Origin of the sequence: Paenibacillus sp. FSL R5-0475 (assembly GCF_038004585.1) — a bacterium.
Taxonomy (GTDB): Bacteria; Bacillota; Bacilli; order Paenibacillales; family Paenibacillaceae; genus Paenibacillus_AQ.
The window spans coordinates 6,111,313-6,168,983 of the sequence record NZ_JBBORK010000001.1 but is presented as its reverse complement, the minus strand read 5'-3'; the positions used below and the strand labels follow the sequence as shown (position 1 = coordinate 6,168,983).

At 45.0% G+C, this 57,671-nt stretch carries 57 protein-coding genes and 1 pseudogene (2 of these 58 only partly in view); 12 read left to right on the top strand and 46 right to left on the bottom strand.

The annotated features are described in order from the left end of the window. On the top strand, positions 1 to 586 hold the 3' end of the coding sequence (locus MKX41_RS27665; protein ID WP_076285878.1) for a Fe-Mn family superoxide dismutase. It extends 593 nt beyond the left edge of the window; only the last 586 of its 1,179 coding nucleotides appear in the window; the start codon falls outside the window, past its left edge; the stop codon is at positions 584 to 586. A gap of 121 nt (positions 587 to 707) precedes the next feature. Here the strand turns inward: MKX41_RS27665 and folE are convergent, their stop codons facing one another. From folE to MKX41_RS27640, 5 genes and pseudogenes are all read right to left on the bottom strand, one after another. Further along, complete coding sequence (gene folE / locus MKX41_RS27660) at positions 708 to 1,301, bottom strand: GTP cyclohydrolase I FolE (RefSeq protein WP_042123940.1); 594 nt, start codon at positions 1,299 to 1,301, stop codon at positions 708 to 710. A gap of 45 nt (positions 1,302 to 1,346) precedes the next feature. Next, positions 1,347 to 1,598, bottom strand: coding sequence for a YneF family protein (locus MKX41_RS27655; RefSeq protein WP_042123938.1), 252 nt, complete (start codon positions 1,596 to 1,598; stop codon positions 1,347 to 1,349). A gap of 130 nt (positions 1,599 to 1,728) precedes the next feature. Then, positions 1,729 to 2,925, bottom strand: a pseudogene (gene queG / locus MKX41_RS27650) (tRNA epoxyqueuosine(34) reductase QueG); the annotation flags it as partial. A gap of 36 nt (positions 2,926 to 2,961) precedes the next feature. Next, complete coding sequence (gene lepB / locus MKX41_RS27645; protein ID WP_076285881.1) at positions 2,962 to 3,570, bottom strand: signal peptidase I; 609 nt, start codon at positions 3,568 to 3,570, stop codon at positions 2,962 to 2,964. Positions 3,571 to 3,760: 190 nt separating this feature from the next. After that, complete coding sequence (locus tag MKX41_RS27640; protein WP_036676822.1) at positions 3,761 to 4,180, bottom strand: GNAT family N-acetyltransferase; 420 nt, start codon at positions 4,178 to 4,180, stop codon at positions 3,761 to 3,763. 479 nt (positions 4,181 to 4,659) lie between these two features. Between MKX41_RS27640 and MKX41_RS27635 the strand changes: the two genes are divergently transcribed. Continuing rightward, a complete protein-coding gene (locus MKX41_RS27635) occupies positions 4,660 to 5,268 on the top strand; it encodes a superoxide dismutase (RefSeq protein WP_076285882.1) in 609 nt (202 codons plus the stop codon). Positions 5,269 to 5,695: 427 nt separating this feature from the next. Here the strand turns inward: MKX41_RS27635 and mutY are convergent, their stop codons facing one another. Then, complete coding sequence (mutY, locus tag MKX41_RS27630) at positions 5,696 to 6,928, bottom strand: A/G-specific adenine glycosylase (protein WP_340975109.1); 1,233 nt, start codon at positions 6,926 to 6,928, stop codon at positions 5,696 to 5,698. 187 nt (positions 6,929 to 7,115) lie between these two features. Continuing rightward, positions 7,116 to 7,514 (bottom strand): holo-ACP synthase, encoded by a 399-nt coding sequence (acpS, locus tag MKX41_RS27625; RefSeq protein ID WP_340973998.1) that lies wholly within the window; start codon positions 7,512 to 7,514, stop codon positions 7,116 to 7,118. Between the two features lie 207 nt (positions 7,515 to 7,721). Here acpS and MKX41_RS27620 point away from each other — a divergent pair, with 207 nt between their 5' ends. Further along, positions 7,722 to 8,543, top strand: a complete 822-nt coding sequence (locus tag MKX41_RS27620; RefSeq protein ID WP_042184648.1) for an alpha/beta hydrolase — start codon at positions 7,722 to 7,724, stop codon at positions 8,541 to 8,543. An 86-nt stretch (positions 8,544 to 8,629) separates the two neighbouring features. Here MKX41_RS27620 and nadE read toward each other — a convergent pair whose 3' ends face one another. The 3 genes from nadE to MKX41_RS27605 form a co-directional block, all read right to left on the bottom strand. Beyond that, positions 8,630 to 9,439 carry an ammonia-dependent NAD(+) synthetase gene (nadE, locus tag MKX41_RS27615; RefSeq protein ID WP_042184646.1) on the bottom strand — a complete coding sequence of 270 codons (810 nt, stop codon included), beginning with the start codon at positions 9,437 to 9,439 and terminating at the stop codon, positions 8,630 to 8,632. A gap of 167 nt (positions 9,440 to 9,606) precedes the next feature. Then, a complete protein-coding gene (locus MKX41_RS27610) occupies positions 9,607 to 10,041 on the bottom strand; it encodes a BrxA/BrxB family bacilliredoxin (protein WP_042184644.1) in 435 nt (144 codons plus the stop codon). A gap of 116 nt (positions 10,042 to 10,157) precedes the next feature. Further along, on the bottom strand, positions 10,158 to 11,780 hold the full coding sequence (locus tag MKX41_RS27605) for a two-component system sensor histidine kinase NtrB (RefSeq protein ID WP_340973995.1): 1,623 nt from the start codon (positions 11,778 to 11,780) through the stop codon (positions 10,158 to 10,160). Positions 11,781 to 12,057: 277 nt separating this feature from the next. Here MKX41_RS27605 and MKX41_RS27600 point away from each other — a divergent pair, with 277 nt between their 5' ends. Then, the gene (locus MKX41_RS27600; RefSeq protein WP_340973993.1) at positions 12,058 to 13,326 is read left to right on the top strand and encodes a BaiN/RdsA family NAD(P)/FAD-dependent oxidoreductase; all 1,269 of its coding nucleotides are present in this window, start codon (positions 12,058 to 12,060) and stop codon (positions 13,324 to 13,326) included. Between the two features lie 66 nt (positions 13,327 to 13,392). Here MKX41_RS27600 and MKX41_RS27595 read toward each other — a convergent pair whose 3' ends face one another. The 3 genes from MKX41_RS27595 to MKX41_RS27585 form a co-directional block, all read right to left on the bottom strand. Continuing rightward, positions 13,393 to 14,673, bottom strand: coding sequence for an ABC transporter permease (locus tag MKX41_RS27595; RefSeq protein WP_340973992.1), 1,281 nt, complete (start codon positions 14,671 to 14,673; stop codon positions 13,393 to 13,395). Beyond that, entirely contained in the window at positions 14,652 to 15,392 is a 741-nt protein-coding gene (locus MKX41_RS27590; protein WP_042184638.1) for an ABC transporter ATP-binding protein, read from the bottom strand. The genes MKX41_RS27595 and MKX41_RS27590 overlap by 22 nt, the downstream gene beginning before the upstream one ends. Before the next feature lie 201 nt (positions 15,393 to 15,593). Beyond that, a complete protein-coding gene (locus MKX41_RS27585) occupies positions 15,594 to 16,937 on the bottom strand; it encodes an MFS transporter (RefSeq protein WP_340973991.1) in 1,344 nt (447 codons plus the stop codon). A 343-nt stretch (positions 16,938 to 17,280) separates the two neighbouring features. Between MKX41_RS27585 and MKX41_RS27580 the strand changes: the two genes are divergently transcribed. Then, entirely contained in the window at positions 17,281 to 17,748 is a 468-nt protein-coding gene (locus MKX41_RS27580; RefSeq protein ID WP_042123913.1) for a MarR family winged helix-turn-helix transcriptional regulator, read from the top strand. A 114-nt stretch (positions 17,749 to 17,862) separates the two neighbouring features. On the opposite strand, the gene MKX41_RS27575 is transcribed toward MKX41_RS27580, so the two are convergent. The 3 genes from MKX41_RS27575 to MKX41_RS27565 form a co-directional block, all read right to left on the bottom strand. Beyond that, entirely contained in the window at positions 17,863 to 19,371 is a 1,509-nt protein-coding gene (locus MKX41_RS27575) for an MDR family MFS transporter (protein ID WP_042184634.1), read from the bottom strand. Positions 19,372 to 19,395: 24 nt separating this feature from the next. Continuing rightward, positions 19,396 to 19,956 carry a GNAT family N-acetyltransferase gene (locus tag MKX41_RS27570; RefSeq protein ID WP_340973990.1) on the bottom strand — a complete coding sequence of 187 codons (561 nt, stop codon included), beginning with the start codon at positions 19,954 to 19,956 and terminating at the stop codon, positions 19,396 to 19,398. A 184-nt stretch (positions 19,957 to 20,140) separates the two neighbouring features. Beyond that, the gene (locus MKX41_RS27565; RefSeq protein WP_340973988.1) at positions 20,141 to 20,422 is read right to left on the bottom strand and encodes a hypothetical protein; all 282 of its coding nucleotides are present in this window, start codon (positions 20,420 to 20,422) and stop codon (positions 20,141 to 20,143) included. A gap of 227 nt (positions 20,423 to 20,649) precedes the next feature. Between MKX41_RS27565 and MKX41_RS27560 the strand changes: the two genes are divergently transcribed. Next, positions 20,650 to 21,129, top strand: coding sequence for a GAF domain-containing protein (locus MKX41_RS27560; RefSeq protein WP_042184630.1), 480 nt, complete (start codon positions 20,650 to 20,652; stop codon positions 21,127 to 21,129). Between the two features lie 87 nt (positions 21,130 to 21,216). Here MKX41_RS27560 and MKX41_RS27555 read toward each other — a convergent pair whose 3' ends face one another. From MKX41_RS27555 to MKX41_RS27545, 3 genes are all read right to left on the bottom strand, one after another. Then, complete coding sequence (locus MKX41_RS27555) at positions 21,217 to 23,649, bottom strand: glycogen/starch/alpha-glucan phosphorylase (RefSeq protein WP_149644652.1); 2,433 nt, start codon at positions 23,647 to 23,649, stop codon at positions 21,217 to 21,219. Between the two features lie 97 nt (positions 23,650 to 23,746). Further along, the gene (gene glgD, locus MKX41_RS27550; protein ID WP_042184625.1) at positions 23,747 to 24,850 is read right to left on the bottom strand and encodes a glucose-1-phosphate adenylyltransferase subunit GlgD; all 1,104 of its coding nucleotides are present in this window, start codon (positions 24,848 to 24,850) and stop codon (positions 23,747 to 23,749) included. Between the two features lie 122 nt (positions 24,851 to 24,972). Further along, entirely contained in the window at positions 24,973 to 26,136 is a 1,164-nt protein-coding gene (locus tag MKX41_RS27545) for a glucose-1-phosphate adenylyltransferase (RefSeq protein WP_042184623.1), read from the bottom strand. Between the two features lie 463 nt (positions 26,137 to 26,599). Here MKX41_RS27545 and MKX41_RS27540 point away from each other — a divergent pair, with 463 nt between their 5' ends. The 3 genes from MKX41_RS27540 (at position 26,600) to MKX41_RS27530 (ending at position 29,579) form a co-directional block, all read left to right on the top strand. Further along, a complete protein-coding gene (locus MKX41_RS27540; RefSeq protein WP_076116779.1) occupies positions 26,600 to 27,283 on the top strand; it encodes a response regulator transcription factor in 684 nt (227 codons plus the stop codon). Then, positions 27,280 to 28,875 (top strand): sensor histidine kinase, encoded by a 1,596-nt coding sequence (locus MKX41_RS27535; protein WP_340973986.1) that lies wholly within the window; start codon positions 27,280 to 27,282, stop codon positions 28,873 to 28,875. Before MKX41_RS27540 ends, MKX41_RS27535 begins: the two co-directional genes overlap by 4 nt. A gap of 137 nt (positions 28,876 to 29,012) precedes the next feature. After that, the gene (locus MKX41_RS27530; protein ID WP_042184618.1) at positions 29,013 to 29,579 is read left to right on the top strand and encodes an FAD-dependent oxidoreductase; all 567 of its coding nucleotides are present in this window, start codon (positions 29,013 to 29,015) and stop codon (positions 29,577 to 29,579) included. 374 nt (positions 29,580 to 29,953) lie between these two features. On the opposite strand, the gene galU is transcribed toward MKX41_RS27530, so the two are convergent. The 11 genes from galU to MKX41_RS27475 all read right to left on the bottom strand — a co-directional run bounded on the left by galU (position 29,954) and on the right by MKX41_RS27475 (position 40,799). Further along, positions 29,954 to 30,865 carry a UTP--glucose-1-phosphate uridylyltransferase GalU gene (gene galU, locus MKX41_RS27525; protein ID WP_340973984.1) on the bottom strand — a complete coding sequence of 304 codons (912 nt, stop codon included), beginning with the start codon at positions 30,863 to 30,865 and terminating at the stop codon, positions 29,954 to 29,956. A gap of 20 nt (positions 30,866 to 30,885) precedes the next feature. Continuing rightward, on the bottom strand, positions 30,886 to 31,866 hold the full coding sequence (locus MKX41_RS27520) for a glycosyltransferase family 2 protein (RefSeq protein ID WP_042184612.1): 981 nt from the start codon (positions 31,864 to 31,866) through the stop codon (positions 30,886 to 30,888). Positions 31,867 to 31,944: 78 nt separating this feature from the next. Next, entirely contained in the window at positions 31,945 to 34,056 is a 2,112-nt protein-coding gene (locus tag MKX41_RS27515) for a glycosyltransferase family 39 protein (RefSeq protein ID WP_340973982.1), read from the bottom strand. Positions 34,057 to 34,274: 218 nt separating this feature from the next. After that, positions 34,275 to 34,820, bottom strand: coding sequence for a DUF1697 domain-containing protein (locus tag MKX41_RS27510; protein WP_340973980.1), 546 nt, complete (start codon positions 34,818 to 34,820; stop codon positions 34,275 to 34,277). A gap of 28 nt (positions 34,821 to 34,848) precedes the next feature. Then, the gene (locus MKX41_RS27505; protein WP_340973979.1) at positions 34,849 to 35,667 is read right to left on the bottom strand and encodes a phosphotransferase family protein; all 819 of its coding nucleotides are present in this window, start codon (positions 35,665 to 35,667) and stop codon (positions 34,849 to 34,851) included. 14 nt (positions 35,668 to 35,681) lie between these two features. After that, positions 35,682 to 35,978, bottom strand: coding sequence for an antibiotic biosynthesis monooxygenase family protein (locus tag MKX41_RS27500; protein ID WP_042184604.1), 297 nt, complete (start codon positions 35,976 to 35,978; stop codon positions 35,682 to 35,684). A gap of 19 nt (positions 35,979 to 35,997) precedes the next feature. Further along, entirely contained in the window at positions 35,998 to 36,624 is a 627-nt protein-coding gene (locus MKX41_RS27495; RefSeq protein WP_340973978.1) for a hypothetical protein, read from the bottom strand. Between the two features lie 126 nt (positions 36,625 to 36,750). Next, complete coding sequence (locus tag MKX41_RS27490) at positions 36,751 to 37,860, bottom strand: GerAB/ArcD/ProY family transporter (protein WP_340973977.1); 1,110 nt, start codon at positions 37,858 to 37,860, stop codon at positions 36,751 to 36,753. A 23-nt stretch (positions 37,861 to 37,883) separates the two neighbouring features. Then, complete coding sequence (locus MKX41_RS27485) at positions 37,884 to 38,096, bottom strand: hypothetical protein (RefSeq protein ID WP_143759527.1); 213 nt, start codon at positions 38,094 to 38,096, stop codon at positions 37,884 to 37,886. Then, entirely contained in the window at positions 38,089 to 39,252 is a 1,164-nt protein-coding gene (locus MKX41_RS27480; RefSeq protein WP_076285899.1) for a Ger(x)C family spore germination protein, read from the bottom strand. The genes MKX41_RS27485 and MKX41_RS27480 overlap by 8 nt, the downstream gene beginning before the upstream one ends. Continuing rightward, the gene (locus MKX41_RS27475) at positions 39,249 to 40,799 is read right to left on the bottom strand and encodes a spore germination protein (protein WP_340973974.1); all 1,551 of its coding nucleotides are present in this window, start codon (positions 40,797 to 40,799) and stop codon (positions 39,249 to 39,251) included. The genes MKX41_RS27480 and MKX41_RS27475 overlap by 4 nt, the downstream gene beginning before the upstream one ends. Before the next feature lie 220 nt (positions 40,800 to 41,019). Here MKX41_RS27475 and MKX41_RS27470 point away from each other — a divergent pair, with 220 nt between their 5' ends. Then, a complete protein-coding gene (locus tag MKX41_RS27470) occupies positions 41,020 to 41,337 on the top strand; it encodes an MGMT family protein (protein ID WP_340973973.1) in 318 nt (105 codons plus the stop codon). Here the strand turns inward: MKX41_RS27470 and MKX41_RS27465 are convergent. From MKX41_RS27465 to MKX41_RS27430, 8 genes are all read right to left on the bottom strand, one after another. Next, positions 41,334 to 42,035, bottom strand: a complete 702-nt coding sequence (locus tag MKX41_RS27465; protein ID WP_076285900.1) for a DUF1361 domain-containing protein — start codon at positions 42,033 to 42,035, stop codon at positions 41,334 to 41,336. The genes MKX41_RS27470 and MKX41_RS27465 overlap by 4 nt on opposite strands. A gap of 231 nt (positions 42,036 to 42,266) precedes the next feature. Continuing rightward, positions 42,267 to 44,045: a SulP family inorganic anion transporter gene (locus MKX41_RS27460; RefSeq protein WP_076285901.1), complete on the bottom strand. Its 1,779-nt coding sequence runs from the start codon at positions 44,043 to 44,045 to the stop codon at positions 42,267 to 42,269. 99 nt (positions 44,046 to 44,144) lie between these two features. After that, on the bottom strand, positions 44,145 to 44,471 hold the full coding sequence (locus MKX41_RS27455) for an ArsR/SmtB family transcription factor (RefSeq protein WP_042123860.1): 327 nt from the start codon (positions 44,469 to 44,471) through the stop codon (positions 44,145 to 44,147). A gap of 72 nt (positions 44,472 to 44,543) precedes the next feature. Beyond that, the gene (locus tag MKX41_RS27450; RefSeq protein ID WP_340973970.1) at positions 44,544 to 44,921 is read right to left on the bottom strand and encodes a hypothetical protein; all 378 of its coding nucleotides are present in this window, start codon (positions 44,919 to 44,921) and stop codon (positions 44,544 to 44,546) included. Between the two features lie 61 nt (positions 44,922 to 44,982). Beyond that, on the bottom strand, positions 44,983 to 46,551 hold the full coding sequence (locus MKX41_RS27445; protein ID WP_052404139.1) for a phospholipase D-like domain-containing protein: 1,569 nt from the start codon (positions 46,549 to 46,551) through the stop codon (positions 44,983 to 44,985). A 173-nt stretch (positions 46,552 to 46,724) separates the two neighbouring features. Beyond that, complete coding sequence (locus MKX41_RS27440) at positions 46,725 to 47,018, bottom strand: putative quinol monooxygenase (protein WP_340973967.1); 294 nt, start codon at positions 47,016 to 47,018, stop codon at positions 46,725 to 46,727. 27 nt (positions 47,019 to 47,045) lie between these two features. After that, positions 47,046 to 47,687 (bottom strand): nitroreductase family protein, encoded by a 642-nt coding sequence (locus tag MKX41_RS27435; RefSeq protein WP_042184583.1) that lies wholly within the window; start codon positions 47,685 to 47,687, stop codon positions 47,046 to 47,048. Positions 47,688 to 47,735: 48 nt separating this feature from the next. Continuing rightward, positions 47,736 to 48,164, bottom strand: coding sequence for a MarR family winged helix-turn-helix transcriptional regulator (locus MKX41_RS27430; protein WP_042184581.1), 429 nt, complete (start codon positions 48,162 to 48,164; stop codon positions 47,736 to 47,738). Between the two features lie 163 nt (positions 48,165 to 48,327). Here MKX41_RS27430 and MKX41_RS27425 point away from each other — a divergent pair, with 163 nt between their 5' ends. Next, positions 48,328 to 49,107, top strand: coding sequence for a carbon-nitrogen family hydrolase (locus MKX41_RS27425; protein WP_340973965.1), 780 nt, complete (start codon positions 48,328 to 48,330; stop codon positions 49,105 to 49,107). Between the two features lie 71 nt (positions 49,108 to 49,178). On the opposite strand, the gene MKX41_RS27420 is transcribed toward MKX41_RS27425, so the two are convergent. Then, positions 49,179 to 50,108: a lipoate--protein ligase family protein gene (locus MKX41_RS27420; RefSeq protein WP_340973964.1), complete on the bottom strand. Its 930-nt coding sequence runs from the start codon at positions 50,106 to 50,108 to the stop codon at positions 49,179 to 49,181. A gap of 178 nt (positions 50,109 to 50,286) precedes the next feature. On the opposite strand from MKX41_RS27420, the gene MKX41_RS27415 reads away from it, so the two are divergent. Beyond that, complete coding sequence (locus tag MKX41_RS27415; protein ID WP_339244571.1) at positions 50,287 to 51,171, top strand: CHAD domain-containing protein; 885 nt, start codon at positions 50,287 to 50,289, stop codon at positions 51,169 to 51,171. 22 nt (positions 51,172 to 51,193) lie between these two features. Here MKX41_RS27415 and MKX41_RS27410 read toward each other — a convergent pair whose 3' ends face one another. From MKX41_RS27410 to MKX41_RS27380, 7 genes are all read right to left on the bottom strand, one after another. Then, entirely contained in the window at positions 51,194 to 52,405 is a 1,212-nt protein-coding gene (locus tag MKX41_RS27410) for a Ger(x)C family spore germination protein (protein WP_340973963.1), read from the bottom strand. Then, positions 52,402 to 53,493, bottom strand: a complete 1,092-nt coding sequence (locus MKX41_RS27405) for a GerAB/ArcD/ProY family transporter (protein ID WP_042184574.1) — start codon at positions 53,491 to 53,493, stop codon at positions 52,402 to 52,404. The genes MKX41_RS27410 and MKX41_RS27405 overlap by 4 nt, the downstream gene beginning before the upstream one ends. Positions 53,494 to 53,520: 27 nt before the next feature. After that, positions 53,521 to 55,263: a spore germination protein gene (locus MKX41_RS27400; protein ID WP_042184572.1), complete on the bottom strand. Its 1,743-nt coding sequence runs from the start codon at positions 55,261 to 55,263 to the stop codon at positions 53,521 to 53,523. Positions 55,264 to 55,444: 181 nt separating this feature from the next. Beyond that, positions 55,445 to 55,882, bottom strand: a complete 438-nt coding sequence (locus tag MKX41_RS27395) for a carboxymuconolactone decarboxylase family protein (RefSeq protein ID WP_042184569.1) — start codon at positions 55,880 to 55,882, stop codon at positions 55,445 to 55,447. Between the two features lie 85 nt (positions 55,883 to 55,967). Continuing rightward, complete coding sequence (gene sigJ, locus MKX41_RS27390; protein ID WP_340973961.1) at positions 55,968 to 56,843, bottom strand: RNA polymerase sigma factor SigJ; 876 nt, start codon at positions 56,841 to 56,843, stop codon at positions 55,968 to 55,970. A gap of 214 nt (positions 56,844 to 57,057) precedes the next feature. After that, a complete protein-coding gene (locus MKX41_RS27385; RefSeq protein ID WP_042184566.1) occupies positions 57,058 to 57,384 on the bottom strand; it encodes a thioredoxin family protein in 327 nt (108 codons plus the stop codon). Positions 57,385 to 57,422: 38 nt separating this feature from the next. Then, positions 57,423 to 57,671 carry the 3' portion of a MerR family transcriptional regulator gene (locus MKX41_RS27380; protein WP_042184564.1) on the bottom strand. The gene runs 144 nt beyond the window's last position, so 249 of the gene's 393 nt are visible here — the last part of the coding sequence; the start codon falls outside the window, past its right edge; the stop codon is at positions 57,423 to 57,425.

Here is a 57,671-nt window from a genome sequence, read left to right as displayed (position 1 = left end):
CGCCTATAATGCACTAGAACCTTATATTGACGAAAAGACGATGAGAATTCATCACGATAAGCACCATCAAAGTTATGTAGATGGATTAAACAAGGCTGAAGTTAAATTAGCAGATTCCCGTAAGAACGGTGACTTCGATCTCGTTAAACATTGGGAGAGAGAATTAGCCTTTAATGGTGCAGGCCACTATCTTCACACGATCTTTTGGAACGTGATGTCTCCGCAAGGCGGGGGCCGCCCAACAGGTGCTTTACTAGAAGCTATAGAACAAAGCTTTGGAAGCTATGACAGCTTCAAGAAACAGTTCACCGAAGCTGCGAATAAAGTAGAAGGTGGCGGATGGGCCATTCTCGTCTGGAGTCCACGTAGCCATAGACTAGAAATTCTCACTGCGGAAAAACATCAAAATTTATCGCAATGGGACGTTGTTCCGCTCTTGGCCTTGGATGTATGGGAACATGCCTACTATCTGAAACATCAGAATAATCGTGCGGATTATATTAACGATTGGTGGAAGGTCGTCAACTGGCCATATGTGTCAGAGCGTTATGCGGCTGCCAGTAAACTGGCATGGAAGCCTTACTGATCTCTTACCACTTCGTAGAAAACATCACTTCTATTCGCTTATATTGACCCAAAAGGACCCATCGTTCACAAAAAGTGAATGATGGGTCCTTCTAATTTCGAGGTATAGACACCTCTATATACTATTCTTTAATCAAGCTCAGAAACTCCGCACGAGCGGCGGCATCCTCCCGGAAGACCCCTCTAGTAGACATGGTTACCGTCTTACTTCCTGGCTTCTTCACTCCACGTGCGCACATACAAAGATGTTCACCTTCCACAACGACCATAACGCCGTGAGGGCTTAGTACCTCCGTCATAATATCCGCAATTTGCGTCGTAATGCGCTCTTGAACCTGCAAACGCCGACTCACTGCTTCAACTAGACGAGCTAATTTGCTGAGTCCAGCAATCCGTCCGCTCGGAATGTATCCAATATGCACTTTACCGAAGAAAGGAGCCATGTGATGCTCACATTGGCTGTAATAGACGATATCCTTCACGATCACTAGCTCTTCATGAGACTCATCAAAAGTAACACCGAGCGCCTCGCGGGGATCTATCGAATAACCGCCGAATATCTCCTCGTACATCCGCGTAACACGTGCTGGTGTTTCAAGCAGTCCCTCGCGGCCGGTATCTTCACCGATTAATTCTAATATTTTCTCAACGTGATACTCGATTTGCTCACGGTTCTCTGATACTTTACCGTTCACGTATTCATTGATGTTCCCCATGATGTCTCCCCCTTCCGCACCCGTATAATTTCTATCCGGACCCGGTTACTTACTTCTACGTTTATTCCCTTTAGCTGCTCCTGGTCGGGCGCCTGTCTGGTTCTGATTCTTCATCATCTGTTGGGCACGTTGCATTTGTTTCCCATTCAGGTTATAACCCATTTGTTTCGCAACCTTTTGCAGCATTTCAGGATCATTCTGCATAGTTGTCATTTGTCTGCGCAGATAATACACACCGATAAAAAATCCACCGATGAGACCTACGACCAATGTAATAATAGGTAATGCGATATTCATCTAAAGCCCACCTCTACACTCTATTGTCTGCATCGCCATATGGCACGCGAATCTATCATAGCATTTCGAGAACTGGACAGCAATTGGGAATATGCAACCTGTCTATGATCTTTTTCCTTCATTAAACATCGCTGTCCTCTCGTGCCTGCTTCGCAGTAAGGAGCACATCCTGTGCCCGGCTCAGCATTTCTTTTACCGTGTCATGCTCTTCGCGCTCTAAAGCCGATTCAACAGCAGCTAGAGCCTCCTCACCACCGATGCGTCCCAGCGCCCAAGCAGCAGTGCCTCGCATCTCAGGCCGCGACTCTTTCAGAACAATTTCTGTTAGCTTTGGCACCGCTTCTACTTCCTTGAAATTACCGAGAGCGATGATCGCATTTCGTTGCATCGGCTTTTTGCCTCTCCAGGCAGCAGAGCTATTTCCGAATCTCTCTTTGAATTCACGGTTGCTAAGATCCAGGATTGGCATTAACAATGGCTTCACGATCTCAGGATCAGGCAGCATCTGAGGGCGATGATTCCAGTTCTTCCCTCGATTCTTGGGACATACAATCTGGCAGGTGTCACAGCCGTATAGACGGTTGCCAATCTTGGTCATGTATTCATCACTCAGAAATCCTTTGGTCTGCGTCAGAAAAGAAATACAAGCCTGCGCGTTAAGTTGACCCGGACCCACCAGCGCGCCGGTTGGACAAGCATCAATACACTTGGTACATTCCCCACAGCCTTCTTCAACAGGCTCATCCGGAGCAAAAGGAATGTTCGTAACCATCTCCCCTAGATAAATCCAAGATCCCCATTTGGGCGAGATGATGGAACAGTTTTTGCCGCTGAAGCCTATTCCTGCTCTTTCCGCAACCGCTCTATCTACCAGCACACCGGTATCGACCATACTTTCCAGCACAGCCTCCGGCACACGCTCATGAATAAAGTCCTCTAACTTACTTAAGGCCTCCCTCAGCACATGATGATAATCCCTGCCCCATGATGCTCGGGCGAGAATACCTCTTCGTGCACCTGGCTCAGATTTTGGAGGATTCTCCATTTTGGAAGGATAGGCCACAGCAATTGAAATAATAGATAAGGGCTTGTCCCCAGAGCTCAGAGCGGGGATTGTCCTTTTATCCAGATCCGGTTCCTCGAAACCAGATTCATATCCTTTGTCTCGGTGGTCTTGCAAAATATTTTTCAGATATAAAAAAGGCTCTGCTGTAGTAAACCCGATATCATCAATACCGAGTGACGTCGCAGCCTCCTGAATCTCCGCTTTAAGCTGTGCCCACTTGGAAGGCGGGGGTGCATACGGTGACTGAAATGTATTGTTCATTTCCGCCTTCTCCTTTTCATGTTATCGATAAAATTCTTATAACCCTTTCAGTTTAGACAGCGGCCACCAGATATAATCCGCCCTGCCTACAATCATGTCCTGTGGGATGGAGCCGAAATAACGACTATCTTTGCTTGCTGAAGCATGACGGTTATCTCCCATGACAAAATAGTTTCCGCTCTCCACAGTTAACGCCGCGAAATCCGGGTCTTCAATCTCGGTATCTATATACGGCTCATTCACTATTTTTCCATTCACATATAACTGGTGATCCTTCACTTCTATGATATCTCCAGGTATGCCAATGACTCGTTTTACTAAAAAGTCCTTCCGACTTGGTCCAGTGCTAGGATCATGAAGAATGACGACATCCCCGTGTTTTGGGTTTACAAACATCAATGAAAGCTTATTAATAAAGAGCCTCTCACCTTCCACAAGCGTTGGCTGCATAGACTGACCTTTAACCGTTGATATATTGAACACAAAAATATTAAGAACCGACATTACCGCAAATACAACTACCGCTGTAAGCAACCAATCCTTCAATTCCGCGGCCAAACGACCACCAAAGCCTTTCTTTGATCTGGAGGATCTATGTCTTTGCTTCCGATTACGCATGAACTCTACTTGGGACTCCTGACTCAATATGTCACCTCTTATTCTCAATTATTGATGTCTATACTTGCAGATATTATAACAATAAAAAAGCATATCTCCCAGCCATTAGTAATGGACTTCTGGAAAATACGCTTGAGTATGAGTGAAACAGACTATATCATCAACTATAGTTCTATATTTAGTAAATGTTTCCGCTTACGCAGCTGAGTGATCAAAATTACCCAACAATGCTCAGCTTCCGGACAGATTTAAAAATTTGATTCTCGCTATATCCCATAGCTTCATACAATGGCAATGCAAAAGAATTATGCTCATCGACGGCTACGTAGATACCACTAACCTTACGAGCTTGAAACCTGGATTCCATAGCCGATACCAGACTTCTACCGACTCCTCTGCGGCGATAATCAGGATGTACAGCAATCCGGAAATAACAACCGTGGTTTTTCTCAATCGTACCAATCAGTGCTCCAACAATTTCTTCTTCATCTTCCGCAACTACAATGAGATCTGAATCCCATGAAAGCTGCCTGGAGAAAGGCTCGATAGTGTTCTCGAAACATTCTTCCGATAATGCTGTTTGCAGCAAATCAGTCACAGGGCTAACGTCGCTTAATTGAAAGGAACGAACGTGCATTCTTTAAAATCTCCCTTGTCTATGGCTTATGAATTTAACAAAAAGAAGGGGTTCCCTTAACATTGAGAAAATAAAAAAAAGCATCAAATACCGAGGAATACCTGCTTTTAAATCTATTAAAGCACACTTTTCTCGTGATATCATCATTTTTCTTTTGAAAGCGCTTAATATCAAGCGTTTACATTTTGGTTGAGATTCATTGTTTCATTATAAGGGTAATTATACAGAGTTATGTCTATGGGGTGACGGCTCTTTATTTTAACATTTTAAATACAATTGATGATCCTGTTTACACTCCCAACATACTTTATAAACATTTATGTTTGTTTAGTGTTGCATTATTGATCCAGATACTGTTTAATTAAAGTATCCTATTGGGAGATACCCTATAGTACATATCAACAATAAAGAATTTTGACGATAAACCGCCGAAGTTCTTTATCTATACAAATTCTAATATACTCAGGAGGGATTTTTCCATGGCATTTCAATTACCAGCACTTCCTTATGCAAACAACGCACTCGAACCACACATCGACGCTTTGACGATGGAAATTCACCATGATAGACACCATAACACATATGTGACTAATCTGAACGCAGCTTTGGAAAAGGCACCTGAATTGCAAAGCAAAAGCATCGAAGAACTTCTTACAGATCTGAACGCTGTACCAGAAGCTATCCGCACTGCTGTTCGTAACAATGGTGGCGGACACGCTAACCACACCTTGTTCTGGGAAGTTATCGGACCAAACGGCGGCGGCGCACCAACTGGCGCACTTGCAGCAGCTATTGACAGCGAACTGGGCGGATTCGAAAAATTCAAAGAAGATTTCGCAGCAGCAGCAACCACTCGTTTCGGCAGTGGCTGGGCTTGGCTAGTTGTTAAAGATGGCAAACTGGCAGTAACAAGCACACCTAACCAAGACAACCCAATCAGCGAAGGCGCTACTCCAATCCTCGGACTTGATGTATGGGAGCACGCTTACTACCTGAACTACCAAAACAAACGCCCTGATTACATCAAAGCGTTCTGGAACGTAGTAAACTGGGAAGAAGTTGGCAAACGTTACGAAAGCTCGAAATAAGGAATTAAATTCGGCTTGAGCTTATAGCTTAATAGCCAATTTAAAAAGGTATCCCCTGGCCTAATAGGCTGCGGGATACCTTTTTTTATGTTGCTCTACTGGGCAGAGTCCCCAAATAGCCTTCGTCTTACTATAATTAGGGAAAAACTCCCTAAAATTCAGCGATATTCTCCATAAACACTAGTAATAAGGGAAAACTTCCCTAAAAACCAGCGGTTCTGGAGCATAAATAAGATATTCACCGAATTTTTAGGGAGGTTTTCCCTAAAATGATTAAAAATAGGCGGAAAGGGCATGATTTCAGGGAATAATTCCCTAAAATCAATTTTGATCACTCTTGAGGTCATAAAACAACAGAAGCAATTAGATGTAAGCATAGTACATTCCATACTTTGCTTACATCCCATACTTCTACATCAAACATTCTCTACTTCCCCGCCTTCGCCAGCTCTTCCTGCTCATCGAAATAAAGATTCAGCAGCTTCAAGAAGACATTAGGAAACGCATAATTAGCCATGTCCTCACGACTGATCCAGCGCACGGCTCCGCCATCCTCTGGACTAGCATTACCATCCTCAAATTTCTCGATGGGCACGCTGCTGTCCATCTCTGGGAACAGGCCTGCATCCGCGGTGTAGGCTGCCCGTCCTTCTGCCGCTATTGGCAGCGGAAGGGCGTCCTCCTCCCTGCAGCGATACACCTGCAGGGTCCACACAATATGGCTGAAGATATGCTCAGCAGCCATCCAGTGCTCCTCAGGCCGGGCTGAGATCCCGGCCTGCCGCAGTGACCGGCGCAGCCGGTCCAGCGCCGCGGCCTCCGGCAGCCGCGCGCTCTTGGCGCCGCCTTCCGCTGGCGGCGCCTGCCAGTGCGGCAGCTCCCACATGCGGGCTAACAGCCCGCTTTGTGGCCGCTGCCGGATGAGCACTTGGCCCGCGTGGGCACCGCGGCCCTCGATTAAGGCCGCCAGCCGCTCCTCTGGGCGCGGCGGCTTGGCCTTGGTCTTGACGGGCAGCGAAGTCTCGCAGCCCGCCAGGCGCGCAGCGCAATGCTCCATCACCGGGCAGGTTAAGCAGCTCGGTGATTTCGGGGTGCATACGAGCGCCCCGAGTTCCATAAGCGCCTGATTAAATGAGGCAGCTTCCCCCTCCGGGATCAGCTCAGCCGCCAGGCGCTCCATTTTCACGCGGGTGGGTCCCTTAGCGATATCATCCTCGATGAGGAAGTATCGGGACAACACCCGCATTACATTACCATCTACCGCTGGCTCTGGCCGATTAAACGCGATGCTGAGAATAGCCCCTGCTGTGTAAGGACCCACTCCCTTTAAGCTGAACACCGCATCACGGTCATTCGGCACCTGTCCACCATAAAGCTCCTTTACCTGCTTGGCTGCATGCTGTATATTACGTGCGCGGGAATAATATCCTAAGCCTTCCCAACACTTAAGCACGTCTTCTTCAGGGGCGTCAGCGAGTGACTCCACCGTCGGAAAGCGTTCAATAAAACGATTAAAATAAGGGATTACCGTATCTACCCTTGTCTGTTGCAGCATAATTTCAGAAATCCAAATATAATAAGGATTGCGGTGCCTGCGCCAAGGCAAATCCCGCTTCTGCCCTTGATACCACTCCAGCAAATGATAACTGAAATATTGCATGGGCTCTCGCAGCTCCTGATCTTGTTTATCTTGTCCTTCTTTAAAATCCAGCTGTTTTGGTCGTTCATCTTGATTTTGCAGATCTTGTCCTTTTTTTAACTCTCGTCCTTCTTCTCGTTCCTGCAAATCCTGTCGTTCTTGTTGTTTCATTGTAACTCTCCTTGCCCTTCTATAATCACGGTTCAATTCATGAACCTAGCTCCTCCACCACCGCAAAAGCTGAAGCCAAATCACGGCCATGTGTTATCGTAAGATGAATGGTATACTTCTGTCCTTCAGGTAGATCTAGTCTGCTCCAGGCTTCGCGTGATAAGGTTACTTCTGGCTTTCCTTTACGGTCAGGTAATATCTCAATATCCTGAAAACCAACCACATTACCAATGCCACAACCTAAAGCCTTCACAACGGCTTCCTTGGCAGCAAAACGCCCGGCTACGAACTCAGCCAACCTTCCACCTCGTTGCTCAGCAAGCTGGTACTCTTGCTCCGTTAGGATGCGCTGGTTGAATTTCTTGCCCTGTCCCCTGCGCATTACCTCTGAAATTCGCTCAATTTCTAACACATCATGTCCGATTCCGTAAATCAAAATTTCACGCTCCTTATGGACGTGTATCCTATACTACTTCAATAATGGTATGATCATTATACAGGTCATTCATTTCAATTTTAAATTATAGTCCTATAAGATTCTTTCTGCTATCTTAAAAGAAAATGCTTTGGAAGTCTATCTAGGCGCCTTCGTGATGGACTTGCTGATTTACTTTATTTATATATAGAGAGAGGGGATTACCCTATGCAGCATCGTAATTTCGAAATACCCGCTGGTGAAGACGCTGTTCTCCGCTGCTCACACTTTCCTGCCCAAGAAGCACCTAAGAGCCTTATCGTTATTGCACACGGCTACAAGGGCTTCAAAGATTGGGGGATGTTTCCTTACATAGCCACTACTCTCAGCCAAGATCATGAAGTGATCACCTTCAACTTCTCTCATGCTGGAATCGGAGAGGATCTGCTGCATTTTACCGAGCTTGAGAAATTCGCCCGCAACACCTTTCGTCGCGAGCTGAAGGACATGGAAATACTGTTGTCCTACCTTAGCCAGCACCCGAAATTCGGCAGCTTACCCTTATTCCTTCTAGGACATAGTCTTGGAGGGGGAATTTGTCTGGTCTACACGCTTGACCATCCCAGTGAAGTTAGCGGGGTCATCTCCTGGAACGGGGTTACGAAGCTCGATTTGTTGACGGAAGAACAAAAGCAGGAGATGAAGCAAACAGGACGAACCCACGTCCTTAATGCACGCACGGGTCAACAAATGCCGCTGGATGCTGTTATTTTAGAAGATATGGAGAACCAACAAGAACGTTATAATATCCTTGAACGCATGAAGACAGCGTCCTTCCCAGTTGTTCTTATTCAAGGCAGTCTGGATGGAGCGCACCTCCGGCAAGGATCTGAGCAGCTCACTGAACTCCGGCCCGATATTAACTGGGTTCATATTCCTGAGGGTAATCATACCTTCGGTACTGTGCATCCTTTTGCCGGCACTACCCCACAATTGGAGCTTGCGATTGCTTCGACCACTAATTTTATCGATCAAACGCTGGCTAACTAAGATTCTTGTAACTTATCCATCTCACAAAAAACCGCCACGAGAGCTGCTACAACGCAGACCCGTGGCGGTTTCTACTTCTACCTATTCTAAATTCCAGGAATGACATTGCGCTTATGCGCCGTTCTCCGGTAGTAATTCTCGAGTTTCTCCGCTACCTCTGGGTTAACCTGTTTGCCTTCCAAATAATCGCTATTATCGTCATAAGTAATGCCCAGCTCGGTTTCATCCGTCTGCCCCGGCCATAAGCCTGCCGTAGGTGCTTTAGTAACAATATCCGCAGGCACACCAATATGAGCAGCTAATTGACGAACCTGACGTTTGTTAAGTGTGGATAGAGGTGTAATATCTACAGCACCATCCCCCCACTTGGTGTAGAAACCCGTAATGGCTTCTGAAGCATGATCCGTTCCTACTACAATCAGATTGTTCTCAAAAGAGAGCGCATATTGCATAACCATACGTGTTCTCGCTTTAACATTCCCCTTGCCTTGATGGGTCATATGACGATGTTGGCCCAAGGACTTCAGGCTATGCTCAACTTCAAGCGCAATCTCATTTACAGCTTCCTCAATGTTTGTCTCCACGGTATGGGTCAGATTAAAAGCTTTTGCGACATCATAGCTGTGCTGGATATCCTCTTGAACACCATATGGCTGGTATACTCCAAGCGTAATATACTCTGTGCCTTCTTGAGCCGACAGCTCGTCCGTAGCCTGCTTACACAGACCCGCAGCTACCGCGCTGTCCACCCCGCCGCTAATGGCGATCAATAATCCTTTAGCACCTGCCTTCAGCACGTACGACTTTAAGAAATCAACCCGTTTGCGTACCTCTGCTTCTACATCAATCGTTGGCTTCACACCAAGATCAGCAATAATTTCTTCCTGTAAACTCACAAACCACACCCCGTTCCATCAGAAATGGTTCCATATCATCAAAATATCCATACCAAGTGAAGCTCTATGCTTCTAAGTATATTCTATCCCATTATCGCTCTTATATTTTGAAAAATCCCGCAACAGCCGAATTACCGACTAATGCGAGATTATATGGAATAACTTTTTTACTTGCAAAAACGATCAAAAACTTCTTTCAACTCAGCAGCAATTTCAGCAGCCGAACGATTCTCAACACTATGGCGTTCAATAAAATGAACGAGCTCTCCATCCTTCATCAATGCGATGGAAGGGGAAGATGGCGGATAAGGAGCAAAATATTCACGCGCTTTAGCAGTAGCTTCTTTCTCTTGACCTGCAAACACTGTGAACAAGTGATCCGGAGCGATCTCATTTTGCAATGCCTGAGCTACACCAGGACGGCATTGTCCAGCGGCACAACCACAGACCGAATTCACGACTACAAGCGCCGTACCTTTTGCGGTAGGAAGAGTGGCTTCCACCTCTTCTGGAGTCATAAGCTCCTGAAACCCAATGCTTGTAAGGTCATCACGCATAGGCTGAATCGAATCTCTCATATATTGATTAAAAGACATGGACATTTCTCTGCACTCTCCTTCACTGATTACTGTTTTGTCAGATAACATTACAGCAGTACTTACTAACTTTATTATACATTCATACTCTGTGAAAGCAAGAGATGCTACAGTAACCTGATTCAATCCGCAAGCATGGCTTCGCTATATTCTTCCTTTACTAAAGGGAATGAGATGGTAAATACTGTACCCTCTCCTTCTACAGAATCTACAGTTATTTTACCGTTATGCCGTTCCACAATACTGAGACACAAGGATAACCCTAGACCCGTTCCCTCCCTTTTTGTTGTGAAGAAAGGGGAAAACAACTTCTCTCGTTGACTGTCCGACATACCTATTCCTCTATCCCTTACAATCAGCTCCACTTGTTCCTGAGTACTATGTGTTTCCAGTGTCAGAATCCCCTTGGATCCCATAGCCTCCATGCCGTTTCGGCCTAAATTAAGGATAAGCTGCTTGATTTCCCGAACGTTTAACTCCAATTCATGGATGGATGCGTTCAGCTTTAGCTCAACACTTTGACCACGAAGATTAGCATCCGCCCACAGCAGCGGACTGACTTCTTCTATAACTCGGTGTAATAGCACTTTCTCCTTATCAGATATCCGGCTTTGCGCCAGCGATAGGAAATCATTAATAATGCTATTCGCCCGATCCAGCTCCTCCAATACGATCTGATAATAAGAATCCAAGTCATCCGAGCTCTTTTCTCTCATTAGCTGTAAAAATCCGCGAACTACCGCCATAGGATTACGAATTTCATGGGTAATTCCGGCTGCCATCTGCCCTACTAAGCTCAAACGTTCCACATGATCCAGCTCTGAGCGGAGTTTCACTTCATCCGTAATATCCTGTGCAATGAGTACCACTCCACTCGTTAATCCTGAGTTCTTATGCATTAGTGGTGCTGAATAAATTTGATAGATCCGCGTTCCATGAATCATTCGCTCATGGGAACGCCGTTTATGCTGAATGTTATCCCGTACCCTCATATATGCATCAACATCCGCTGAACCATTAAAAAATTCCCTAACCGGCTTGCCAATAATATCTTCCCTTTTCAAATTGGGATAATGCATTCGTGCCATTCCCAACATACAATCATTGAGGTCGGTCACAACTCCGTGATCATCCAGGGACATAATACTCAGAGGTACTACATTTGTAATCTGCTGCAGCTTCTCAGACTCCCACTGGAAATTATCACTTATACTTTCCATATGTATTTTAGCCCGCCAACTACTCCAGACCATTTCAACAAAATAAACAAAAACACCGCCTAGTGCGATGCTGAAAAATAGATACAAAGTAATCAAAAGTGACTCGCCAGAATGAGCCTCATATATATTTTTTCCACCTATAATAGGCACAAGTGCAATGAACAACATATTCGGACAAAGAACCATCCATAACATACCTATCTTCTCTACCACTGTGCCTTTCTTAAAAGGCTTAGCCAGCCCAAACAGCAACGGATATAATAATATTCCTGAATTTAATATCATATTACTTATTCCTGCTGGCTCTGCAATGAATATATTACAGACAAGCAAAAAGATGGACAGCAGAATGCCTGAACGTACAGTTCCATATAAAATACCGATATAAGCAGGAATCATTCCTAAATTCAAATAAGCAATACCGAATAAAGTCGTCGAAAGAAGAGAGCATAGCATAAGACTTAACGCACACGCCAAAACCAAAAAAGTTTGATTATCCGGGAAACTACCTTTTTTTCGAGCCACAAGCCCTCGGTCCACCCACCACTGAATCAGAAATAGAAAGGAGCATGCTGCCGATATTTGCAATAATATATCCTTAATTGCGCCAATAATTACAATCACACCCCAAAATGGACAAATTCCCCTACATGACTAGATTAAAGCACAGGATTACTCTCCTGACAACGATTATAACCAAGTGAGCGGACAAGACTGGTTACATGACAGTCAGAATGGTATGATTCCGTTAGGAAAACACGAAGTAACACCAGTGTCTTAACATGTAAAGGAGTAAAATTTCATGAGCAACTTCGATGTGATCGTCATAGGTGGCGGCCCTTCGGGATTAATGGCAAGCGTGGCCGCAGCAGAACACGGGGCATCCGTACTACTGATCGACAAGGGAGCTAAGCTAGGACGAAAGCTCGGGATATCTGGTGGCGGACGCTGCAATGTAACGAACGTCAAGGAGAGAGATGAGTTAATCTCCCATATCCCGGGAAACGGGCGGTTTTTGTATAGCGCCTTCGACCATTTTAATAATCAAGATATCATTGCCTTTTTTGAAGGCTTAGGCATTGCATTAAAGGAAGAAGACAACGGACGGATGTTTCCCGTCTCCGATAAGGCCTCCAGCGTCGTCTCCGCCTTAATCAACAAAGTACGAGGTCTAGGTGTGCAGATTATGACGGATAGTCCTGTCTCACATGTAATATATGGAGAAGGGGCTGTTAAAGGCGTTCAGCTAGGCTCGGGCAAAACGATTTCCAGTGCTGCCGTAATCATCGCCACCGGAGGAAAGTCCGTTCCTCAGACCGGCTCTACTGGAGATGGGTACCCATGGGCTGAAGCCGCAGGCCACACCATTACTGAGCTATTTCCGACAGAGGTACCGATTATTTCACGGGAAGAGTGGATTAAATCCGGTGAGCTGCAAGGATTGTCGCTACGCGATGTGGCACTTACTGTATGGAATCCAAAAGGAAAGAAGGTCATTTCTCATCGCGGAGATATGATCTTCACCCATTTTGGATTATCCGGGCCAATTGCACTGCGCTGCAGCCAATTTCTGAGACAGGTCCAGCGTAAATCAGGGAATGACACGGTTGAGATGTCCATCGATCTCTTCCCTGATCTGAACTTGCAAGAAGTGGAATCATCGCTGCAGGACAAGCTGGACCAGGAGCCGAAGAAAGCGATCCGCAATTCACTAAAGGGGCTACTGCCAGAACGTCTCATTCCCCTCTTGTTAGCTAAAGCTGACCTGGATGGAGATATTACGGGTCATAATGTATCCAAGAATGGATTGCATGCGCTAGCAGGTATCTTGAAAAGGATGCCCGTTAATGTTCATGGTACCCGCTCCCTGTCCGAAGCCTTTGTTACGGGTGGCGGCGTAAATCTGAAAGAGATCGATCCCAAAAGAATGGAATCTAAGCTTATGCTAGGGTTATTCTTCTGTGGAGAGGTACTCGATATCCATGGCTACACTGGTGGCTACAATATAACAGCAGCGTTCTCTACTGGATATACAGCAGGCAAACATGCCGCTGACCTTCGCCTTAGTTAATGTGTCGCAACTAAAAACAGCGTGACTTGAGAGGCTTCTCAAGTCACGCTGTTTTTTATCTATCTATCAATCTTTGCCCAGTCGGAACGTACCAAATATTCTGCTGATAAAGAGTCCAACCATGTATCCAACCGGTACGAACAAGATGATCCCCCACCATCCATATAAAGAGAGACAGATTAGTGCGGAGGTAATCATTGTAAAGGGAAGTAATAAAATAGGGACCGCATGCATACCCGCTTCAGCCTTTTGTTCTTTCGTAAATGGAAGTATCCCAATGTAATCATCTCCAACAAACAAAGACCAGAACGAAAACAGCCAAAAAGTCATAAGCGATGTTAATACTACAAATCCTAGCCATTTAAATCCCGATGGAATGATAAGGATCGCTACCGCGGACACGGCAGTGAAAGCCAAGTAAAGCTTCAAATGGGCCGGATTCCGTACGAGTGCCTTAATCGCTGCCGCAGAGAAACGGCTCTCGGCAGTCTTTGATTTAAGCAAAGGCTGCGACTTCCGGAAAATCCATGGCTTATGGCGAGTAGGGCGAGGTTTATCCAGAACATGGCGGAGCAGTATGGCCGCTATCTTCATTCGCTGCTTGTAGTCCTCGCGCACATCGTTCATAAATGTCCCACGCATCACTAAGCGCCACCGGAAAGCAATTATTGCAACAACTGTAAATACAACCGCACTCAGCAATATGATGAGCGGGCGATCATTCCAAAGGCTAGCTACTCTGAAATAAATAGCGTTCGGGACGGAGATCGCCAGAAATAGCCATAACCAGCGACGCCAACCTTGCTTCTGTACTTTTACAAGATGTCCAAGTAACTTAACACACCAACTGCACGCCAAGGTCAGAGCGAACAGCGCCCATACCTCCGATGACGTCATCTCAAATCCCCGAATCAGAAAAGGCAGTAACAGTGCAAAAGCTACACAGAACTTCAGCGAGGTTACAATCAGGCTGTAGAGCAACCCGCGAAATAGGATCGTATTCATCCATCGTTGCCGTTGTCTAAGAAATAATAGATCGCCTTCCTGCAATAACAGTACCAAGCCCCCGTTGCAGATCAAGAGCACTAATAATGAAGGAATGAGCATAAACGGCAAATTCACACTCCAAGCCGGTAGCGCCTCATTCCAGAACCCATAATACAAACGCCCTCCCAATAATCCCCCGGGAATAAGAATATATAAAAGAACGGTCCAATCAGCCGCCGTACGGATAATAGCGGATTGCTCACGCCAATGAGAGAATAGCCGCCGTCTGAATAGTTGTTTAGCGTTAGAAAAAGCAAACGCCCGCTGTCCCTGCTTACTCATGTTAATTCGTCGAAGCAATCAAACAACGACGCCTCCGGCAGTCCAGCATAATCACGTATATCTTCGAGTGTTCCTGAGGCGGCAACCTTTCCCCCGGAGATCAATACGAAATCATCGCATATCTTCTCTGCTGTATCCAGTACATGCGTAGACATTAATACACCAGCTCCGCGCTTCCGCTCCGCTTCTAGCAACCGCAGGAAATCTTTAGTGGCGCGGGGGTCTAAACCAATAAATGGCTCGTCCACAATATAAACATCCGGTTGTACCAAGAAGCCAAGCATTAGCATCATTTTTTGTTTCATGCCCTTAGAGAATCCAGCTGGAAGATCATTGCGCACATGGCCCATACCAAACTGCTTCAACAGTCTTTCTGCAGTTTCTTCGAACTGTTCGTACTTCAGTCCATAGGCAGCGGCCGCTAAATCCAAGTGCTCCCACAATGTCAAATCCTCATAAAACACAGGTTGCTCCGGAACATAAGCGTAAGATTTATTAACTCCACTAAAAGACACTTTAGCCTTGGTATTCTTCAACAAACCAAGCAGGGTCTTAATGGTTGTACTTTTCCCAGCACCATTAGGTCCGATCAGTCCGAGCAGTTGACCTCGCTTCACTTGAAAAGAAATATCGAATATGCAAGGATCTCCCGCTTCATAGCCAGCTTCATCGATCTCAACATCGAGCACAATGTCGTCATAGCTCTCGGTATCCACTGTAGTTTCTTCTTTTTCCATACTCTCCATCTCCTAGTACTTCTAATAAATACTATTATAAATTGCATTCCCTATTGCGTATATGAATGATATTCAAATGATCAACAGAGGCAATCGCAACTTATCTAATCGTACTATATATTTTTCCTGAAAATAATCAAGCTGCTTTTTTCACAATAATAACTTAAGCCCTGCGCAATAGCGAATAAAAGAAACCTCCCATCAAAGGGAGGTCTGTCCTACAAGGTCCATATTATTCGACGCAGCTATTCCTTCCTGCTTCTTGATCGCCGCTTCATCCCTGCGCTCGATTTTACCACGCAGCATTAACAGCCCTAGTCCTAGCAATCCTGTAAGCAAACCAGATAGAATAAAGGCAGATACCGGCCCCGATGCTGTCACTAAGGCTCCACCGGCTACAGGTCCTAGAATAACAGCTGCGCTTGTCAGGCTGCCTATGGTTCCAAATACACGACCCGTGTATTCCGCAGGTGTCCGTTGCTGGAGCATTGAATTGAAGGGGATAAACGCTAGTCCTGCACCCACACCAGCAAACATGAAGGACCCAAACAAAGCAATGTTCATCCAGATTCCGGCTTGACCATGAGCAGTTACGATCCCTGCACTTGAGAAGACAACGCCCATGATTACAGCCCCTAATCCCATAAAAATAAGCGGATGCTTACCACTGCCTAATCGGCTTACAAGCAGCGCAGATAGCAAGGTTCCAAAGCCACTGGCTGCTACACACCACCCCAGCAGATCTCCGTTCACACCTGGAATCTCCCGGAATAACGTTACAATCTGAGAGTCTCCGATCTGTAGCATTAGCAGCACCAGTACTAGCATAACAATGCCACACAGCACTACAGGCATTCCTGCAATCACATGCAGACCTGCCGACATTTCTTGGCGGAAGGATTTACGCACATCCGTATCCCCCGAGCTTGCTTCCGTATCTTCCTTCTTTATCACAGCTGTACGCGGTAATCCAAGCAAAATAATCGCCGATAAAACGAATGTAGCAGAATCGATCATATAACAAACAGATATGCCGAAGGCTGCAACTAGCAATCCACCAAGCGCTGGACCCACAATTTTAGTTATCTGCTCTATAGATGAGCTAAGCGCCATTGCTTTATCCATCTGAACCGCAGGAACAAGTTCCTTAATCTTTCCGCTTTTGGCTGGAGAGAACAGCACATCCATACATCCCTTAGCCAGCAGCAGCACATAAACCTGCCACAGCGAGCCTGCAAATACCAAGCAAATAACAACCGCTGCACGGGCTATATCCGAACCAATCATTAGTGCCTTGCGGTTAAAACGATCACTTAAGTAACCTGCAAACGGTCCTCCTAAGAGCAAAGGCACTGCCATACATAAAGATATAGCCGTAATTTCCCACGGTGTGGCATTCCATTTAAACCCTACCATTGTCAGTAGCGCTAGTATATGCAACCAGTCTCCTACATTCGATACAAGCTGTGCCGCAATAAGCAGCATGAATGGTTTATTTGCGGTTAGCTTACTTTCTTTTAAACCATCAATATGATGTTCCTCCATCCTTCCTTCACTCCCCGTTACTATTTCTCAATGAAATAATAGTAAAATATTGGGGATTGTCATTCATCCGTCTGGAGGCGTAAAAAACACTGAACCGGGGGATGAAATTGATATCCTTTCAGAGACTGAAGTAAAAAAACATTCAATTTCAGCATCTTCAAAAAATTGTTTGATTTTTAATAATTAAAAGTTGCTCATTGTGACAAATCACATGTTCTTCATTCGATCTTTCACGTATTCTATTGTTATCTCAAAGTTCGTTGCACAGGTAAACCGTGCACTAATTAATATGATTACAGACGTGCGACGAGTTCACATGATTAACGATAGAGGGTGGAGAAGCATGATACAATCTTATGAACGTGATACACAATTAACACTACATTTGTACCGGGTATTTGCCAAATCATTCAAGAGTATTAATGAGCATGCTGTTACCGGCAGCAAAATTGAAGGTTTTAACCCTACTGCCTTTGCCGTCATGGAAGTGTTGTACTATAAGGGACCACAGCCCATTCAACAAATTGGTGCCAAACTACTGCTACAGAGCGGCAACGTGACTTACGTTATCGACAAGCTCGAAGAACGCGGCTATTTGCAACGCAAGCCTTGTCCAAGTGATCGTCGTGTGATTTTCGCAGAGTTGACCGCGGAAGGCGAACGTCTCATGAATGAGATGTATCCGAAATACTCAGAGCGTCTTCATCTTGCTTTCAGCGGACTGAATGATGAAGAGAAGGAACAAATGATCACTCTGCTCAAGAAGATGGGTCTGCAAGCTGAGAAGCTTTCCCCTCTTCCCCGTAAGTAGAGCTAGAGGCTAGGCTGCTTTTTACTTCATATGTGTTAGACAAGCTGTTATTGCACGAAGAAGCCCGACCGGTAAATACCCGGTCGGGCTTCTTTATGTGATTTAGAGAATGAGTTATGCCTTTTTCAAAGACGACGTAGCATCCTCTACCGAAGGTACACCCTTGCGCAAACCCCAAGATATAACTAGTGACAAGACTGCGAAAACTGCCATCACAATAAATAGTGAATGAAGTCCCCCTTCTAGTGCACCACGTAAACTGTTTGATACTTCGCCGGAGAGGTTAGTGCCTGTATGCGAGCCTAGCAGCTTATTAATATCATCACCTGTAACGTTTGAATCCGGTTGTTTTCGCAACAGCTGATCAATATTCAAGTTCAGCCAGGAACCGAAAATAGCCACCCCAATGGTCTGACCTAGGGACCTTGTAAATGCATTAAGTGCTGTGGACGCACCGCGTTGATCATATGCAACCGACGACTGAGCGATAATCGTGAAGACCGTAGAGGAGTATCCGAAGCCTACCCCACAGACCAGCATCAGGCATAAAAGGATTACCTGTGAAGACTCTCCTGTCAAGAAAACCAGACCAATAGCTCCGGCAGCAATCATCATTAATCCAAGCATTGCCGTTCGGCGAGAACCCGCTCGCAGAATCATCCGTCCGCCTGCGATTGACCCAAACATCCAGCCTACAGACATTGGCGCAAGCAGCAAGCCTGAGATCGCAGCGCTTTTTCCAGAAACGCCCTGAACCCATAAAGGGATATACGTAGAAAGTCCAATAATTAATGTGCTTACAAGCAGGTTGGCACCCGTTGATACTGCGATATTACGATTTGAGAATAGGTTCAGCGGAAGCATAGGCTCTGGTGCACGGCGCTCCACAAGCAAAAATAGGATTAACAGGATAACCGCTGCACCCAGTGTTGCGAGTAGTAAAGGAGAGGTCCATGCCAGGTTCTGCCCTCCCGTGGAGAGTCCAAAGAGTAGAGCACCCATGCCTGCCGCGAACAGAAGGACGCCTGGCACATCGATCTGTGTCTTCCGACGCACCTTTTCTTCCTTCAGGTAGCGCGCAATAAATACCATTGCCAACACGCCAAATGGCAGATTGAATACAAATACCCAGCGCCAGCTTAAGTAATCTACCACATAGCCACCAAGCAGTGGCCCTACCAAAGAGGAAATCCCCCATACAGAGCTTAGCAACCCTTGTGTCTTTGCTCTTTCTTCAATGCTGTAAATATCACCGATAATGGTAAAGGTCATTGGAATAAGTGCACCCGCACCGATCCCCTGTATCGCGCGAAACAGGATCAGCTGTTCCATACTTTGAGATATGCCGCATAATAATGAGCCTAGTAAAAAAACAGCCGCTCCCCACATGAATACAGGCTTACGTCCGAACAGATCACTGATTTTGCCGAAAATAGGTGTAGTAATAGCCATTGCCAGTAAATATGAAGTAAATATCCAGCTCAGCCACTGCATTCCCTGAAAGTCGCCTACAATCGCCGGCCCGGCTGGTCCTGTTACAGTTCCCTCAATAGCCGCTAGAAACGTGGCCAGCAGTACCCCTGTTAATATTAGTTTACGTTCTAAATCCCCTGTTGACTTCAATGTTCCAAACCCTCTCTTTATGTATTAAGTAGATTGCCACTCCTCGCGCAGTAGAGCATGGAGAGCAGTATCCTGAAAGCCGGAAGCGATCTGCCTGTATTGACGCAATACGCCTTCCTTCTGAAATCCAAGCCTATGAACCAGCCTCTCCGCACGGATATTATCAGGATGACAGACCGCTTCAATCCGATTCAAGCCCATAATATTGAAACCAAAATCGAGTACAAGCCCAAGCGCTTCTTTCATATATCCAAGCCCCCAAAAGGCAGGCGACAGATCACAGCCAATTTCACCACGGTAAGCTCCATGAAGCTGCCAATGGTTATATCCACAGCTACCTATGACTTCCTCCCCTGGTCCAATAATACTCCAACGTAAGCTCTCCTCTTCCTGAGCCATCTGTGATAGAAGGTCGATAAGCTGCTTCGTCTCTTCTATAGAGGATAATGCCGGTGCACCCAGCCAGAGAGAAACTTCCGGATGAGACCAAACCTGAAATAACGCTGAAGCATGTTCAGTAGTCATAGCACATAATTTTAATTTTCTACCGATCAGTGTAGGTGTCACTCCATTGCATAGATACAATTCTCCGCTCCCCCTTCAACTTATCAATTATACATCATTCAAGAGTATATCCTTAAGCTAAAAGTTCTAATTTCCTTAACTTTGAAAAGAACAAATTGTATCCTCTCACGTAAAAAGCGCCTGCATCAGAAGGGTAATTCTCCCTTGATACAGACACTTTTATGGAACTTTGCTTTAAATGATTTCATTCTGCTCCCTGAATAACTTCACTACACAGCACCTGAAGTTTGGCTCGAATATCCTTGAACTCTTCAATACCCGTGCCAGTAATACTGTACCCTTCACTATGTGCAGTCAGAAAGTTGTCCAGCGTCAGCTTTTCCAATTCCTGTTTCACTTCGCGTTCTCCTACACGATACCCCATGTCTTCCAGTCCGAGCAGCATCTCCGAGATCGTCACATCTTTATCATGAGCATAATAAAGCATGTGAATTCCTATGAACAAGTTCTGTACATCAGCGCGCATATTCCACTCCTTCTGGCAACAAAGCCTTCGGTATTTACTCTTGCATTACCCTATGACAGTTCATTGGAAACATCATCACAAGGGTTCAGTGCTACAGAGGGATCATAGTCCATCCCAAAATATTACAAAACAATGTTGTGTCTTGACGTACCCCTCATAGCTGTACTATGTTGTTAGTTACAGTTATGGTTTCATATTGAATTTAAAGTACAGGAAGGTGATGCTTCATGTTTCAAGCTATGCCATATGATGGAACGCGCAGCGAGCAGTTTGAAGCCGTTCTAATCCAACTCGAAGCATTGATAAAGGACGAACCAAGTGCTACAGCCAATCTGGCTAATGCTTCGGCACTACTTAAACACGCTCTACCGGATACGAATTGGGCCGGTTTTTATTTATTTGACGGCAAGGAGCTAGTACTTGGACCTTTTCAAGGCCTCCCTGCATGCATTCGAATTCCGCTATCTCGCGGGGTGTGCGGAACGGCAGCCGCCGAGCGGCGCACACTTGTAGTTGGTGATGTGCATGCATTCCCAGGTCATATCGCCTGTGATGCAGCCTCCAACAGCGAGATTGTTGTTCCTTTAATAAAGGATGATCGCTTGCTTGGCGTACTTGATATCGACAGTCCGCTCAAGGATCGCTTTGATGATGAAGAACGCCGGTTTCTGGAGCGGTTCGCAGCTTTAGTATCGGAAGCTATCTAAAAATTTCTTCGTTTTATATCCCATAAGAAAAAAGGCTGTCTTATTTGTAGGGGTACCTACTTATAAGACAGCCTTTTTATGTTGATCCTACAGTCGAACCGGACTAATGTTCCAAATCTCAGCTGCATAGCGACTAATTGTGTTATCGCTGGAGAATTTACCGGAATGACCAATATTAATAATGGACTTCTTCAGCCATTCTTGCCGGTTGCGATATGCCCGATCAATTTCGACGTGCGTCTCAACGTAACTAGCGAAATCCTTCAGGACAAAAAACTCATCGTTATTATCCAGAAGAGAGTGGAAAATGCTCTCAAACTCCGTAGCGTGACAACATATAGGTCCTGGTTTGATTAACTGATCCAGCACTTCTTTCACACGACTATCCCCGTTGTAAATATCACGCGCATGATAACCACCATGCTGGTAGTAATCCATGACCTGCTCAGCACGAAGTCCGAACAGGAACATATTGTTGTCTCCCACCATTTCATGCATTTCTACATTTGCGCCATCCATCGTCCCTACCGTCAATGCACCGTTCATCATAAACTTCATATTCCCGGTACCGGATGCTTCTTTGCTGGCTGTAGAAATCTGCTCACTGATGTCCGCTGCAGGAATGATCTTTTCTGCTAGAGATACCGAATAATTTTCAAGGAAAAAGATACGAATCTTCCCTTTAACATCCGGATCTTTATTGACTACCTCCGCAACTGTATTAATCAGTTTGATAATCCGCTTCGCCAGATGATAACTCGGCGCTGCCTTTGCTCCGAATATAAACGTGCGTGGAACCATATCCATCGAAGGATTATCTTTGATTTGATTGTACAAATGCAGAATATGCAAAATATTAAGCAACTGGCGCTTGTAGGCATGTAGACGTTTCACCTGTACATCAAAGATAGAGTCAGGATCGACATGTACTGAATGCTTACTGTAGATGTACTCTGCAAGACGAAGCTTATTCTGGCGCTTAATACTGGCTACTTGTTCCTGGAAGGAAGCATCCTCACAATATTTAATCAAGCCAATCATTTCTTGAGGATGGCTCACCCAACGGGTCCCTATCGATTGATTGATCAAATTAGCCAGATCTGGATTGGCATGCAGTAACCATCGCCGATGGGTAATACCGTTCGTCTTATTATTGAAACGGTGTGGATACATTTCATTAAAAAGTCGCATCTCGCGCTTCATTAATATTTCTGTATGCAGCGCCGCTACTCCATTGACACTATGGCTCGCTACAATCGCCAGATGAGCCATTCGAACCTGATCATCATGAATTATCGCCATCTGCGCAATTCGATCCTGATCCCCCGGATAACGACTCATAAGCTCGCCACAGAAACGCGCATTGATCTCTTCAATGATAAGAAAAATACGTGGCAGTAGCTCCCTAACCATTTGAATAGGCCATTTCTCAAGCGCCTCGCTCAGAATAGTGTGATTAGTGTAAGAGACCATACGCGTGGTGATACTCCATGCCTCATCCCATCCTAAACCATGTACATCCATCAGAATCCTCATCAATTCAGGAATCACCAACGTTGGATGTGTATCATTAATATGAAGAGCAACCTTGTCTGGCAGCGATTCTATAGGAATCCCAAGCTTGGCATAGGTACGCAGAATACTTTGCAGCCCCGCGCTACAGAGGAAATACTGTTGCTTCAGGCGAAGCAACTTACCTTCGTATTGAGAGTCATCTGGGTAAAGGAACTCCGAAATGGATTCTACAGAACGCTTATACTCCAGAAACTTATGATAGTCCGTCCCGGCAAAAGAACCAAAGGTTCTTGAGGGCTGGGTGATGGATTCCGCACTCCAATTACGCAGTGTATTCACATGCCGGCGATCAGCACCAATGATAGGGACATCGTAAGGCACTGCACGAACAGCCTCATATTGCGTATGATCGAATACGAGTCGTCCGTTCTCTTCGCGGGTCTCAATAGTCCCCCAGAACCTAACTTCAACCTGCTTGTCTTCGCGGCGCACTTCCCATACATTATCATTCTGCAGCCAGTAATCAGGAAGTTCCACTTGATACCCATCAACGATCTTCTGCTCGAACAGGCCATATTTATACCGTATACCACAGCCATGTCCCGCATATTGCAGGGAAGCGAGTGAGTCCAGGAAGCAGGCGGCCAAACGACCGAGACCTCCATTCCCTAACCCAGCGTCCGATTCCTCCTCCTCTATATCCTGCAAACAAAAGCCAAGGTCCGCTAAACCTTCACGTACTACTTCCAGTACACCCATATTCAACAGATTGTTCCCCAGAAGCCTACCGATCAAGAACTCCATTGAAAAATAGTAAACCTGCTTATCTTTATCGAGCTTATATTTCTGGTTCGTTTCCGCCCAATTTTTCCCGGCGTTCTCACGAATCATGTTGCCCAGTATTTTATAGACATCGGCATTCGAGGCTTCCTCAAGCGGTTTACCTAATTTACCAATGAGGGTCTCACGGAATACCTGTTTGAAAGATTCTTTATCGTTAAACAACAGTAGGTCCTCCTGACAAATGCTTTTATTAGAAGTGCAGCAGACTGTGCCATTAGATCAGATAGGTTAATACTGCTTTGTTCATCTAATCCAGTCGTTAGATCTTGCTGCTCTTGGCGATGACGAATGGACGTTTGCTATCTCCAACAAGAATTCGATTCTTACTCAAATGTACGTCTTTATCCATAATTACATTCTCAATGACCGCATTTTCTTCGATGACGCATTTTTGCATAATTACTGAGTTGATGATCTTCGCTCCCTTACGTACCTGAACCCCCCGAAAGATCACGCTGTTCTCTACCGTTCCAGCTATAATGCAGCCATTAGCCACCAACGAATTACTGACATTAGCACTTTCCAAGTACCGGGTTGGAGCCTCGTATTTAATCTTCGTCTGTACCGGGCTTTCTTTGAACAAACTGAAGTAATTCTCCTGCTGGAGCAGTTCCAAACTGTTCTTATAATAACTCTCTAATGAATTAATTACGGCATGATAGCCATGATATTCGTATGCGGCGATATTAAATTTGTGTCGGTTCTTCTGAACTACATCTCGGAAAAAATAACTCTCTCCATGCGCAATGCAATGCTCCACCTGCTCCAAGAACAGTTTTTTCTCCATAATGAAGATATCCAGATATAAATTAGGATGGTCTTTCTCATGATGGATATTAGTCACCTTATTCTCTTCGTCTACTTCAATACGCTGGCATAGATCATGTTCTGGCTGCAGTTCTTCAATCTTTTTATACACTACTGTAACGTCGGCACCCTTCTCCAGATGATAACTGTACAAATCCTGAAGATCGATCGTATTGATATGCTGGCTGCCGGAAAACACGATATATTTAGCAGATCCCCGTTTAAAAAGATCCAGATTGTTATGATAATGCTGTAAGTCCCCGAGAGAAGTATCCGTTGGATCGTTCCAGTCTGGAGGCAAAATGAATAATCCCCCATGCTTGCGGTTCATATCCCACGATTTCCCGTCACCCAAATGGTCCATTAGAGAACGGTATTTACGGCGGACGAACAGGCCAACGCTCTCCAGGTCTGCACGCATCATATTAGAAAGCACGAAATCAATCAACCGATAACGACTGGCAAAAGGTACGGCTGCACCACAGCGGAAATAAGTGAGTTCATTTAGTTTGTCGAGTTCATGATCCAGATTAATTACACCCATGAGTTGCTTCATCGGAATCCACCGTCCTCTTATAATTTATAAGAAAGTATAAGTTTCACGATATACTTTATCCTTATAAATCTCGCATAAACGCTTACCGTCCCTAGAAGGACGCCGAAGGCGTTTTAGCTTGATTATATGGTTTTGGCCACAGCTGATTTACGTTTTTTGCTTTTATTGTCGATCAGCAGAATTTCGTTCTCGTTCTCCCGTTCGATGCCTATTTCCATATAATCGTCGATTACCGTATTCTCACTAATAATCGCTTTATGAATGCGTACGTTCTTGCCAATCTTGACCTTAGGCATAATCACGGAGTCCGTAATTACACTTCCTTCACCCACTTCTACCCCATAAAAGAGAACCGAATGATTCACTTCTCCGTGCACTATGCAGCCTTCATTAATAATGCAGCCTGACACTTTCGCCCCAGGGGCAACATATTGGGCAGGTTGATTCGGATTACGTGTAAAAATGCGCCAGCTGGGATCATTTAGATTAAGTGGCGGAGTATCGCTTAGCAAATCCATATTTGCTTCCCATAAGCTAGTTACTGTACCTACATCTCTCCAGTATCCTTCAAAAGGGTACGCAAATAAGGAGTTTCCGTCCTCCAGCATCAAAGGAATGATATCCTTGCCGAAATCGTGGGATGATCCTACATTCTCCCCATCCTCTAGTAAATGCTTGCGGAGAACCTCCCATTTGAAGATATACACACCCATAGAAGCTAATGTGCTTTTTGGCTGAGCGGGCTTTTCCTCAAATTCGTAAATTTTTAGATCGTCCTCCGTATTCAAAATTCCAAATCGGCTTGCTTCCTCCAGCGGAACGTCAATGACAGAAATTGTGCAATCAGCGTTTCTTTCCTTGTGGTATTGAAGCATAGCGTGATAATCCATTTTATAAATGTGATCACCGGACAGAATAAGAACATGCTCTGGATCAAACTGATCCACAAACTTAAGATTCCGATAAATCGCATCGGCTGTTCCCCGATACCAGCTGCTTCCATTCTCACGTTCATGCGGTGGCAACACGAATACCCCACCGTTCTTACGGTTCAAATCCCAATCACTGCCTACTCCGATGTAAGAATGCAGTATGAGTGGCTCATATTGAGTCAGCACACCAACTGTATCAATACCTGAATTGGAGCAGTTACTTAAAGGGAAGTCGATGATCCGATAGGTCCCTCCAAAATAAACAGCGGGCTTGGCAAGCGATTTGGTTAAACCTTTCAATCTTTTGCCTTGGCCTCCAGCCAATAGCATGGCTACCATTTCCTTTTTCTTCATGGAAAAGCCTCCCTTGACTTATGGGTAATATGAAGTTCAGCAAGCACAGGTTGAATGAACAGAAGTTCCAAAAAGAAATGAATGAACAAGAAATACACTTGAAAGAAATGAGCCTTGATAGGAAGATGGACAAAGATGAGAAAAACGTGGAAGGAAATGTAACACGGTCGAATGATCTTTCCTAAAATGGGTAACTTTCACCAAAATCAGGAGATTATCCTTATTGTAAAGTGTTCTATATCCGCCGTCAAAACCCTTTATCACATTTTCGAAAATCCGATTTTTTTAACCTTGTTTGTTATTAAACACATTAATATTACTTATAACTAAATTAACCGCTTTGAATCATCATGAAATAAGAAAAGGCTCCTTTAATCGTAAAGCAAAGGGACTCATCTTCAGCAAACATTCAACCGAATATGTCATAATGTAGCTATCTATCACTGATTTGGAGGTACCTATGATGAAAGCAGCTCAAGGCGTTCGACTACTGCTCGTAGATGATGAGCCTCATATATTACAATTTCTAGAGTTGGGTCTCCTTAACGAAGGATTTGAAGTCAGAACCGCACCCGACGGAATCACAGCCATCTCGGTCGCTGCTGAGTTCAAGCCACATGTAGCCATCCTAGATGTCATGATGCCTGGCATGGATGGATTCGAGTTATGTCATTACCTTCGCTCGGAAGAGACGGAACTAGCCGTTATCATGCTAACTGCAAAGGATGAAGTGGACGATCGAGTCAAGGGTCTCACTATTGGTGCTGACGATTATATGGTCAAGCCCTTCAGCTTCGACGAATTGCTTGCCCGAATTCAAGCGCGGCTACGCAATCAGTTTCCAGGTCTGCTCGGCGAGGTACGCTGCGGTCCATTCCGAATTGATAGCCGTAGAAAAGAAATTCGCTTCAAGGAAGAAGTCCTTGAACTCTCACCCACGGAATACGAGTTATTACAGTATCTCGTTATTAATCACGGCCTTGTACTAAGTAAACCCATGATTCTTGATAAAGTGTGGGGCTATGACTTTGGTGGTGAGGAAAATATCGTTGAGGTCTATATCCGTTCGCTTCGCGAGAAGCTCGGGGATAAGGAGCACCGTATTATCCGTACCCTGCGGGGAGCAGGCTACCGGGTAGATCTATGAGTACGCGCTTCTCTAAATGGTTTCGTAAGCTGCCCGCACCACGTTCTCTACGCAAACAGCTGCTAGCCATTTCGCTGCTCATTCTATCAGGATTGCTTCTTCTAATCGGAGTATTACAATATATACTCATGCGGGATTTCATATATAGCAATAGAGCAGAGTCTATGGAAGCGCAAATACGTTCAGTTCCCCGTGAGATGTTTTTCAACTTTTTCAATTCCTATGACGAGGACACCACAACTCCGAATGAGGGAAACACCGAGTATAACGGCAATTTGCCGGGGGAAAGAAACGGCGAGAATAAAATCCCAAATGGTCAAAGAACCGGTGAGAATAGGCGTCCACTCCTGCTGGATGCCCATACAACCCTCGCTATTTATAGCTCAGATGGCACCTTCAGAGACTTACAGCAAATGACTTTATCTGATTCAGCCGCGCCTAGATTAACGAATGAGCAATACAATAATCTGCTCATTCATACCACGGATAGAGCAACAGGAAATTACAAGCTCATAGAGGCCGATGACGGCACTGAACATCTGGCTATATTCGTGAATCTCTATAGACCTGGAAATACTCGATTGCTTCTCCAAATGAGCGTGAATACCGGACCTCTTACGGATGTAATCTTACAGCAATTGATGATCTACGCAGGTTTGTCAGTGATTGCTTTATTGGCTGGCTTCTTCCTATACTTGCCTGCCCTTCGAAAGACGCTGGTCCCTCTTTCAAATATGGGAGAGTCCGCCGAGATCATTGATGCCGGTAATCTGGATATCCGATTTCCAATTAACCAAGGCCAGACTGAGATCGACAAGCTGGCCCATTCATTCAATGGTATGCTCGAGCGTCTCGAAATATCCTTTCATAATGAACGGGAAGCCAAGGAACAGATGCGCCGCTTCGCTGCCGATGCTTCTCACGAGCTGCGAACGCCGCTGACCTCAATCCACGGTTTTTTGGAGGTCTTACTGCGTGGCGCTGCGGACAACAAAGAACAGTTATACAATTCATTGCGAAGCATGCATGGCGAATCGAAACGGATCAATAAGCTGGTGGAGGATTTGCTACTGCTCGCTCGGATGGACGGCGCCCCTCAACTGCGGATGACGGATCTGCTGCTCGGTGAGGTCATTTCCGAAATGAAGCCGCATCTGCTCTTGTTAGCGGATCAGCGCAAAGTTACTTTTGATATCTCGTATGGCATCCATGGTAAATATGAACCCAATAAAATCAAACAGGTAATTCTGAATCTGTTCCACAATGCAGTTCAGCATACGGATACAGAATCTGGCACCATTCATCTCTCTTTACATGCTAGAGGAAATGAGGCCATTTTAACGGTGCAAGACAACGGCTGCGGGATTTCTCCAGAGCATATCCCACATATCTTTGATCGCTTCTACCGCAGCGATTCCTCTCGCACACGAAAATATGGTGGATCTGGACTCGGCCTTTCTATTACCAAGTCTATCGTGGAGGCACATCACGGCAAGATTAGTGTAAGCAGCACTCTCGGTGAGGGAACAACGTTCAGGGTTACCCTTCCTTGCGAGGAAGGATTAGCCAAGAGAGAGGAACAACCGTTATAATAGATGATAGACTTAAGCCTATGTCTATGATGCCAGTTTTGCTATGTTGTCCATTCTAAGGAGCATCGCTCCGCAAAACTTAAGCCTATGCTTTCGATGCGAGTTTTGCTTCACAAAACTTTGAGGAGGTCAAAAAAATGTACGAAATCGCCGTAATTGGAGCCGGTCCTGCCGGTGCAAGCGCAGCCCTGTTCGCCGCCAAGGCGGGCAAAAAAACGCTGCTGATCGACAATGATAAAGGCATGACCCGTAGAGGATGGTTTGAGAACTTTTATGGAATTTCCGAAGTAGGCGGTCCTGATCTCGTAGAAACCGGACATAAGCAAGCCGTCAAATTCGGCGCTGAGCTGGTAGCAGAACAAGCTATTAACCTCACTTCCAGCGGCAACGGATTTGTCATTGAGACCGAAGATGGAATCATTTATGAAGCCAAACATGTTATTCTTGCAACAGGCGCCCTTACCGATCTAGCCGCCAAAGCAGGCGTGGAAACTAAGGATGGTACAGAGCCAAGAATCAAGACAGTTGTCGCTGTTAATCCAGAAGGCAAAACAAATATTGAAGGCATTTGGGCTGCAGGTACCGTTGCCGGAGTAAGTGTACATGCCATTATTACGGCAGGCGATGGCGCGAAGGTAGCCATTAATGTGATTAGCGAGTTAAATGGTGCGCGTTACGTGGATCATGATGTACTAAAGGCTTAATCAATGACTGAAAATATAGATCCGGAGACGATTCTTAGGAATCTGTCCTCCGGATTTTTTATATCGCAAAAAATAACTGCACTTGGTGCAGCTATTTCATACTTCATCCCCTCTATGACTCTTTTAAGTGTAGTTGATGCAACTTAAAACAGATGGAAAGAGTGTTTCCATTGGATTATGAAGAAATAAGTGTATCAAGTGCAACTAAGTCGATACGTAGCAGTCTGATGCGCTTTTTAATTGTATAAAGTACACTTATTTGTTCATCCCCAACTGCCCTGTAAACGCCCCACGCGCAAAAAAACTGCCCCAAACATCATCCCACCGCCGCCGAAGACGATGTTAGGATCGTTTGGAACAGTCTCCTTTAATCACTAGCGTGTACCCCAAGGTAACGCCCCCACTTCTTCACTTTCCTTCAGACTAGCAGCCAGTTTCTGCAAATACGGAACCAGTAATGGACGCAACTCCTCCCGCATCAATCCGACCTCCAGCGTAGCCTGAATGTAGCCGAATTTATCACCAATATCATAACGTTTACCGATCAAATCTAGCGCCAGCAGACCTTCATTACGGCATACCTCATGCAATGCATCAGTCAGTTGATATTCACCGCCTGCTCCCCGTTCAAGGTTAGCCAGCACTGAAAATATCGAAGACTCCAAAATGTAACGCCCCATAATTGCATGCTCTGAAGGTGCCGTATCCGGGGAGGGCTTCTCCACCAAACCTTTAACTTCATGGACGCCTTGTAGAGAACCGCTTGATGAAATAATTCCGTATTTATGAACCTCCTGCCGTGGTACCTGCTGAACACCGACGATGGTCTTCTCCTCTTGTTCATACAATCGCATCATTTGCAGCAGCGCCGGATCCTCCGAGATCATGATATCGTCACCGAGCAGAACAGCGAAGGGCTCATCGCCAACGAACTGTTCCGCACAAAGGATGGCGTGACCTAGTCCTAGCGGCTCCTTTTGCCTAATGTAATGAATGCTGGCCAGTTCGCTAATCGCTTGAACTTCACGAAGCAGCTCCTCTTTTCCTTTTTCCAAAAGCGTCTGTTCCAGTTCCACTGATTTATCAAAATGATCTTCAATCGACTTCTTGTTGCGGCCCGTCACGATAATGATGCTTTCAATGCCGGATCGAACAGCTTCTTCTACGATATATTGAATCGCCGGCTTATCCACAATGGGCAGCATTTCCTTGGGCTGAGCCTTAGTTGCAGGCAGGAAACGAGTGCCTAAACCCGCGGCGGGAATAACCGCTTTTCTAATCTTCACAACGAATCCCTCCCTTGCATTTATTGACGATGTAGAACTTGCTGCTCACGAACATCCTGCTGTTTCTTACCTTCATAGAACTCTTGAACAATATAGAGCGGACGTCCCTTGGTCTCATCATAAATCCGACCGACATATTCACCCAGAATCCCTAACATAATGAGCACAAAGCCATTAAAGGTCAGTGTGATTCCGATCATCGATGCCCAGCCCTTAACGACTGAATCCGTAAAAATCACCAGATATAGCACATACATCAGATATAGAAAGCCGGAGGCCGACAGCAGTGCGCCAAGGTATCCTGCCAGCTTCAGCGGCTTATAAGAGAAGGAAGTAATTCCATCCAGAGAGAGCTTGATCATCCGTTTCAGCGGATATTTAGTTTCTCCAGCCAGACGTTCATCGCGTTCATATTCAATGGCTTTTTGCCGAAAACCGACCCAGCTGACTAGCCCGCGTACGAACCGATTTTTCTCCGGCAGGCGTTTGAGCTCCTCACAGACTTTACGATCGATGAGGCGAAAATCTCCTGTATCGACAGGGATAGATATATCGGTTGAATAACGAAGTACTCTATAAAAGAGACTGGCCGTCCACTTTTTGAATAAGGATTCTCCGTTTCGCTTTATCCTTTTGGCATATACAACTTCATACCCCTGCTTCCATTCCGCAATCATGTCCAGAATCAGTTCCGGCGGATCTTGCAAATCGGCATCAATAATGACAACTGCATCCCCTAGGGCGTAATCCATTCCGGCAGTAATAGCGATCTGATGTCCAAAGTTACGAGACAAGTCGATCAGTTTCACACTTTCATCCCAGTAGCTATATTCCTCAATCATCTGGGCGCAATTATCTGTGCTGCCGTCATTCACAAAGATCAGCTCATACACTTCATTAGTTAAACCCATTACTTTTTTGATACGTCGATACGTCTCTTGAATGACCGCCTCTTCGTTAAACATCGGTATAATAATGGAATAGCGCACGTTGGTACTCATGAGCAGCTCCTCCTTAAATTTGAATAATGAAGCGTGCCTGATCTATCTCATAACACGCCTCATAGGATTAACATTCGCCTAGTTTACAGTAACTTTGTATAATGTCCCGCTGTTTCCTCCATCGCTTCCTTCCCAATCGGCTGCTGGAACTTCTGTACCATTCTCTGTGATCCAAGTCGTTAACTCGGAGCTTCCCCCGCGTCCACCACCCATACCACCGCTATTGATCAGGAAGTACTTCACCTTTCCACTCTCTACAAACGCCTTTAGGGTATCTGGGGTATACACGGTGTCTGAGTTAGAAAATCCGTTCAAAATAACTACCGATGTACCCTTGTCAACGATATAAGGAGCTGCTGTGCCATAATCCAATGTAGCGAAAAGATAGGGCTCCCCAGTATTGTTCTCCTCCAAATAGGACAACAGACTCTCATTCGCACTTGCGGCGCTATTACGTCCAAAATTGCTTGGACTGCCTCCCATTCCCCCTCTACCCTCACTACTAGTCGGGCCCGCCTCAGGGGTTTGACTGTTCAAGCCATAAGTAATGGGGGTAGCTGCCCAGTAAAGCGGCCCAATTAACAATACTAATACGGCTGCAATGCCTGTCGTATATATAAAGGATTTCTTCTTGCCTTTAAGAACTACCAGTACCAGCGAAACCACAATGCCTGCAGCTAAAATCCCAATGGACCAGCCACTGCCGATCGTATCGTTATAAGGATGAACAATGTACCACTGGAAACCTGCTGTAACCAGCGTTGCGGCTGGCAATAACCAAGACAGCCAACCAGAGTGCTCGCGATATAGCGTCCACAGCTTTGACCATCCTGCACCGACTAACGCTGCAACTGGCGGAGCCATCATCACCAGATAATATTGATGGAAGAACCCTGCGATACTGAAGAACCCCATAACGGGCACCAGCCACGCTAACCAGAAGAGAGCTTCTTTATGAGCCTGAGTAAAGTTCTTTCTCCGCAGATTGGCGAATAATCCAATGATGCCTAGCAATACAAAAGGCAGCATCCAGCTAGCTTGACCTGACAGTTCTGATTGGAACAGGCGCAGTGGGCCTGCTGTTCCTGTATTGAACATTCCGCCTACGCTTCCACCGCCATTCATGCCGCCGCGATTTCCTCGCCCGCCGTCGTCGCCACCAAATTGCCGGCCTTGACTGTCTGTTCCACTAGGAGGCTGACCTGGTGCACCTCCATCATCGTCACCAGTCTGGCTATTCGAGGTCGAATTTGTGCCTTGCCGGCCCGAAAATGCTGCACGTTCACCATCAGTGCCACTATTACTGCCTGACCCATCCATAGCTGGCATCTCGCCGTTCATGTTTGGCATCTCACCGCCATTCATTCCTGGCATTCCACCGCCACCACCACCTGCCCCACGATCCCCCGTTAATCGGGCAACGCCATTGTAGCCAAAAGCAAGATTCAGCACTGAATTGGTACCACTGCTGCCGATATAAGGCCGTTTGCTGTCGGGAATCGAATCCACGATCACTGCCCAGGATAAGGAGACTACAAGCAATATTGCTGTGGAGGCTGCCAATACTCCCGTCTTCCGCTTCCAGTTCACTTTGGCAGCTAAGACATAAAAGAAATAAAAAGCCGGCAGAACCATGTACGCCTGCAGCATCTTCTCGTTAAACCCAACACCGATTAACGCAAATGCGGTAAGAAGGCTACCCATCTTGTTGCTCTTCGTCCCTTTAAATAAAAACCATGCCGCGAGCAGAAGGGTGAATACAAGCAGTGCATCAATATTGTTCGTCCGGCTGACTGCCGCTGCTACCGGAGTAGTCGCCATGACTAGAGCTGCTATACGTGCTGCCGCTCTGCCAAAGGTAGGCTTCACCAGCAGGTATACAAGTAACACGGAGCCCACGCCGCCGAGTGCCTGTGGCAAAATCACACTCCAACCATGCAGCCCGAAGATAAGTGCGCTAAGTGTCTGAATCCAAAAGGTAACTGGTGGTTTATCCACCGTTACTGAACCCGCGGAATCCAATGAAGCGAAGAAGAAATTATGAAAGTTCTGCAGCATACTTCCCACCGCGGTGGTGTAGTATGTATTCACATAGTGGTCGTTCCAAACTCCATAACCATACAAAAAAGCGGCAAGTAATAAAATGAGCCAAAGTATAAGATCCGAGCTTATTTTTTTGAACCTACTCATCTCCATCCACTCCTATCCTTTGATCGTCTATATTCCGGCAGTTCTGTGCCCCCGGTTCAATCTTTCTGTAGGTGTATTATTTCACCCTTACCTTAACTCTCAATGAGTCCAAGCTGAATGTTTGCTGAATATACAAGGCCGCCAGAACGCAAAAAAAGCCCCACAACTGTGGAGGCTTTCTGTTCAAATCCCAACCCAAGCAAATATTTTAAAATGGACTATTCCATCCTGCCCATAGTAACGAGCTTATTCACCGTATTCCAATTACGTGCTGTAAGCGTCATACCCAATATTCTGTCAAAAGGAACCTTGAAAAGCGGCGACTGGCTCACACTGACCTCATATAATATATACATCTCTCTGCCGACAAAACGCACTTTATCTGGTCCATCCTCATAAGTGCGCAGTTTATCCAATGCTTCCGCTGAAGGCTCGACTGGTAAAAAAGTAACATACCATCTTTTGAATTCCTCTGGCTCGGAGAGCTGAAAGGGATCGTTAGCGATCACGTTCTCCATTTCTGCTAAGGTACGGATAATAACAGAGACCTCGAATCCAAAAACCTCATGAATCTTACGTTCAATGACTCCAGTAAGCAGACTCTCCGAACCTTCATCACTCTCAAATACAACATTTCCGCTCTGAATATACGTTCGTACATTTTCAAATCCAAGAGTCCGAAACATCGCCTTCAGGTCCAACATTTTAATAATTTTGTTCCCGCCGACGTTAATTCCACGCAGCAGCGCAATATAGGTAGTCATAGAATACGCCTCCGTTTTTGTGCCATGATCAGCTTACCTCTGCGGCTAAGGTTTGTAGACGTTTACGAACTTCTTTTACCAGCAGCTCCTTCTCTGGAGGCGAAAGCCCCTCCACCAAACGCGCGGCAGCGATCGGCAAAATCCAGCGGTCTACGTCCTCATAAGTATGTCCTGATAATCTGAGATACTCTTGAATATATCCCTTGGTTAATTTCTTTCTAATAAAACCTATCATCATTCTCGATAAGGCAGAGGCTCCAGGGGGCATGGCTCCCATACTGAACATTACTACAGATCGCGCAGCATCGGCCGCTGGTTCTCCCACCACACCTGTCATCCAGTCGATTACCCAGAGCTGATCATCCATAAGTACATTGTCAGGATGGAAATCTCCATGACATAAATAGGTTCCTTGTGGTAACTTCTCCAGATAGCGCAGGATGGCTGACTTCTCATCTTCACTAAGCATTGGAGCCCCCATGATATTCCACTTCAACATATCCTTCTGCTGTCCAATCTCCTCAGTAATTTCAAGTTTATGCAAATCGTAGTGAAGCCTAGCCATCATTCTGGCATACTTACTAACTTTCCAAGGCTTCTCACCCATCACCTTTAGCAGGGAGGGACCTTTAATTTGTTGAAATACAATACCTTGTCTTGATTGTTCAGAAATGAGTTCAAATGGCTGTGGTGTCCGGACGCCCTGCGAGTGCACAAACTGGCTGATCTTATATTCTCGGCTAATATTCTGTTCTGAAACATCCTCTAGGTACAATTTAAGAATCCTCTGATCATCATGCTGCCAGATCTCCGCTGTTCTGCCTTCCCCAACAAGCTTCGCCTTCATTCGCCAGCCTCCATTTAGTCCAGATTAATGCGGGTAAAATGCTCAACAACCGGAAATGGATCGTAGTAATGGTGAAGTAGCGCCTTCCATTCCTGATACTGGCTGGATTCTCTGAATCCTATGGTGTGATCTTCAAGCGTTCTCCACTTCACAAGCAGCAGATACTTATGATCATCCTCCAAGCAATGTTGCAATTCATGCCCTATGTAGCCTTCGATCGAAGAAATTAAGCTTGATGCCTCCTTGAAGCTTTTTTCAAATTCAGTAGTTAAACCAGGCTTCACTTGCAGCATCGCAGCTTCCAAAATCATAATCAGCATCCTCCAAAGGTTATGTATTTAAAGCATCACGGAAAAATTCATGATAAAAATTAATAATAACAAGCAGAATGGCTAGTGACTCGTTGACCAGCTCTACCTCAAGGCTATGATTAGCATCATCGATTCTATACACTTTTAAATGATGAAGCCCACTAATTTCACCAGAAAGCTGTTCGCTAAATAAAGGGTCGCTTCCGCCATAAATTACAGTCCCACGACTCTGATGTATCAAAGGGATCGCCTCAGGTAATGGTGTTATATATAGATGAGACGTCTTTTTCTGTATTTCTAGCTCTTCTGCAATTCTCCCTGCTATGACCGAACCCACACTTTTGCTAATGAATAGAATCTTTTTGTATTCAGGAAGAGATGCAATGGCCGCCTTACATTCCTGAATGAGAATAATCATTTCATCACGCTTAAAACCTACTCTAGCACTCTGGTAGCCATATTCAAGCAGCAGGACATCGCAATTATGTTCCCGAGCTGCTTTGGCCGCATAATCTAGCAGAGGGCGTTCAGCCGAGTAATTTTTACCTGGAAAAATAACAGCCAATGCCTTAGATCCTTGAGTAATATATTTATGTCTAACCTCTCTACCCCAATAAGAGGACATAATGATGTTGCTGACGTTCATACCTGTTTCCCTCTTTTCTAAAACAAACATTCTATATATATCTATCATTATAGCTAACTTATGTTTAGTTTTAAAATCAAAGAATTCCTAATCTTTACTAGAGATCAGGAATGTTCGAAAGTAGGTCTATTGCTGTGATGCCACCTGCTTATTTTTACTTTTACTAACCTTAATTTCAGCACAAATCCACAATACCAACGGAATAATTACCTGAAAAGGAAAGGCGTAGATTTTATAAATATGGTAAGAAAAATACTGCATCTCCATGATATCCTTGTACACAAAATCCGCAAGATAAATCATTAACAGTCCTATTTGGAGTACAACAGATCGATAACTCTTTAACTTGAATGCTTTAGCTAATCCTATGCTTGCTACGTACAGACATACACTCGCTTTTATGAATGTTGTGATTACAAATGCAACCGCCGATGAAGCTTCAATTCGCGTCAGAAAATCGCCTACATTAATACGCCCTGCAGACACATAAGAGGGAAAATATTGACCGGACAGTACTTCAGGACCAAGCATTAGCAGATTGCGCAGTGTAACTATAAGAATAACCACCCCAGAAATCAACACATTTCCTAATAAAATTTTCTTCGCTGAGCTCTTACCCGATAAACTACTGAATGCTCCCAGAAATATTACAATCTCTGCAAATGGAAAAGAAAACAGACCCAGCGTATCGCTAACTACCGGGTGCCAACCTTTATCGAACAAAGGAAGAAAGTAATGATATTCCAGTTTGGAAATGGCTAGTGTAAGAATTACTATCTCCACAGCGACGGTGAACAGAAGCAGAAGTTTGGCACTTCTCCCCAGCACCTCAATCCCCGACTTAACCACCCAAACGCCCAGTAGGCCAAGACATAACATAGGAGCAAGCATTGGAGTTTCGGTCAAGGCAACCGTCTTACTGAATTCTCCAAAGACATTGAGAACTAGCGCCCCCAGATGAAAAGCATACCAAATGTAGAGACAGGAGATGAATCGCCCGATGACTTTGCCAAACACAGCGATTAGCATATCAAATAAATCCTTACCTGGAAAAATAAGATGAAGTCTGGCATAGATCAATAGAAGAGGAACAACTAGCACCATGGCAAGAAGGACGGAAATCCAATTGCTGTTACCGGATTCCTCCGGAACTCCCATAAATATCGAAGTACCCACAGTAAACAGGACAGCAATACTGATAGCATGGCCTGTAGGTATCATCTCTTTGTTCATCATCTATCTCCTTTTAGTCTTTTCCTCTAAAATAGCTTTTTGATCCAGAATTCCAGCAACGGTGAAGGACTAGGGATCGACCACTTCATTGCCAAAGCAAAAGCAATGCAAAATGAAATTAGACATAATGCGGAACAGACATAAAAATCCCGTTTCATTCCCTGTTTTAACAGTCCGTAAGGATCAATCAATACGATAACCGCATAAATAAACACCACCACAACAACCAATTTAATCACCTTTTTGATGGATCTTGATAGATCTTGACGTCTGCGCACTACTGTCAATAATCACTTCGGAATTCACAACGACTTCCACTTCAGAGAATTCCTTTCCCCAGTCTTTCTCAATCTTCTTCCAGGTCTGTGGCATTTGCTCATGGAGAAGCTCACCAAACCCAAAAATATCAGCATGATAATCTTTCTGTACTCTATGGATAACAGAAAGGATAGCCTTCTGCAATTCCTCCCCAGCCCGCTTCTCTATAACTTTCTTGCTATCACGGTTAGTGAATTCCTCCGGAACCTTCACCTCATCCAGTCCAGTATGCGTTAGCGTATTTATTTGCATTTGGAGCTTACCCTCTACCCAAACCGGCTTTACTTTTGTTCTATTGGACAGAATTTCAAGGGAAAAGGCGGGCTTCCCGTTTTTGTCATTTACGGCTAAAACCCCTCCCTTGATTTGATTATTGGCAAACAGCATGTATTTCGTTTCTTCACCGCTGATCGTGCCGATCATTTTATCCATGGAGAATATCGCTGCTCCACTTACCCTAGCATTTTTTATCTTGTTTGTTTCATGAATATATATAAGTGGTGCTATAGCATATTCGCCAGAGGCCTCTAACTTATCAATGAAATCCCAAATTTCCACGACGGGAGCAGTACTAACACTATTCTCAAATCTCATCTGTTGTGCAAGTGCATAGGCCATAATACTTTCCGTTAAACTACTTAGATTGATGATTTCCTGGGCCGTCTTCTCTTTGGAGACAAATATATATACATCCGATCTAGTTTCTGTATCTCTGTTATACCAATCAATAATATTGATAACCCCTTCTCGGGCGATCTCCTCACTGAGGATAATCGCCTTAGAATGGCTCCAAAATAATTTTTTCCCTGTGATAGAGATCATTCCTCGCACAATATCAAACATCGTCTCCCCCGTGAGAGAAAGCATCTTAAAGCCAGCCTGACTTGATTTGGAGCCTTCCTTCGTGTCCACAATTTCAGCAGTTACTAACAGCTTTCCATCTGATGCCCCTTTATCAATCGCCACCCCGGCTACAATTGACATGTCTTCAATTTCAATGTAGTTCCAACAACCCACAGTACTCATAAGCACGATCAAAGATACAATGGCAAGAACCATCCTTTTCCACTTGTTCATGGTCGTCTCCCTATTTTGTTGGACCCTTTTCTCTTCATATTTCGTGCCCCGATCATTGCCGGTCGTAGATACATATGCCACCACGGCGCTCTGATAGCTGTATCCTTAATGTCCTGCGGACGGATGGAACCTATCCCTAGCATATAAGGAACCCCAAAGGAGCGAAGGCTCATCAAATGAACCACTAAACCGAGCATTCCAAGAAAATATCCATAAATCCCTAGAAAAAAAACTGCAAATAACAGAACTGCTCTTACTATGATTAACGGACCCGTCAGCCTTGGATTGAGCAGCGTCATGATCCCTGTTAAACCGACTACAATAATCATTGGGGCACTCACTAATCTTGCCTCCACAGCCGCCTGCCCCAACACAAGCGCCCCCACGATACTGATCGCCTGCCCAATATAGGTAGGAATCCGTTCGCCCGCCTCTCTTAGGATTTCAAATATGGTTAGCATGAATATGGCCTCCACTACTGTAGGAAAGGGGACTGCTACTCTCGCAGTAGAAATGCTGAGCAATAACTGGGTGGGTATCATCTCCTGACTATAAGTTACCAAGGCCACATATAGAGCCGGAATACTAACAGACAGCAAAGCTCCAACCATTCTTAGCATTCGGTTGAATGAACCAAAATAAAAGTTAATATAATAGTCCGAACTCGCTTGAAAATTCTCCACAAATACATAGGGTACAGTCATCGCATACGGGCTACCTTCCATAAGTAAGGCGACTCTGCCCTCCATTATTTTACTGACTACGGAATCCGGGCGTTCTGTACTTCCTGTCATCTCAAAAGGTGAATATGGCTCGTCTCTTATTAATTCCGAAAGAAATGACGTATCGAGAACAACATCTATATCTACCTGCCCAAGCCGATCCTGCAATTCTTTAACAATATTTGGTGATACTAGGCTTTCCATATAGCAAATGCATATCTGTGTGTTAGAACGTGATCCGATCTTGCTAAAAATAAACTTCAAGTCGGAATCTTGTACTCTTCGGCGGATTTGGGTCAGGTTAACTATCAGCGATTCTGTAAATCCTTCCCGCGGGCCATAAACACTTTTCTCGGTCACTGGCTCCGTAATAGCCTTTTTATCCCAGCCTTGTGCATTAATATTGAGAACACCCGCATAGCCCTCCAGCAGTAATAAGGTCTTGCCAGCTATAATCGCACTGATCATTTCATTTAAATCTGTAGAGGCAACTACATCCGAAATGTTAATGACCTGCGTCCTAATTTTCTCCATTAGCTCCGCTGGGTTGCCATAATCCATTCTGGTGAAGTCAAAAGCCATCAATGGCTTAATAACACCCTCCTGAATCATATGCTTATCAACCATCCCGTCAACGTTAACTAACCCAAAACGAAGAGTTTCACTGCCCTCATTATTTATCACCCTTATTCTAAGTGTTCCATCATCCTTGAATATTTGTCGAAACAGATTCATCATTTCATCTAGTGACGTACTCGGAGTCTGTCCAGACGTCGTATTTTTCAGGGAATCTTTGCGGTTACCATTTGCTGTCTGTTTCTCCACAGTAGTCACTCCTGTCACAATAGTTTCCTAGAAATTATCCCCCATCTCACTAAATACTATCCGCCAAAATTATACTTAAAAGGGATCAACTTCTTCGCAAAGGAGATTAAACTCCTTCTGTTAAAATAAAAAAAGCCGCTTTAGCAGCGGCATGTTGAATGTTTATGATTGTAGTGATCATCTGGTATAATTTGATGAAAATAAGAGATAGGAGCTCCCTATGACACCATTTACAGAACAAGTGATTCGTATCATACAATCTATACCTGAAGGAAAAGTGATGACTTACGGAGGCGTTGCTCGTGCGGCAGGAAGCCCAAGAGGCGCAAGGCAGGTAGTTCGTATCCTTCACTCCATGAGTAGAAAATATAAGCTTCCCTGGCATCGGGTTATCAACGCCAAAGGAATGATCGCCTTGACTGAAGATGAATCCAACTCCCTCCAGAAGCTTTATTTACAGGAGGAAGGGATTATTTTTAATGAAAAAGGTGTGGTAGATCTGAAGCAATACCAATTTGATCCGGAAATTATGGATTAACCACGTATGCGCTTAGCGCCCCTTCCTCTTTCACTGGTTCCAAGACCATTCAGCAAACAGTACATCGTAGCGTAGATAACCAGCAATACAAACGCAATGAACAAGCTGAAAAATACCGACTGTCGATTCAAGCTGTCCATAACCAGTTGGTACAACTGATGCCGGTCCGTCAGTACATCCCAGCTATTCAGCCTGTAGACTCGGCCAAGCAGGACACCATACCCCCCAAGTACACATGCTGCGAATACGAATATCCAAGAGAACAGCAGGCTGCTTTTGCGATAAACAACCGTCTGGAACTGGTATAAAGAGAAGAAACCAGTCAACCAGCCGCTCCAAGTGAACAATAAGAGGGTAACCAGATCATACCAATACCGATTCTGAATGGTGCCATCCACGATATATCTGCTTTTTCTTATCGTCAGATGCACCAGATCCGTCATGAGATAAGGCGCGTTCGGAAAGAACAGCAGCCAAGCGACGCCTAGCGGAACAAGCAGCAAGCCGCCTATCTTCCTTTTATCCAGTTCATAAGCAGCCATAGAGAACAGGAACGGAATCCAAGCCAGGAATAAATTCCAGAGTAAAAATGCATAAAACGAATCCGTCTGTAGTGACACTACACGATATACGGCCAATGTCGCCACAGACAGACCTGCCAAGAGCATAAACACCTTCGGATAATGCAATTCCTTCATGAGCTTATATTCTCCTTATCGAGATAGTTTACATTTAACTTATACCCAATTGTACAAATTTAGCATTCCCAAGTCCAATCTCAAGCATAAACGCCTTTGTCGTCCTTATTAGGACGATAAGCATTTAAGCGAGAAATATAAGGATAATATATGATGTGAAACTTAAATTCTTATATTTGAACAGAAAAACCCGGACGCAGAAACGTCCGGGCTGACTCTTATCTATTTCACTCAAAGACCACTATTTAGTTCAGGTGCAATTACAGGTTTCTTGCGCCCTTTCAGACCGCGCACACTTCCCGCCTCTTCCAGACAGGAGAACGCTGTACACTCCCTAAAAGCGGCATGGCTACATCCAATACACTTGTTGTAATCGATGCTGTTAAGTGCGTCATTAATGGCTTCCCCGGTGTGCGGATAAAACTGAGCCTCACCTATGGTACTATATAGTCCAGTTCTCTTGAGTAGCTCAAGCGGCTGTGGCTGAATACCTGAGATCATAAGTTTCCCTCCAACAGCTTGTAAATGCCGCACAAGCTCTGCTAAATTGGATTCTCCAGTGGTATCCATGAAGGGTACTTTCCCCATCCGCATTAATATAATTCTAGGTTGATCTGAACCATAGCTTGGCATAGTGTCATCGAATCGATAAGCAGCGCCAAAAAACAGCGGACCTTCCACCGTGTAAATTCCAATTTGCGGACAGTCATGACTCTCCGTAACCATATGTGCCTCTACCTTAACGGACTTCGGATCAGGCAGCACTTTGGCTACCAGATGAACCTCTCCCATTCGTTTCACAAACAGAATAACCGCAAGAATTAATCCCACCTCTACAGCCAGCGTTAAATCTGCAAATATCGTTAACAAGAAGGTGATGAATAACACCAAGGAATCGCCGGTCTTGATCTTAAGCAGATGAAGGAACTCTTTGCGCTCACTCATATTCCAAGCTACTACCATTAAGATCGGTGCCATCGCAGCTAAAGGAATACTGGAAGCATAGGGTGCGAGCAACAGGAGAATTAGAAACACCACAACACCGTGAACGATCCCCGAGATGGGAGAAACAGCGCCACTCTTGATGTTCGTCGCTGTTCTAGCAATTGCTCCTGTCGCTGGTATGCCCCCGAACAATGGAGCAGCAATATTTGCGATTCCCTGACCGATCAGCTCTCGGTTACTATTATGGCGGCTGCCTGTCATTCCATCCGCTACAACAGCGGATAACAATGACTCTATAGCACCTAGCATTGCAATGATAAATGCCGGACGAATTAGCAGGGTAATTCGTTCCCAAGTAATGTCCGGAAATCGAAAGCTCGGTAATGTATTAGGGATTTCTCCGTAAGCAGAGCCAATCGTAGTCACTTTGCCGCTAAAGAATAACGCAGCAACCACAGTCGCGCACAGAAGACCTACCAATGATCCAGGCACCTTCGGAGCGAATCGAATCGCTAGGATAACGACGGCAAGACAAATCACGGCGGTCAGAATACTGTATCCATTCATCGTCGATAGATGAAGCCCTATTTCTTTCATATTATTTACAAAGCTCTCATGCCGTTCTATATTCCTTAGTCCAAGGAAATTAGCAATCTGCCCGGTGAAGATAATGACCGCTATCCCTGCTGTGAAACCAATCGTTACTGGCCTCGGAATAAACTTAATCAATACACCCAACTTTAATAATCCCATGAGAACTAGAATAACCCCTGCCATCATCCCAGCGATAAGCAAGTTCTCATAGCCATACTCCATCGCAATGGCAAACAAGATAGGAATAAAAGCACCTGTTGGCCCACCAATTTGAAATTTTGATCCTCCGAACAATGAAATACATATTCCGGCAACGATTGTCGTGTAAATGCCATACTCCGGTTTTACACCAGATGCAATAGCAAATGCCATCCCCAAAGGAATGGCAATAACACCAACGATTGTTCCCGAAATCAAATCCTTGCGAAATGCATTCATGTTGTAGCCTTTATATCGGCCCCACCCTGTCATGATCAAACCTTCTTTTCTTTAAATATCTGATTATTTGAATATAAGAAGAACATTACTCTAGGACGCAACTGTTGTCAACGCCAAAATAATGTTATTCCTTTATTCTCCGCGCATACCTTCGAGCAATGAAATGGTATTCACCAGATGGTTATCAAATATTTGTTTGGCTACGACCAGAAGATCTTTAATTAGAGGATCACGTAACGAATAGATCACAGTGGTGCCTTCTTTTACACTGGCTACTACATTCTTGGCGCGTAAAACAGCTAGCTGCTGGGATACAGCAGAGCCTTCTGATCCTAGAATGGCTTGTAGCTCATTCACATTCTTCTCACCTTCGCTGAGCAGTTCCAGTATACGAATTCGCATCGGATGAGCCAGCGCCTTGAAGAATTCGGTCTTAAATTGCTGAATTTCGGTGTTCATAGACTTCTACTCCTCATACTTACTTCTGAATCTAATGCTATCTTTGTATGTTATCTTAGTCCCTGATAAGCGTCAAATACTCAAAGGGTAGATACTCACATTACGAACCTGTACTTCTACAAACACACCAAGCGCCATAGGCTCACCGAGACACTCGAACATCACTAAACTTTCACCTATTCGCAAAAATCCTGTTCCATCCTCTTCAATATTCTCCAGCACACCGGTAAAAAAAACCTTATCTCCCTCTAACCTAGTATTGAACTCACTAGCAGGTGCAGGCAGAATATCCACCCATCTCATCAGCAGCTCCGAAAGCTCGAATTCCACATCTGTTTCCGTATCTGGCTCCACAGGAGCACCGCACCAGATCCCCCGACCCTCGCCAAACTCTGTGCGAAAGAATACCTCATCCTTTTTTATGCCATTCTTTGTAATTTTGATTTTCATAGCTATGATTCCACCTTGATAATTTATAACGATCATTATACATGACAATGAACCGATATTATCAAGTGTAATTCTGAGTAACCTTGTTCAGATACGTACTAGGATGCAGCCAAGGATACTTAAAGAACTCACTTTTCTTCGTAATTCTCCGTGAGACACCCAGATCATAATCGATCATAGACTTTATCCGCTCTGCGAAGGCCTCCCCTTTCACCAGCATTCCCAGCTCGAAATCGTGGCAGGCGCTTCTCTCATTGATGTTGTAGGAGCCATGAAATACCACCCGTGATCTATGGTCATAGGTTATTTTCCAATGTGAAAAACGACCTGTGAAACTGTAATCATAAAAGGAAACCCCATTGAGAAACGGCTTATACATATTGCCTCGTACCGCCGCAGTATTGGTAGGATGATCATTAACCTTCAGCGGATTGCAGATGCTCAGATGACAGGAACAGTCTGGCCCCAGCTCCCCCAGCCGATCCCAAAACTCTTGATCAATCAAATAAGGATTTACAATCACCGTCTCCTCTTTCGCATAGGTAATTAAATTCAAATAGTATTGCTGAATTAAGTTAACTGGATTACCCGGAAAGCTTGCAAACAGTGTACATTCTTCCTCCCCAAAATGATAATTTACATTCGGATGGTAGAAGGCATCATCCACGTCAAAATGATCACCTCCCAGAAGTAACCAACGGGAATGAAACTTAGCATTTAAGGGCTGCGCCGCCGCGCCACGGATCCGAAAGCAGCCATCATGCCACTCCTCTTTTTTACTAGGAATCCCCTGTAAATGTCCTTCTATACTGATCGAAGAAGATGCCTGAACAGGCGTCACGTACGTGTATTGATCTCCAATATTCAGGCTGCCAATAATAGAGGTTACCCCATCAATGACCATAAACTTCCGATGATCAATGACATTCAGCCCAGTGATTTCAACGTCCTCTTGTACTTTATCCTGTAAGAACAGGATACTTTCCGGTACGCCTTGTTGCTTCAGCGCCTTCCGCTTCACACGCCATTCTACGGCTGTATAATAAGAATTGAAGGTATTCAACAGCTTAGCTCCTGCATTCTCGAGCCTTTCAGAAATCTTGGAAAATTGACCAAACGCCAGATTGTTCTCATACCCTAAAGCTGTCAGCGCGTAATTGACCATGATCCGTACCTTCACCCCCCGTTTAAGGGCGTGAAATAATTCATCTGCAACCAGATTGCCTGAACGGTCATTAAAGAAGAGCATCACGGACAGGTGAATATAATGCTGTGCCTTCTTTATTTCTTCTAGTATCATCCCTAGGCACTCGGGTCCATTCACGTAAGGATCTACTTGGTTATTCCATGTGGTTTGTGGGGCCAGAGCTTTTAGCTTGTCTGAATCTAATCTGTCTAATACTTCAGTAAGTTGTCCCAGCAATCTTGGGCTAAAGCCAGGAACCTGAAATAGCTGCTCACCCTCCGTAATGACTCCGCCAATGGACTGTCGGTATGCTCTAGCCGCCTCCAGATCGATCCCCATCAGCCTGTGCTCCGCCTCTTCTCCTGCTTCGCCCATAATGCGGGCAAGTGAACCGCCTGATAAATAATAGTTCACCATATCGATCATATTTTTCTGTGTTTCCATATGTAAGATCCCCTATCTTTATTGTGAGTGCACATGTATCAAGGTAAGGATAGATACCCTTGAACTCCTCCTTATAAACGGGGAACATAAAAAACAGGAATGCCCCGCAGCCATTATGGCTATGGAACATCCCTGTTTAAGATCAACCAGGATTCACTAAGAATCGAGATAACTTATTTCACTTGCTCTGCGCTAAATACTTTTACGTCTAGTGGCGCAGCCAAGAATTCACCAGCTTTAGTTGAGAACGCGGTAAAATGAGCGCTCGTATTGTGGCTGGATACGGCTTCAGCGTCGCGCCAAGTCTCCACCATAATAAATGAGTTCGCTTCTCCAGCATTCTCATACAGCTCGTAAGAGAGGTTTCCTTCTTCAGCGTGAGTAGCTGTGAGAAGTGTTTTGGACTCCGCTAAAAACTGCTCGCGACGTTCTGGATTCACTTTAAGTACTGCATGGATAATGATCATTGTATTTTCCTCCTAAGGTATAAAGTATTATTTCCACTCAGCAATTTTATCGATAGGCAAACGGACAGATGGGTAACCTGCATCAACAGCCTTACCGATGGAAAGCAACATTACAGGAACATAACGATCTTTTTCCATGCCAAACGCTTCTGCGATTTGATCTTTTTCATAACCGCCGATTGGGTTTGTATCGTATCCATGTGCACGGGCAACCAGCATCAATTGCATTGCAACAAGAGCACCATCAATAAGCACAGTATCTTTGTTAACTTCACGTGGCAAGGTAGCAAAGTGAGCAGATAATCTAGTTAATTGGTTTTCTTTTACTTCAGCAGGCATTAGTCCACGTTCAACAGCTGTGCCATAAATCTCCTCTGCATAGTCGAAATTGTTCAAATCACCGAAAATGGCAATCATAGCTGCAGAGGTTTCAACTTGTACGCCATTAAAGCGAGCAAGAGGAGCTAAAGTAGCTTTTGCTTCGTCACTTTCAATGACAAGAAACCGCCAAGGCTGCATGTTTACAGAAGAAGGTGCAAGAGTCGCTTCCGTAAGAATCTGAGTCATCTCTTCTTTGCTGATCTTAACGGATGGATCATATTTGCGGATAGAGCGGCGACCCGTAATAATTTCTTTAAAATCATTGGTTTGTGTTTGTGTAGCGTTCATATGTGTATTTCTCCTTTGAATGTGTAATTTGGGTAGTTACAGTTACAGTTACAACAGATTGATATTAGATTGCAGACGATTAAGCATATCTATGAGCACTTTTCGCTCCTGATCGTTAAATCCAGTAAGCAGAGTAGCGACAAATCGTCTCTTCTCTTCGCCATATTGAATCATTCTTTCCCGCCCTTGATCCGTTAATGAGACCAATGTAACCCTGTTATCTGCGGGGTTGTTGCGGCGAGTGATCGTACCACTCTCTTCCATCCCTTTCAAGTGCCGAGTGACGGCGGCCGCATCTATATCCATGCCCTTTTGCAGCGTAATTTGGCTGACTTCATCCACCTGGAATAGTTCATGCAGGAGGCGAAGCCGTGTGGGACTAATCCCAGCACATCGTTCGAATTTCGGACAGATTCCCTTGTTTAATGCCTGCAGCAGTTCAAATATGCGGTCTTCCTCAGGATAGTGCTCCGTCAAAATATACCTCCTTTATAAATTTAATTGTGCACAATTGTTTTGTATAAAATAATACTAACTGATAATCATTGACCCGTCAACTAATATATCAAATCATTTTTTAAAAATCAACATTGCTTATCCTCTTATGGTGCTATAGTCTTGAACAAAAAGGAGGAATCCTATGAGAATCTCCCTGATTCAGCTGGATATAGCATTTGGCAAACCCGATATGAATTATGCTGCTGTAGCAAATAAAATTAGTGTAGCTGCCGCCACAGCCCCCGACTGTCTTATTCTCCCTGAGCTTTGGACCACTGGCTATGATCTGACCCGACTAGAAGATATTGGTGATCCAGAAGGAGAAATCACCAAGGAATTCATCTCCAGCTTAGCCAGACAATACAACATCAATATCGTCGCTGGTTCAGTCGCTAGCAAGAACGCCTCCGGTGTAACTAATCGTATGTTTGTATTTAATCGAACTGGAGAACTCGTTGGCGAATACAGTAAGCTACATTTGTTTCAGCTAATGGATGAACATCTATATTTGCAGCCTGGAGAAGACAAAGGCCTCTTCACATTGGAGGGCACGTTATGTGCCGGATTAATCTGTTATGATATCCGATTTCCAGAGTGGGTTCGTGCTCATACCGCACAAGGTGCAGAAATCTTGTTTATCAGTGCAGAATGGCCATTATCCAGGCTGTCACATTGGCGTGCACTACTGATCAGCCGAGCGATCGAGAACCAATGTTATGTAGTAGCCTGCAACCGTGCTGGAAGCGATCCTAACAATACCTTTGCTGGGCATTCTATGATAATTGATCCTTGGGGAGATATTTTATGTGAAGCTTCTGAAGGGGAAGAAATCCTAACGGGGGATATCGATTTACATATGGTGCGTGAAATTCGAGCACAAATCCCAATTTTTGCAGACAGACGTCCCGACTTATATGATTAAAAAGGACGTAACAGATGCTGGCCTCTCGCCAGATTTCTGTTACGTCCTTCTTGATGATGCTCAATATCCATTTATCCTTGGGCATAACGTTCATGCAGAACTCGCGCAGCATCCAGAACACGCGGATCTTCATAGTCTAGGAAATATCCTGTCTCCTGCTGTAGCCTGTCAGAGGATTTAAGCACCACTCCACGGTGGGCTAATGCTTGTCTAATACCTTCGGCAAATACTTCAGTCGCATTTGGTCCACCTAGTTCGCCAAGCCCAGCGATCGTCTCTGGACGAACCCGTGGATAAGATAATGCTGAGTCTCCTCCAGAGGCTTGCTCATAGAATTTATGAATGAGTTCACCACGTTCCTGTCCCGAACCCGAAACCACTACAAATGCATGTACGAAATAGGCATTATTTTGTCTGCGCTGAGCAATGCCGCAAAATTTCCGCCCACCGATCGCCAAATCGAAGTCCCCCGGGCAGTAAGAACCAACAATTTCACCAGCCTCAATTTGTGCCGCAGCCTGTGGATGACTCATAGCCACTGCCTCAGTGATCAGAGAAGCCAGAAGCCTAAAGTCATCATGAAAGTCCAGCTTTCCACGTCCTTTGGGGAGAACTAGCGAAACATTAACAATTCCATCATCCAGAGGCACCGCAGCACCACCGGAATGTCTCACCGCTGTACGAATGTCTCGCTGCTCCAACTTAGCCATCGCTTGGGCCGCGTACGGAAGCTTGCTGTCCCGTAGGCCGAGCACAACACCCCCAGAATGACTCCATAGGTGCAGACTAGGAGGAACAAGTCCCGCTCCGACATCCCTACAAAGGGTCTCTTCAAAGGCGAATGGGATCAACATCTCCCCGATGCCCCCTGCTTTCTCATCTATCCTGTCATCCTTTAAGATTAGATGCTGGAAAAGTCCCATTTCTGCAGGAAGTCCGATGACTTCTTTACTTCTATCAACAGATCCATTGATCATTGCATCGTATTCCCGAGTATCCACCGATTCCCCTCTTTCCCGTATTATCCGTAATATTGTAATCAATCTGCCTCGCTAGTGCGAAATCAGAATTGAAATGAGGTTATGATAACGCTATCCTTATAGTATACGAACATACCCCAGCTCGAATAGGGGGTAGCCTTAGGTTCATGCTATACACAACGTTAAGGAGTGATGCCGCATGACAGTGGAAGTGATGAAGGAACGACAGTTAACCAAGACAAGACAATGGGAACAGGCACTTAACCTGCTGTATATTGATTTCTGGGATTACTGCCATGATGCACTTAGCAAATTCGATGACGAGGACATTCACCAAGCAAGAGTGAACTGCCGCAAGCTGTTAACACTGCTATCCATTCTCGACCCTGGTCATACTCTAGGGCTATACCCTCTATTTGAAAGAGCCCAAAAGAGATTAGGCAAGGTCAGAGATGCAGACGTTCTGATTGAATCGTTCAAGACTAAACGCAAACAAGCCAAGGAAAACGGCGATATAAAGACCGCAGAGTTGTTGAAGGCAGTGATCGACCATCAAAAGGACAAGCGCAAAACTTATCGTAAGAAGCTGGCCGATGAGCTGCCTAAGCTAATCAATGAAGATCTGGATGAGAAGTGGAAAGCCTTCCTAAGTGAACAGCTTGAGGCCCTGGTAGCGAAAAAAGATGCCAACGTTGTCATTCGCGAACTTGAGGTAGCTTACGAGCAGAAGAAAAAAGCTTGCAAGGCTATATTTCGTGGACAAGATGCCGAATCAGAAGCAGCCTTCGACTCACTGCATGAGCTGAGGATGGCTGCTAAGGAACTGCGATATACCGCTAGTGCAGCCTCTTTTGCGTTAAATCAAAAATTTCATGCCCATGAGGAAATATATAAGCAGATCCAAGATCAGCTCGGGCTGATAAACGATAAACGCCTTTGGCTGGAAACACTAAATGCTATTGGGCGGGAAGAGCTGAATGTCGGCAAAAAAACATGGAATAACTTTACTGAGCAATTAAAAACCGAAGTACTCGTTGCGCTGCACCAAAATGATGTCATACCGCTCACACATCAAATGAAGTAACTCTGAACCTTTTACAATCTCTCTATTCAGCCGTTGTATCTGATGCGCCATATTCTTCTATATTCACATTTACTTCATAGGTAATCGGAATTTGGCTGAAGGTTTCGTCCCAGTTATCCTTGACGCTCCGCCATACGGCTGGATGCTGATTATGTAGACTGGTGCCGAAACCGGCAGCTTCGGTATGCAGCTCCTTCTGCATCTTTGTTACAGTAGTTTGCACCATTTCTAGGACACGCTTCTGCAGCAAGGCTTTATCCTTCTTTACAATTCCGTCGTGTAATTTCTTCGATTTCTCGGCAAAGACCTCAGCATATCTACCTGTAGATGTTATTTTCACGTTAAAAGAGATCTGACCATTATTCACATTGGCTTTGATCTTGCTATGCATGGTTTTAACCTCATAGGTTAAGAGGTCATTGGTATCCGGATTATACGTCTTAAGCACTCCCCCTAGCCCCTTTCCGGTCAACCAGGCCATCCCTTCCAGCTCCGACTCATCCAAAAACCCAACAAGCTTCCCCGTTTCCCCGTTGATTACACCTGCTCCCGATAGCTTTGTCTCCTGATCAATAGGGATAACATTTTGCAATAAGAAGCTTTTCTTTCCTTGCAACGGGCCAACTACTTTAGCCAGAGATACCGGCTCCCATATCCCCATATTCCGGTCTCTGTTATTGAATATCCCTTCAAGTACAAAGGCAGGAGTCTGACCCGGCAGCGCATTTTCCAATACATCCTTGGCCATTCCCTTGCTGACAAATAACATAACACTCGGACGAATATCATTATCCCGCGTAAAGAAATCTATGATTTTAGTAAGATTATTGGAACGCGCGAGTTTTTCACTAATCACAATAACCTTTAAATGATGACCAATCGGAGTGCGTCTAGTACGCAGTGAAAGCTGCCGCATCGCTTCAAAGATAGAATCGCTAGTTTCACTCATATTATAGTAATTCTTAAAGGAGGAGGAAGAGGAACTGGCAGAAGACTTCATGACGGCGCCTCCCGATCCTTGTGGAATCGTAAATTGATAGGTACTTATTATTTTTTCAGGCTTCTTATGGCTCCCACCTTCCGGATTAGCTACTCCCTCGCCTCCTGACTCCTCCGCACTGTCCAGTGCAACACCAATCTGCATGTTTAATTCCTCGATCGGTACGCTGCTCCAGCAGCCTGATAACAGAGAACATAGTACAGTGAGTACGATCCACAACCTCCATTTTTTCATGAAGCAGCCCTCCGGAAGTATGTGATGATTAATAATGGTAAAGGAAGCACTCCGAATAAAATAAGCATACAATCACCAATGCCTGATCCTAAAGCAAACAAAGCATTCACATTAGGAGGAATCCTAGAAACTATATAAACAACCGGAAGTAATGCCAATAAACAGCTTTTGAAGCTTCTATGAATGATTTGAGACAAACCTAACGCCGCTGCATAAATCGCAACACAAAAGGTACAAAAGATCTGCATAATCCAGATCACCAGCAACAACGACTCAAACCTTTCAAAGATGAGATAGTTCACCTCAAAGCTACGTACAAGATCGAGAAACGGCCAGGTTCTTGTGAGAACTCCATCTATAGAAAAGGCACCTATGGTTGCTACAACTGCCAGGACATAAAATATCGTCGATATACAGGTTCCGGCTATAATTACCTTTACTGCTTTTTGGGGCTTGTCCATAAAAGCAACAACGAACAGCATCGCTTCACCAGCTGTAAAGGTCAGAATGGTTGGCCTGATCCCTTTCCATACGGGTTCCATTCCCTCTCCCAGTACTGGAAGTAGATTATTGAGGTCAAAAACTTCGAAACTTAGCAGACAAACCCCCAGAAACACTGTCCAGGTAATCGGAACAATAAGTCTGCACATGCTAGTGATCGCATTAATTCCTCCTCTGCATAAATAGAAGGCGATCCATATAAAAGCAGCCACTATCGCCCAAGGAGGTGTTCCTTCCAGTAGAAAAAAAGAGGTCACTTCCTGCACCGAACGTATCTCAAAGCCGGCAATACTGAGAAAATACCCAATGACTCCTATTGAGAGAACCACTCCGAGTGGTTTGCCGATGATCTTCCCGATATATTGAAAAAAAGTTTGGCCTGGAAACCTTTGACTAAGTTTCACAATGATCAAGCCTAACAGAAAGGAGATTAATCCCCCTAAAAAAATACTTATCCATACATCTGGACTACCACTGGCCTCTACAATGGTCCGAGGAAGCGTAAGTACCCCTGCCGCAATCGTATAATTGGCTAGAATGATCGTCGCTTGAACAGCAGTTATTCGATCCTTTACCTCGGCGCTCATGTTCTCTTCCTCCTTCACCTAGACTTTTCACCCTTTACGCAAAGGGTCCTTGGGTTTCAACAATGTAGGCCGCCCGGTTAAAAATTGCAAAGGCATTCGGAATATAAAATCTTTCCAATTGAATGTTCTATTCGGGACTGCCAGACCAAGATAGGGAACACCAAAACTCTTCAGCTTAATTAAATGACTACTAAGCAAAAGAAAAAAAAGTACCACTCCGTATAATCCAAAGATTGCTGCAAAAAACATAGCCGCAAACCGGAGCATACGAAGCGTCATCCCAGCACTATACATTGGCATAGAGAAGGAAGAAACAGCAGTAATTGATACTACAATGACTAGGATTGGACTCACGATTCCTGCTTCTACCGCGGCCTGGCCGATGATCAAACCGCCGACAATCCCCATCGCCGGACCGATAGGTTTAGGCAAACGAAGTCCAGCCTCCCGTAAAATTTCAATCGAGGTTTCCATAATCAATGCTTCGATTAATACAGTGAAGGGAACGCCTTGCCTGGAGGCAATAATGGAAATGGCCAGCTTCGTTGGAATCAATCCGGGTTGGAACGAGAGAAAGGAGATATATAGTGCCGGCGCAAACAGTGATATCGTTGCCGCAAAAAAACGTAACAGACGTAGCAGCGACCCTACCATCCAGCGATCGTTATAATCCTCTGGAGATTGCAGTAACATCCCGAAGGTAACCGGCATAATCAACGCGAAGGGAGTACCATCAATTAAGATAGCTACTCTTCCTTCCAGGAGTGCTGCCATTACGCGGTCCGGTCTTTCTGTATTCTGAATCTGCTGGAAGGGACTATAACTATTATCTTCAATCAATTGTTCGACATAACCAGATTCTTGAACATCATCTATATCTATCGTTTTAATTCTTCGTTTAACCTCTTCTACAAGCTCATCATTCGCAATATCCTTGATATAGGTTAAGATGAGTTCCTTCTGCATTCTCTTTCCTAGAGTAAAAGAAATCATCGCTAGCTCCGTACTCTGCCCGTGTCTACGCAGCATTGCCGTGTTGTCGCTTAAAGTCTCATTAAATCCGCTCCGTGAGCCCCGTAAGACTGCTTCAGATTCTGGCTCTTGAATCCCTCTTGTAGCCCCCTTTGGACTACTAAGCACAAAAACTTCTGATATCCCCTCCACGAGTAGCACGGCAGATCCAAATAACACCTTCTGAAGGGAGAGGTATGCATTATCCGTAAGCTCAACTTCCGAGATAAGCAGGATCTCGTGGATGAGAATATCTTGTAGATCTTTCGCTTCCGCTTTGTTATTCATGTTCATAAACGGCTGATATGCATTCATTAACGGTTTTAAAATATTCTGATCCATTTTGTCTTTGTCCGTTAGACCGTCTACGTACAAAAGTGCTGCCCTTGTCTTAATGCTTCCGATTCGCAACTCCCTTACATTCACATCATGCATATCGGCGCTGATCTCTCTGAATTTCTGCAAATCATCCTCAAAATGGCCACTATAAGTTATTCTCTTCCCCTTATCCTTAGTTACTACATTCGAGCTGGACTGCTTCACCGGCCCTTCTAAAATGCCTGTTTCTCCAGAGTTTTCTACGGAAGAAACACCTCCACCTTTGCTGCCAGTAGCTTTTTCCGCTCTAGTCGTTATCCTGTCTTCTTTAGCTTTAGCCCAGCTTATTGTACGAAGCAGGAAGAAAGGGACACAGAAAATCATAATCCCTTGGAAAACCACACCCCAACTTGGAATTAATTCTATTACCTCATTCCACACCCCTAACACCTCCTTTATAGCTGTGACCGTATTTTTTACCGAAGATGGATAATTCATGCATACAAAAAAGACCCCATAGTATGGGGTCTCCCTAAGTTAAACTTCATATGTTCTTATACCTCTATTGTATCTGTAAAGTATCGGATGCTAGCCTTGGACGTTCGGCTGACGTAATTAAAGTTTATTGCGGCATCATGCGAGTGGTGATCGCGATGCGATTCCATGCATTGATTGTAACAATTGCCATGATGATCTCGCCAAGTCGCTTAGTATCGAAATGGCGCTCCGCTTCCGAATAGACATCGTCCGGTACATGTCCTTGTGTCACGAGTGTAACCGACTCGGTCAGCGCAAGCACTGCACGCTCCTCGTCGCTGTAGAACGGCGCTTCACGCCATGCGTTCAGCATGTAGATGCGCTGTTCCGACTCGCCTGCCTTGCGGGCATCCTTCGTATGCATATCGATGCAGAAGGCGCAGCCATTAATTTGTGACGCTCTGATTTTGATTAACTCCAATAACGACTTCTCCACGCCTGTCGATTGTACGAACGCTTCAAGACCCATCATCGCTTTGTATGCGGCTGGAATTTCACCGGCCAGATCCATTCTTTGTTCCATGGGGATAGCTCCTCTCCGGCTGTAGACCGGTTATCTTTTGATTGTTTCACTAATAAGACAATGCAAAAGCTCCGTTTGTGACAGGTTACCCCATTCGTTGTAATTTATCGGGATTGAGTACGATATAAATATGCTCGATCCGCTCCCCGGCCGCATCAAGCTGGAAGCTGATCGCCTTAAGCGGCCGGCCATCCCGATAGATGACGATGCCCAGCTGGCCGTTAAGAAGCACCATCCTTTGCGAATCTCCGAGGAAGCCCTTCGTAATGACGCCTCCAATGAAAGCTTGAACACGATCCCTGCCCGTAATAGTGAAGATCGCTGCGCGAACTTTACCGCCGCCGTCCGACGTAAGCAGCGCGTCCTCGGTCAGCAGGCTGACAAGCGCATCGACGTTGCCGCCTCGCGCAGCTGCGAGGAATGCTGTCGCAAGAGGTGTTGCCTGATCCGTGTTGCCTGGCAGAACTGGCGATTGTTGATGCAGCTTATCATTAGCGCGGCTAAATATTTTTCGACAGTTGGCTTCTGATTTTCCTAATACATCGGCAAGTTCGCTATATTCGAAAGCGAAGGATTGGCGCAAGATGAAGACGGCTCTCTCGACAGCCGACAAATGTTCCAGCATGACGAGCAGGGCGTAGGATACATTTTCATCGTGATCGAAGAGATCAGCAGGATTATCTCCGCCTCCATTCGTAAAGCTGACGAGTGGCTCCGGCAGCCATGTGCCGACATATTGCTCTCTCCTTATACGGGCGGATTGCATATAGTTGATGCAACGATTTGTTGTCATACGGATTAAGTAAGCTTTCGGATGGGTGATATCTATTGTTTGTAGCTTGCTGTACTCGATGAATACGTCTTGAACGAGGTCCTCTGCATCTGCTATAGAGCCGGTCATACGGTAAGCGATTGCTTTCAGCAGAGAGTGATAGTTGGTATATGCGACCTGAAAATCCATACGGGCTAGACTCCTTCCAAAGCTGTGCCTTTCATACCATCACGGCTCACCGCGGCGTCTACATCGATCAGCGGATGATCAACAATATAGACGCTCTCCTAGGGCTTCACGTCTAGCCTATCGAGTGCACGCAGGAAATATCCGGATGAGGCTTCTTAATGCCTTCTCAGCTTGAAATTAATATAGCATCAAAATACAACTAAATTCCAATTCGCTATGCTAGAATAACCTTGTTCAATATCCCTTGGTAGGCTGCTATCGGACGTAAGCCAACCAACTTTTCCATTGGCTGCCCATCTTTATATACAATGACTGTAGGCATCCCCATAACACCAGCTTCACCAGCCAGATCCGGCAACTCGTCACAATTCACCTTCACAATAGAGACATCGTCTCCATATTCCTGATGAAGATCTTCCAAAAGAGGCAGCAGCACCTTGCAAGGGGGACACCATGGCGCACCGTAATCTACCAATACCGTTCCACCACCGCGAATCTCTGCTCGTACCCAATCAGCGCTATCTGCATTTGTAATAGCCATTTGTCATTCCTCCTCATAGTTTTCAACTCCAGCAGTACCTACTCCAAACTCTCCAGTGTACATGCCTCTAAACTACTCTCGTTCTGCTCTTGCAAGATAGAGGCCATTCTTTCTTCCAAATTGCGTTTGATCTGATTCAGTTCTACAAGCTGACGTTCAATATCTTCAAGCTTGCTACGGTATAGTGGCATCACTTCTGCGCAGAAAGCTTCTTTGTTCTTCAAAACACAATGTAGAAAGCCCGCGATCTGCTCTGTGGACAGACCCAGGTTCAAATATAATTTTAT

What these genes read in the sequence shown, in the direction of transcription:
- MKX41_RS27610 (WP_042184644.1), bottom strand. Translation starts at nt 10,041, where the DNA reads ATGTCCATGTCTTTTAATCAATATATGAGAGATTCGATTCAGCCTATG.
- MKX41_RS27425 (WP_340973965.1), top strand. Translation starts at nt 48,328, where the DNA reads ATGAGAATCTCCCTGATTCAGCTGGATATAGCATTTGGCAAACCCGAT.
- MKX41_RS27565 (WP_340973988.1), bottom strand. Translation starts at nt 20,422, where the DNA reads ATGCGCGCTGATGTACAGAACTTGTTCATAGGAATTCACATGCTTTAT.
- MKX41_RS27465 (WP_076285900.1), bottom strand. Translation starts at nt 42,035, where the DNA reads ATGAAGGAATTGCATTATCCGAAGGTGTTTATGCTCTTGGCAGGTCTG.
- MKX41_RS27600 (WP_340973993.1), top strand. Translation starts at nt 12,058, where the DNA reads ATGAGCAACTTCGATGTGATCGTCATAGGTGGCGGCCCTTCGGGATTA.
- MKX41_RS27585 (WP_340973991.1), bottom strand. Translation starts at nt 16,937, where the DNA reads ATGGAGGAACATCATATTGATGGTTTAAAAGAAAGTAAGCTAACCGCA.
- MKX41_RS27640 (WP_036676822.1), bottom strand. Translation starts at nt 4,180, where the DNA reads ATGCACGTTCGTTCCTTTCAATTAAGCGACGTTAGCCCTGTGACTGAT.
- MKX41_RS27440 (WP_340973967.1), bottom strand. Translation starts at nt 47,018, where the DNA reads ATGATCATTATCCATGCAGTACTTAAAGTGAATCCAGAACGTCGCGAG.
- MKX41_RS27455 (WP_042123860.1), bottom strand. Translation starts at nt 44,471, where the DNA reads ATGAACACCGAAATTCAGCAATTTAAGACCGAATTCTTCAAGGCGCTG.
- MKX41_RS27385 (WP_042184566.1), bottom strand. Translation starts at nt 57,384, where the DNA reads ATGGCTATTACAAATGCAGATAGCGCTGATTGGGTACGAGCAGAGATT.
- MKX41_RS27505 (WP_340973979.1), bottom strand. Translation starts at nt 35,667, where the DNA reads ATGAAGGCGAAGCTTGTTGGGGAAGGCAGAACAGCGGAGATCTGGCAG.
- MKX41_RS27520 (WP_042184612.1), bottom strand. Translation starts at nt 31,866, where the DNA reads ATGAGTACCAACGTGCGCTATTCCATTATTATACCGATGTTTAACGAA.
- MKX41_RS27560 (WP_042184630.1), top strand. Translation starts at nt 20,650, where the DNA reads ATGTTTCAAGCTATGCCATATGATGGAACGCGCAGCGAGCAGTTTGAA.
- sigJ (WP_340973961.1), bottom strand. Translation starts at nt 56,843, where the DNA reads ATGGATTTTCAGGTCGCATATACCAACTATCACTCTCTGCTGAAAGCA.
- MKX41_RS27490 (WP_340973977.1), bottom strand. Translation starts at nt 37,860, where the DNA reads ATGATGAACAAAGAGATGATACCTACAGGCCATGCTATCAGTATTGCT.
- MKX41_RS27580 (WP_042123913.1), top strand. Translation starts at nt 17,281, where the DNA reads ATGATACAATCTTATGAACGTGATACACAATTAACACTACATTTGTAC.
- MKX41_RS27530 (WP_042184618.1), top strand. Translation starts at nt 29,013, where the DNA reads ATGTACGAAATCGCCGTAATTGGAGCCGGTCCTGCCGGTGCAAGCGCA.
- MKX41_RS27470 (WP_340973973.1), top strand. Translation starts at nt 41,020, where the DNA reads ATGACACCATTTACAGAACAAGTGATTCGTATCATACAATCTATACCT.
- MKX41_RS27445 (WP_052404139.1), bottom strand. Translation starts at nt 46,551, where the DNA reads ATGGAAACACAGAAAAATATGATCGATATGGTGAACTATTATTTATCA.
- MKX41_RS27535 (WP_340973986.1), top strand. Translation starts at nt 27,280, where the DNA reads ATGAGTACGCGCTTCTCTAAATGGTTTCGTAAGCTGCCCGCACCACGT.
- MKX41_RS27545 (WP_042184623.1), bottom strand. Translation starts at nt 26,136, where the DNA reads ATGAAGAAAAAGGAAATGGTAGCCATGCTATTGGCTGGAGGCCAAGGC.
- MKX41_RS27480 (WP_076285899.1), bottom strand. Translation starts at nt 39,252, where the DNA reads ATGAACAAGTGGAAAAGGATGGTTCTTGCCATTGTATCTTTGATCGTG.
- MKX41_RS27590 (WP_042184638.1), bottom strand. Translation starts at nt 15,392, where the DNA reads ATGGAAAAAGAAGAAACTACAGTGGATACCGAGAGCTATGACGACATT.
- MKX41_RS27415 (WP_339244571.1), top strand. Translation starts at nt 50,287, where the DNA reads ATGACAGTGGAAGTGATGAAGGAACGACAGTTAACCAAGACAAGACAA.
- MKX41_RS27410 (WP_340973963.1), bottom strand. Translation starts at nt 52,405, where the DNA reads ATGAAAAAATGGAGGTTGTGGATCGTACTCACTGTACTATGTTCTCTG.
- MKX41_RS27435 (WP_042184583.1), bottom strand. Translation starts at nt 47,687, where the DNA reads ATGAACGCTACACAAACACAAACCAATGATTTTAAAGAAATTATTACG.
- MKX41_RS27515 (WP_340973982.1), bottom strand. Translation starts at nt 34,056, where the DNA reads ATGAGTAGGTTCAAAAAAATAAGCTCGGATCTTATACTTTGGCTCATT.
- MKX41_RS27620 (WP_042184648.1), top strand. Translation starts at nt 7,722, where the DNA reads ATGCAGCATCGTAATTTCGAAATACCCGCTGGTGAAGACGCTGTTCTC.
- glgD (WP_042184625.1), bottom strand. Translation starts at nt 24,850, where the DNA reads ATGAAGCAACTCATGGGTGTAATTAATCTGGATCATGAACTCGACAAA.
- folE (WP_042123940.1), bottom strand. Translation starts at nt 1,301, where the DNA reads ATGGGGAACATCAATGAATACGTGAACGGTAAAGTATCAGAGAACCGT.
- MKX41_RS27405 (WP_042184574.1), bottom strand. Translation starts at nt 53,493, where the DNA reads ATGAGCGCCGAGGTAAAGGATCGAATAACTGCTGTTCAAGCGACGATC.
- MKX41_RS27460 (WP_076285901.1), bottom strand. Translation starts at nt 44,045, where the DNA reads ATGACAGGGTGGGGCCGATATAAAGGCTACAACATGAATGCATTTCGC.
- MKX41_RS27655 (WP_042123938.1), bottom strand. Translation starts at nt 1,598, where the DNA reads ATGAATATCGCATTACCTATTATTACATTGGTCGTAGGTCTCATCGGT.
- MKX41_RS27450 (WP_340973970.1), bottom strand. Translation starts at nt 44,921, where the DNA reads ATGAAAATCAAAATTACAAAGAATGGCATAAAAAAGGATGAGGTATTC.
- MKX41_RS27510 (WP_340973980.1), bottom strand. Translation starts at nt 34,820, where the DNA reads ATGACTACCTATATTGCGCTGCTGCGTGGAATTAACGTCGGCGGGAAC.
- MKX41_RS27635 (WP_076285882.1), top strand. Translation starts at nt 4,660, where the DNA reads ATGGCATTTCAATTACCAGCACTTCCTTATGCAAACAACGCACTCGAA.
- MKX41_RS27495 (WP_340973978.1), bottom strand. Translation starts at nt 36,624, where the DNA reads ATGAACGTCAGCAACATCATTATGTCCTCTTATTGGGGTAGAGAGGTT.
- MKX41_RS27500 (WP_042184604.1), bottom strand. Translation starts at nt 35,978, where the DNA reads ATGATTTTGGAAGCTGCGATGCTGCAAGTGAAGCCTGGTTTAACTACT.
- MKX41_RS27540 (WP_076116779.1), top strand. Translation starts at nt 26,600, where the DNA reads ATGAAAGCAGCTCAAGGCGTTCGACTACTGCTCGTAGATGATGAGCCT.
- MKX41_RS27395 (WP_042184569.1), bottom strand. Translation starts at nt 55,882, where the DNA reads ATGGAACAAAGAATGGATCTGGCCGGTGAAATTCCAGCCGCATACAAA.
- mutY (WP_340975109.1), bottom strand. Translation starts at nt 6,928, where the DNA reads ATGCAATATTTCAGTTATCATTTGCTGGAGTGGTATCAAGGGCAGAAG.